Annotated in this window: 51 protein-coding genes (2 of these 51 running past the window's edge); 34 read left to right on the plus strand and 17 right to left on the minus strand. The window is 50.8% G+C overall.

The features are described 5' to 3' along the window. Window positions 1-157: the 5' end (the start) of a TonB-dependent receptor family protein gene (locus J1C60_RS01000; protein WP_128176932.1), read on the minus strand. Its footprint begins 2,012 nt before the window's first position; only the first 157 of its 2,169 coding nucleotides appear in the window; it begins with the start codon at window positions 155-157; the stop codon falls past the left edge of the window. A 254-nt stretch (window positions 158-411) separates the two neighbouring features. Between J1C60_RS01000 and J1C60_RS01005 the strand changes: the two genes are divergently transcribed. From J1C60_RS01005 to J1C60_RS01020, 4 genes are all read left to right on the plus strand, one after another. Next, window positions 412-1,551 carry an ABC transporter substrate-binding protein gene (locus J1C60_RS01005; protein ID WP_375139767.1) on the plus strand — a complete coding sequence of 380 codons (1,140 nt, stop codon included), beginning with the start codon at window positions 412-414 and terminating at the stop codon, window positions 1,549-1,551. Window positions 1,552-1,896: 345 nt separating this feature from the next. Beyond that, on the plus strand, window positions 1,897-2,322 hold the full coding sequence (locus tag J1C60_RS01010) for a DUF2231 domain-containing protein (RefSeq protein ID WP_128176934.1): 426 nt from the start codon (window positions 1,897-1,899) through the stop codon (window positions 2,320-2,322). A gap of 12 nt (window positions 2,323-2,334) precedes the next feature. After that, a complete protein-coding gene (locus J1C60_RS01015) occupies window positions 2,335-3,657 on the plus strand; it encodes a PQQ-dependent sugar dehydrogenase (RefSeq protein WP_128176936.1) in 1,323 nt (440 codons plus the stop codon). Between the two features lie 121 nt (window positions 3,658-3,778). After that, the gene (locus tag J1C60_RS01020) at window positions 3,779-4,432 is read left to right on the plus strand and encodes a pyridoxine/pyridoxamine 5'-phosphate oxidase (RefSeq protein ID WP_206612509.1); all 654 of its coding nucleotides are present in this window, start codon (window positions 3,779-3,781) and stop codon (window positions 4,430-4,432) included. A gap of 132 nt (window positions 4,433-4,564) precedes the next feature. Here J1C60_RS01020 and proP read toward each other — a convergent pair whose 3' ends face one another. Beyond that, entirely contained in the window at window positions 4,565-6,067 is a 1,503-nt protein-coding gene (gene proP, locus J1C60_RS01025; protein ID WP_128176939.1) for a glycine betaine/L-proline transporter ProP, read from the minus strand. A gap of 559 nt (window positions 6,068-6,626) precedes the next feature. Here proP and J1C60_RS01030 point away from each other — a divergent pair. Together J1C60_RS01030 and J1C60_RS01035 are read left to right on the plus strand one after the other, a co-directional pair. Further along, entirely contained in the window at window positions 6,627-8,063 is a 1,437-nt protein-coding gene (locus tag J1C60_RS01030; protein ID WP_128176941.1) for an amidase, read from the plus strand. 36 nt (window positions 8,064-8,099) lie between these two features. Beyond that, entirely contained in the window at window positions 8,100-9,413 is a 1,314-nt protein-coding gene (locus tag J1C60_RS01035; RefSeq protein WP_128176943.1) for a purine-cytosine permease family protein, read from the plus strand. A gap of 85 nt (window positions 9,414-9,498) precedes the next feature. On the opposite strand, the gene J1C60_RS01040 is transcribed toward J1C60_RS01035, so the two are convergent. From J1C60_RS01040 to J1C60_RS01050, 3 genes are all read right to left on the minus strand, one after another. After that, window positions 9,499-11,076: an EAL domain-containing protein gene (locus J1C60_RS01040; RefSeq protein WP_375139766.1), complete on the minus strand. Its 1,578-nt coding sequence runs from the start codon at window positions 11,074-11,076 to the stop codon at window positions 9,499-9,501. Between the two features lie 216 nt (window positions 11,077-11,292). After that, on the minus strand, window positions 11,293-12,477 hold the full coding sequence (uxuA, locus tag J1C60_RS01045) for a mannonate dehydratase (RefSeq protein ID WP_128176945.1): 1,185 nt from the start codon (window positions 12,475-12,477) through the stop codon (window positions 11,293-11,295). A gap of 137 nt (window positions 12,478-12,614) precedes the next feature. Further along, window positions 12,615-13,904: an MFS transporter gene (locus tag J1C60_RS01050; RefSeq protein ID WP_128176947.1), complete on the minus strand. Its 1,290-nt coding sequence runs from the start codon at window positions 13,902-13,904 to the stop codon at window positions 12,615-12,617. Between the two features lie 304 nt (window positions 13,905-14,208). Between J1C60_RS01050 and J1C60_RS01055 the strand changes: the two genes are divergently transcribed. Next, a complete protein-coding gene (locus J1C60_RS01055; protein WP_128176949.1) occupies window positions 14,209-14,898 on the plus strand; it encodes a FadR/GntR family transcriptional regulator in 690 nt (229 codons plus the stop codon). A 2-nt stretch (window positions 14,899-14,900) separates the two neighbouring features. On the opposite strand, the gene J1C60_RS01060 is transcribed toward J1C60_RS01055, so the two are convergent. Continuing rightward, entirely contained in the window at window positions 14,901-15,941 is a 1,041-nt protein-coding gene (locus J1C60_RS01060) for an AI-2E family transporter (protein ID WP_128176951.1), read from the minus strand. Between the two features lie 185 nt (window positions 15,942-16,126). Between J1C60_RS01060 and J1C60_RS01065 the strand changes: the two genes are divergently transcribed. Beyond that, on the plus strand, window positions 16,127-17,344 hold the full coding sequence (locus J1C60_RS01065) for an MFS transporter (RefSeq protein WP_128176953.1): 1,218 nt from the start codon (window positions 16,127-16,129) through the stop codon (window positions 17,342-17,344). 40 nt (window positions 17,345-17,384) lie between these two features. Here the strand turns inward: J1C60_RS01065 and J1C60_RS01070 are convergent, their stop codons facing one another. Continuing rightward, window positions 17,385-18,197, minus strand: a complete 813-nt coding sequence (locus J1C60_RS01070; protein ID WP_128176955.1) for a TIM barrel protein — start codon at window positions 18,195-18,197, stop codon at window positions 17,385-17,387. A 447-nt stretch (window positions 18,198-18,644) separates the two neighbouring features. Between J1C60_RS01070 and J1C60_RS01075 the strand changes: the two genes are divergently transcribed. Together J1C60_RS01075 and iolB are read left to right on the plus strand one after the other, a co-directional pair. Further along, entirely contained in the window at window positions 18,645-20,150 is a 1,506-nt protein-coding gene (locus J1C60_RS01075; protein ID WP_128176957.1) for a CoA-acylating methylmalonate-semialdehyde dehydrogenase, read from the plus strand. Window positions 20,151-20,252: 102 nt separating this feature from the next. Then, window positions 20,253-21,071, plus strand: a complete 819-nt coding sequence (iolB, locus tag J1C60_RS01080) for a 5-deoxy-glucuronate isomerase (RefSeq protein WP_128176959.1) — start codon at window positions 20,253-20,255, stop codon at window positions 21,069-21,071. A gap of 129 nt (window positions 21,072-21,200) precedes the next feature. Here the strand turns inward: iolB and J1C60_RS01085 are convergent, their stop codons facing one another. Then, the gene (locus J1C60_RS01085) at window positions 21,201-22,040 is read right to left on the minus strand and encodes a MurR/RpiR family transcriptional regulator (RefSeq protein WP_128176961.1); all 840 of its coding nucleotides are present in this window, start codon (window positions 22,038-22,040) and stop codon (window positions 21,201-21,203) included. A 219-nt stretch (window positions 22,041-22,259) separates the two neighbouring features. Then, on the minus strand, window positions 22,260-24,179 hold the full coding sequence (locus J1C60_RS01090) for a bifunctional 5-dehydro-2-deoxygluconokinase/5-dehydro-2-deoxyphosphogluconate aldolase (RefSeq protein ID WP_128176963.1): 1,920 nt from the start codon (window positions 24,177-24,179) through the stop codon (window positions 22,260-22,262). 547 nt (window positions 24,180-24,726) lie between these two features. On the opposite strand from J1C60_RS01090, the gene iolD reads away from it, so the two are divergent. The 3 genes from iolD to iolE all read left to right on the plus strand — a co-directional run bounded on the left by iolD (window position 24,727) and on the right by iolE (window position 28,783). Beyond that, window positions 24,727-26,667, plus strand: coding sequence for a 3D-(3,5/4)-trihydroxycyclohexane-1,2-dione acylhydrolase (decyclizing) (iolD, locus tag J1C60_RS01095; RefSeq protein ID WP_128176965.1), 1,941 nt, complete (start codon window positions 24,727-24,729; stop codon window positions 26,665-26,667). Window positions 26,668-26,746: 79 nt separating this feature from the next. After that, window positions 26,747-27,763 (plus strand): bifunctional inositol 2-dehydrogenase/D-chiro-inositol 1-dehydrogenase, encoded by a 1,017-nt coding sequence (gene iolG, locus J1C60_RS01100; RefSeq protein ID WP_128176967.1) that lies wholly within the window; start codon window positions 26,747-26,749, stop codon window positions 27,761-27,763. Window positions 27,764-27,886: 123 nt separating this feature from the next. Beyond that, entirely contained in the window at window positions 27,887-28,783 is an 897-nt protein-coding gene (gene iolE / locus J1C60_RS01105) for a myo-inosose-2 dehydratase (RefSeq protein ID WP_128176969.1), read from the plus strand. A 171-nt stretch (window positions 28,784-28,954) separates the two neighbouring features. On the opposite strand, the gene J1C60_RS01110 is transcribed toward iolE, so the two are convergent. Both J1C60_RS01110 and J1C60_RS01115 read right to left on the minus strand, forming a co-directional pair. Next, window positions 28,955-29,503, minus strand: a complete 549-nt coding sequence (locus J1C60_RS01110; protein WP_128176971.1) for a DcrB family lipoprotein — start codon at window positions 29,501-29,503, stop codon at window positions 28,955-28,957. Between the two features lie 201 nt (window positions 29,504-29,704). Continuing rightward, window positions 29,705-30,370 (minus strand): 7-cyano-7-deazaguanine/7-aminomethyl-7-deazaguanine transporter, encoded by a 666-nt coding sequence (locus tag J1C60_RS01115; protein WP_128176973.1) that lies wholly within the window; start codon window positions 30,368-30,370, stop codon window positions 29,705-29,707. Between the two features lie 379 nt (window positions 30,371-30,749). On the opposite strand from J1C60_RS01115, the gene tusA reads away from it, so the two are divergent. Then, on the plus strand, window positions 30,750-31,001 hold the full coding sequence (tusA, locus tag J1C60_RS01120) for a sulfurtransferase TusA (protein ID WP_128176975.1): 252 nt from the start codon (window positions 30,750-30,752) through the stop codon (window positions 30,999-31,001). 39 nt (window positions 31,002-31,040) lie between these two features. On the opposite strand, the gene J1C60_RS01125 is transcribed toward tusA, so the two are convergent. Continuing rightward, window positions 31,041-33,329, minus strand: coding sequence for a zinc/cadmium/mercury/lead-transporting ATPase (locus J1C60_RS01125; protein WP_128176977.1), 2,289 nt, complete (start codon window positions 33,327-33,329; stop codon window positions 31,041-31,043). 125 nt (window positions 33,330-33,454) lie between these two features. Next, entirely contained in the window at window positions 33,455-34,081 is a 627-nt protein-coding gene (locus tag J1C60_RS01130; protein WP_128176979.1) for a lysoplasmalogenase, read from the minus strand. A gap of 335 nt (window positions 34,082-34,416) precedes the next feature. On the opposite strand from J1C60_RS01130, the gene J1C60_RS01135 reads away from it, so the two are divergent. Next, complete coding sequence (locus J1C60_RS01135) at window positions 34,417-34,782, plus strand: DUF2500 domain-containing protein (RefSeq protein WP_128176981.1); 366 nt, start codon at window positions 34,417-34,419, stop codon at window positions 34,780-34,782. Between the two features lie 50 nt (window positions 34,783-34,832). Here J1C60_RS01135 and J1C60_RS01140 read toward each other — a convergent pair whose 3' ends face one another. Both J1C60_RS01140 and rsmD read right to left on the minus strand, forming a co-directional pair. Then, window positions 34,833-35,102, minus strand: a complete 270-nt coding sequence (locus J1C60_RS01140; RefSeq protein WP_128177231.1) for a DUF1145 family protein — start codon at window positions 35,100-35,102, stop codon at window positions 34,833-34,835. Continuing rightward, window positions 35,092-35,697, minus strand: coding sequence for a 16S rRNA (guanine(966)-N(2))-methyltransferase (gene rsmD / locus J1C60_RS01145; protein ID WP_128176983.1), 606 nt, complete (start codon window positions 35,695-35,697; stop codon window positions 35,092-35,094). The genes J1C60_RS01140 and rsmD overlap by 11 nt, the downstream gene beginning before the upstream one ends. Before the next feature lie 299 nt (window positions 35,698-35,996). Here rsmD and ftsY point away from each other — a divergent pair, with 299 nt between their 5' ends. From ftsY to rpoH, 4 genes are all read left to right on the plus strand, one after another. Then, entirely contained in the window at window positions 35,997-37,547 is a 1,551-nt protein-coding gene (ftsY, locus tag J1C60_RS01150; RefSeq protein ID WP_128176985.1) for a signal recognition particle-docking protein FtsY, read from the plus strand. 5 nt (window positions 37,548-37,552) lie between these two features. Beyond that, window positions 37,553-38,221: a cell division ATP-binding protein FtsE gene (gene ftsE / locus J1C60_RS01155; protein WP_128176987.1), complete on the plus strand. Its 669-nt coding sequence runs from the start codon at window positions 37,553-37,555 to the stop codon at window positions 38,219-38,221. After that, complete coding sequence (ftsX, locus tag J1C60_RS01160) at window positions 38,211-39,200, plus strand: permease-like cell division protein FtsX (RefSeq protein ID WP_128176989.1); 990 nt, start codon at window positions 38,211-38,213, stop codon at window positions 39,198-39,200. Before ftsE ends, ftsX begins: the two co-directional genes overlap by 11 nt. Before the next feature lie 273 nt (window positions 39,201-39,473). Next, window positions 39,474-40,328: an RNA polymerase sigma factor RpoH gene (gene rpoH, locus J1C60_RS01165; RefSeq protein ID WP_128176992.1), complete on the plus strand. Its 855-nt coding sequence runs from the start codon at window positions 39,474-39,476 to the stop codon at window positions 40,326-40,328. 378 nt (window positions 40,329-40,706) lie between these two features. On the opposite strand, the gene panM is transcribed toward rpoH, so the two are convergent. Next, complete coding sequence (panM, locus tag J1C60_RS01170) at window positions 40,707-41,105, minus strand: aspartate 1-decarboxylase autocleavage activator PanM (protein WP_128176994.1); 399 nt, start codon at window positions 41,103-41,105, stop codon at window positions 40,707-40,709. A gap of 485 nt (window positions 41,106-41,590) precedes the next feature. Here panM and J1C60_RS01175 point away from each other — a divergent pair, with 485 nt between their 5' ends. The 10 genes from J1C60_RS01175 to ugpQ all read left to right on the plus strand — a co-directional run bounded on the left by J1C60_RS01175 (window position 41,591) and on the right by ugpQ (window position 51,827). Further along, entirely contained in the window at window positions 41,591-42,706 is a 1,116-nt protein-coding gene (locus tag J1C60_RS01175; protein WP_128176996.1) for a branched-chain amino acid ABC transporter substrate-binding protein, read from the plus strand. 232 nt (window positions 42,707-42,938) lie between these two features. Next, window positions 42,939-43,865, plus strand: a complete 927-nt coding sequence (gene livH / locus J1C60_RS01180) for a high-affinity branched-chain amino acid ABC transporter permease LivH (protein WP_128176998.1) — start codon at window positions 42,939-42,941, stop codon at window positions 43,863-43,865. After that, window positions 43,862-45,136: a high-affinity branched-chain amino acid ABC transporter permease LivM gene (locus tag J1C60_RS01185; RefSeq protein ID WP_128177000.1), complete on the plus strand. Its 1,275-nt coding sequence runs from the start codon at window positions 43,862-43,864 to the stop codon at window positions 45,134-45,136. The genes livH and J1C60_RS01185 overlap by 4 nt, the downstream gene beginning before the upstream one ends. Continuing rightward, the gene (livG, locus tag J1C60_RS01190; RefSeq protein ID WP_128177002.1) at window positions 45,133-45,900 is read left to right on the plus strand and encodes a high-affinity branched-chain amino acid ABC transporter ATP-binding protein LivG; all 768 of its coding nucleotides are present in this window, start codon (window positions 45,133-45,135) and stop codon (window positions 45,898-45,900) included. The genes J1C60_RS01185 and livG overlap by 4 nt, the downstream gene beginning before the upstream one ends. After that, window positions 45,901-46,614 carry a high-affinity branched-chain amino acid ABC transporter ATP-binding protein LivF gene (gene livF, locus J1C60_RS01195; RefSeq protein WP_128177004.1) on the plus strand — a complete coding sequence of 238 codons (714 nt, stop codon included), beginning with the start codon at window positions 45,901-45,903 and terminating at the stop codon, window positions 46,612-46,614. Between the two features lie 283 nt (window positions 46,615-46,897). Further along, the gene (gene ugpB, locus J1C60_RS01200; RefSeq protein WP_128177006.1) at window positions 46,898-48,217 is read left to right on the plus strand and encodes a sn-glycerol-3-phosphate ABC transporter substrate-binding protein UgpB; all 1,320 of its coding nucleotides are present in this window, start codon (window positions 46,898-46,900) and stop codon (window positions 48,215-48,217) included. A gap of 60 nt (window positions 48,218-48,277) precedes the next feature. After that, window positions 48,278-49,165 carry a sn-glycerol-3-phosphate ABC transporter permease UgpA gene (gene ugpA, locus J1C60_RS01205; RefSeq protein ID WP_128177008.1) on the plus strand — a complete coding sequence of 296 codons (888 nt, stop codon included), beginning with the start codon at window positions 48,278-48,280 and terminating at the stop codon, window positions 49,163-49,165. After that, window positions 49,162-50,007 carry a sn-glycerol-3-phosphate ABC transporter permease UgpE gene (ugpE, locus tag J1C60_RS01210; RefSeq protein ID WP_128177010.1) on the plus strand — a complete coding sequence of 282 codons (846 nt, stop codon included), beginning with the start codon at window positions 49,162-49,164 and terminating at the stop codon, window positions 50,005-50,007. Before ugpA ends, ugpE begins: the two co-directional genes overlap by 4 nt. 3 nt (window positions 50,008-50,010) lie before the next feature. Then, window positions 50,011-51,084, plus strand: coding sequence for a sn-glycerol-3-phosphate import ATP-binding protein UgpC (locus tag J1C60_RS01215; RefSeq protein WP_128177012.1), 1,074 nt, complete (start codon window positions 50,011-50,013; stop codon window positions 51,082-51,084). 2 nt (window positions 51,085-51,086) lie between these two features. Then, complete coding sequence (gene ugpQ / locus J1C60_RS01220) at window positions 51,087-51,827, plus strand: glycerophosphodiester phosphodiesterase (RefSeq protein ID WP_128177233.1); 741 nt, start codon at window positions 51,087-51,089, stop codon at window positions 51,825-51,827. Here ugpQ and J1C60_RS01225 read toward each other — a convergent pair. After that, window positions 51,824-52,114, minus strand: coding sequence for a DUF2756 domain-containing protein (locus J1C60_RS01225; protein ID WP_128177014.1), 291 nt, complete (start codon window positions 52,112-52,114; stop codon window positions 51,824-51,826). The two genes, ugpQ and J1C60_RS01225, sit on opposite strands and share 4 nt — an antisense overlap. 396 nt (window positions 52,115-52,510) lie before the next feature. On the opposite strand from J1C60_RS01225, the gene ggt reads away from it, so the two are divergent. The 5 genes from ggt to gntU form a co-directional block, all read left to right on the plus strand. Beyond that, window positions 52,511-54,265, plus strand: a complete 1,755-nt coding sequence (ggt, locus tag J1C60_RS01230) for a gamma-glutamyltransferase (RefSeq protein WP_128177016.1) — start codon at window positions 52,511-52,513, stop codon at window positions 54,263-54,265. Window positions 54,266-54,684: 419 nt separating this feature from the next. After that, complete coding sequence (locus J1C60_RS01235; protein ID WP_128177018.1) at window positions 54,685-55,380, plus strand: pirin family protein; 696 nt, start codon at window positions 54,685-54,687, stop codon at window positions 55,378-55,380. 151 nt (window positions 55,381-55,531) lie between these two features. Next, window positions 55,532-56,527 (plus strand): gluconate operon transcriptional repressor GntR, encoded by a 996-nt coding sequence (gene gntR, locus J1C60_RS01240; RefSeq protein ID WP_128177020.1) that lies wholly within the window; start codon window positions 55,532-55,534, stop codon window positions 56,525-56,527. A 136-nt stretch (window positions 56,528-56,663) separates the two neighbouring features. Continuing rightward, complete coding sequence (gene gntK / locus J1C60_RS01245) at window positions 56,664-57,203, plus strand: gluconokinase (RefSeq protein WP_128177022.1); 540 nt, start codon at window positions 56,664-56,666, stop codon at window positions 57,201-57,203. A gap of 3 nt (window positions 57,204-57,206) precedes the next feature. Continuing rightward, window positions 57,207-57,671 carry the start of a gluconate transporter gene (gene gntU, locus J1C60_RS01250; RefSeq protein ID WP_128177024.1) on the plus strand. It continues 876 nt past the right edge of the window, so 465 of the gene's 1,341 nt are visible here — the first part of the coding sequence; it begins with the start codon at window positions 57,207-57,209; its stop codon lies beyond the right edge, outside the window.

Raw genomic sequence — 57,671 nt, forward strand, 5'->3', positions numbered from 1 at the left:
TACTATCCAGCCAGTTGCCGACGACGGTCAGTGAATCGGTGCGGTTTTCATCCGGCTTTTTAGCGTTATCTGCTGCTTTAGCGTTATCTGCTGCGTAAGATGGAAGTGAAAGGGCAATAAGCGAGACAAGCAAAGGGCGACGATAGTCCAGAGACATATACGTATAACTCCTGTGAATTCAAAACTATTTGAATTGAATAGTAAAGGTAAAGGCAATTGTAATGATAATGATTTACATTATAATGTGGAAAAATTGACGCCGTAAATACCTATTTTTACAGTTAAACGCCTTTCCGCTGATGTTGTGTCTGAGATCACTTACCTGGGACCTGTACAATGTTGGCGCTGACGCGGGTGTAGCTGACCGTCCTGTTTTACACACTTAGAATCACTAACTTCAGAGATTTAATTATGTTTTTCAAATCGTTACCGATCATGTTATTGACTGTGTTTAGCTGGATTATTTCACCTGCCAGTTACGCAAACCCTGTCACGGTGACGGATATTGCCGGCCGTCAGGTAGTACTAAAAAAACCGGCTGAGCGGATTATTCTGGCAGATGCTCGTGCATTACAGGCGTTACAAATTGTGCATCCAGACGATCCTTTCAAAGGGATTATTGCATGGGATAACTCGCTGAAAAATAAAGCACCCGATCTCTACAAATTATATAAGTCAGCGTATCCCAACCTCAGCAAATTGCCGATACTTGAGAATGCTTATCTCAGTGACTTTAGCGTTGAAAAGGTGGTCGGGATGAATCCCGATCTGATTATTTTCGATTATGGCGTGCTGGCGAAGCTGAAAGAGAGTCAGGTGTTACCGCAGTTAGAGAAAATCGGTATCCCGGTCATGTTTATTGATTTTCGTCTGCGCCCGCTGACGAATACCGTCAGTAGTATTCGCATTCTGGGGCAAGCGCTGGGCGAAACGGAAGGCAGCGAGGCTTACATCCGTTTTTACCAACAGCGTCTGGCACTCATTAACCAACGTGTCAGTACGTTGGCTGCCAATCAGCGGCCTTCGGTATTTATTGAACGCCACGCCGGGATGACCGGTGAAGAGTGTTGTTTTACTTTTGGTAAGGGGAGCTTTGGGGAGTTTATTCAGGCAGCAGGTGGCGTGAATATGGGGAGCGCACTCTTTGCCGGTAAAAGCGGAACCATCAACCTTGAGCAACTTATCACCAGCAATCCCGCCTTCTATTTGATGACGGGGGCTGACTGGAGTGACAGCTATAAAGAGAGTATCGGTGTTCCGCTTGGCTACAACGCGGACGTCACACTGTCTCACCAACGGCTGGATAAACTGATGGCGCGTAATGGTGTTAACGTGTTACAGGCGATCAAAAATCGCCAGGTGATGGCAATTTATCATCAATTTTATGATAGCCCGTTAAATATCCTGGCCGTGGAATCCATTGCAAAATTTTTGCACCCTGAGCTCTTTAAGGATTTAAATCCACAAGCGGATGCAGAAGCTATTCATCAGCAATTTTTAGCCCAGCCGTTTTCAGGTCTGTTTTGGCTTTCAGCTTCCACGGATAAATAGTAGGGGTATTATCGCGTAAAGCCTCTGTGCGCGGTATAAACACTCATGGGCGGAAAAATATTTCGCCCATCATTTCATGATTTTTACTTTCTATTCTCCCCCTGATTGTCGGTGAGGGCCGCTAACGAAAAGTTAGCAGGCTATTTTTTTACTCTCACAGCTCCATTAGTTGTTGCATTTATGTAACAATGCCTAATACTCTTTAACGTAATGACGGCCTGGATGGCTAATTTGCATCCTGTGCCGTCATATTAGTTTCAGGGTTGACTTATCGGTCAAAGAGATGCGATTTGGCTACGGGGAATGGTGTAGCTGTTTCGCTTGTTCCTAATAAGGAGTCTGTGAATGCAGTCCAATGGCAATCGTCGTCACTCCACCCTGGCGGTGGCGTTGTACGAACTACTTAATCCCATCTACCTCGGCTTCTTCGTCGCAGCATGGATTTTCGATATCATTTACCTCAACAGTACTGAAGTGTACTGGACTCAGGCATCCAGTTGGTTGATAGCGCTTGGTTTATTTATTGCTATTATCCCGCGCTTAATTAACCTGGTGCAGGTATGGGTGGGTGTTTCATATCCACAAGGCTCCGCTATCAAAATGCATTTTTGGCTTAATTTGATCGCGATTGTCCTGTCTATTTTTAATGCTTTCATCCATAGCCGTGATGTGTGGGCCGTTGTACCTGCGGGCGTTACACTGTCCACGATAGTTGTGGCCTTATTGTTAATTGCTAACTTGCAGCTCGCGTTACGCGACCGCACCGCTTAAGGAGGAGTCCAGATGCGCAAATCACGTCTTTTACCATGGTTAACCTTGTCTCTGCCTCTGATTATTGCAGGTTGCGACAACGCTTCAACCTTGGATCCGTCAACGCAAATTGGTGACAATCCCGAACTGCCAAAAGCGCAAAATTTTCTGTTACCACCGATGAAAGTACCTAGCGGTATTTCATGGACGAATGACGAAAAGCCAAAAGTAGCTGACGGATTAAAAATTGAAAAAGTCGCTGATGGCTTTATGCATCCGCGTCAGGTTTATGTCCTGCCAAATAACGATATTCTGGTGGTTGAATCGAACGGTCCTGGCGGCCCGATCAGCAAACCGAAAGAGATCATTATGGGCGTGGTGCAGAAGGCGGCCAGCAAAGATGGTACGGGTGGCAACCGTATTACGCTACTACGCAATGCTAACGGCGATGGTAAGACCTGGGAGAAACATACTTTCCTGGAAAACCTGCATTCACCGTTTGGCGTGCAGCTCATTGGCGACACACTGTACGTTGCCAATACCGATAGCCTGATGAAATACCACTATGAAAGCGGCGCAACTCAAATTACCGATCCTGGTGTTGAGGTTGGCGATCTGCCTGGCGGCCCGATTAACCACCACTGGACCAAATCTCTGCTTGCCAGCCCGGACGGAAGCAAGCTGTATATTGGTGTGGGTTCTAACAGTAACATTACTGAGAACGGTATCGGTGCTGAATTCCGTCGTGCTGCTGTTCTGGAAATGGATACGGCCACGGGTGCCAGCCGCATTTTCGCCAGCGGGTTACGTAACCCAACGGCACTGCAGTGGGAACCTCAAACCGGTAAGTTATGGGCGGTCATTAACGAACGTGACGAAATCGGTGCTGACCTGGTACCAGATTATCTTACCTCTGTACAAGACGGCGCTTTCTATGGCTGGCCCTACAGCTACTACGGACAAAACATTGACGAACGCGTTCGTCCACAGCGTCCTGATTTAGTTGCGAAAGCAATCAAACCAGATTACGCGCTGAGTTCGCATGTGGCACCGCTTGGCCTGTTGTTCTACACCGGAGATAACCTGCCTGCAGAGTATAAAGGCGGTGCGTTTATCAGTGAACATGGTAGCTGGAACCGTAAGCCACTCAATGGTTATCGCGTTGTTTGGGTTGCGTTCAAAGATGGCAAACCTGTTGGTCAGCCAAAACCTGTGGTTACCGGCTTCCTGTCTGACGATGAGTCACAGGTTCATGGCTTACCGGTAGGATTGGCGATGGACAAAAAGGGCGCAGTAATTCTGGCCGACGATGCGGGGAATACCGTATGGCGCGTGTCGGGAGCTAATGCGCAGTAAATAATATCGTCATTAGCTTTAGATAATGACGTGCTAAGCGCGCCGGACAACCAGTGATTGTTGTCCGGCGTTTTTTTTGTCCCCTGACAAATGATGGCGCTACATTAAGAAGGTTGTACTAATGAGTGATATGCGTGAACGTCTACGTGGGCTTAAAGCTCTTCCCGGGCCTTATACTCCATTCGATATTACCGCCGCGCCTTCCCATCCGGCATCCCTTTTTACCGAATGGCTGGATATGGCCATCGCTGCCGGATTGCGTGAACCCCATGCCATGACGCTTTCAACCGTAGATAGCGAGGGCTTTCCAGATGCCCGCGTGTTAATTCTGAAGAATGTTGATGCGCACGGCTGGCACTTCGCAATAACCCGTAACAGCCCTAAAGGGCAGCAAATAGCGCATTGTCCGCAGGTTGCCATCACATTTTACTGGCCGTTACTCGGTCGGCAAGTTCGTCTTCGCGGCAAGGCAATTGACCAGGGCGATCAGGTTAATGCTAGCGACTTTCGTGCCCGTCCGTTGGGATCAAGGGCAGCGGCACTATTGGGGCGGCAAAGCGAACAACTGGAACATCCGCAAGAACTGGACGACGCACTGGTGGCACAGCTGCGTGAACTGGAAGCGAACCCGGAGAAGGTTGCTCCGCACTGGGCAGTTTATGCCGTATTACCGGAAAGTGTGGAGTTCTGGCAGGGGGATGAACAGCGTCGACATACGCGACTACGTTATCTTCGGGAAGGTGACAATTGGAGAACAGAACGGCTCTGGCCTTGATTCCTGTCTGATTGGGAGAAGGTATACCCGCAACGTACTGCTACGAGTATACCTTTTATTCGTCTGGCCGCCTTATCAGGGAGCACCCCGTTCCGGGGGTTGGCCACCCTGATGCAACTTACTTATACAGACTTAGTTAATATCTGGATGCTGATGCACCAGATGTTTGCGCTTTTCTTCCAGCTCAGCAATCTCTGCATCTATATCCTCGATTTTTTGTTCGATATTATCGTGGTGCTCTTGCAGAATTTCTTTTGCTTCTTCCAGATCCGAAGCCGCAGGCGTTGCGCCACGCAGGGGCTTATTTGCCGTCTCCTTCATCGTAATGCCAGTGATTAAGCCAATCACAGCCACTACCATCAGATAATAAGCTGGCATATACAGATCGCCTGATGTTTCAACCAGCCAGGCGGCCAGCGTAGGCGTTAGACCGGCGACCAATACTGAGATATTAAAGGCGCTGGCCAGCGCGCTATAACGGATATGCGTTGGAAACATCGCGGGCAGAGTCGATGCCATTACGCCAGTGAAGCAGTTTAGGATCACTGCCAGCAGCAGCAGCCCGGCAAAAATTAAGCCGATTACGTTGCTGTTAATCATCATAAATGCCGGGATAGCCAGAACCATCAGCGCGATACTGCCAATAATAACGAAGGGACGACGACCGAAACGATCGCTCAGCAGCCCCATTACTGGCTGCACAAAGAGCATACCGATCATGATAGCGATAATGATTAGCACGCCATGATCTTCTGAATAATGCAGATTATGCGACAGATAGCTTGGCATATAGGTCAACAGCATGTAGTAGGTCACGTTGGTAGAGATCACCAGACCAATACAGGCCAACAGGCTTTTCCAGTGCTTAGTCGCGATCTCTTTAAACGAGATCTTCGGTCCTTCACGTAGCCCATCCCGATCTCCCTGCTCAAGCTTATCAACGTGCTGCTGAAACGCGGGTGTCTCTTCTAGCGCGTGGCGCAGGTAAAGACCGATGATACCTAGCGGCAGCGCAAGATAGAACGGCAGGCGCCAACCCCACTGCAGGAAGCTCTCCTCGCCAATGATCGCGGAAATCAGAACAACGATGCCCGCCCCCAGTACAAAACCGGCAATCGAACCAAAGTCGAGCCAGCTTCCCATAAATCCACGTTTACGGTCGGGTGAATACTCTGCCACGAAGATAGAGGCGCCGGTATATTCGCCACCGACGGAAAAGCCCTGTGCCATTTTAGCCAGCAGCAGCAGAATAGGTGCCCAAATGCCGATACTGTCATACGACGGTATCAGGCCGATGGCAAAGGTGCTGAGCGACATAATGATAATGGTGATGGACAGGATCTTCTGTCGGCCATATTTATCGCCGAGCGCACCGAAGAACAGGCCACCTAATGGACGAATCAAAAAGGGAACTGAGAAGGTTGCAAGGGCGGCAATCATTTGCACGCTCGGATCGGCGCCCGGAAAAAACACTTTACCTAATGCATAGGCAACAAAGCCATAAACACCGAAATCAAACCATTCCATGGCATTCCCCAGGGATGCCGCAGTAATGGCCTTACGTAATCTTGCGTCATCAATGATAGTGACATCATCTAACGCGATTGGCTTTACACGCTTCCTACGTAGCTTCATATAAATCGCCTGTATTTTTTACCCAAAATGAAAATTCCCATCGGCCAGCATAGTCGCTAAAACGCCAGCTGGCCGCATGTAAGAGAAAATTTTATCTGGCCATTTGATAGCCATTGAGCGGTGCGGAATCGCAATGCGTACCGTGTAAAATGCAGCCGCCCGACCATACAGTATATCGTCTGAATGACCATATATGTAATTTTCTGTCAGTTTATCTCGGTTTCTGCCAGATAATCGGGCTGTAAATTTATCTGGCACAGAGATAACTTTTCATTGCTCAGAGGATTATTCGGTAGAGGAGATCATAAACCGCATCCTTACTTTTTCTGTGAGCGGCTCTTGCGTAACGCATGGTGCATTGTGTGCCTTGTTATCGTGCAAACCCGGGCGATACATCGGGGGCTTATCTCTCCGTGCAGCGACCTTGCTCTGTTCTGAACTTGTATCCAGGCCAGTATTCATCTGGCTTATCCCATCTCATAACGTCTGCACGAAGAAGGCTGGCCTGCTTTATGCATAAGCCTTAGAGAAATATGGCACCTGATGAGAGAGTAATGAGATGCGGGATATCCTGGATACAGATGCACTGCAATTAGCCGCGCTGATAAAGTGCCGTGAGCTTTCTGCTGTTGAAGTGGTACAGGCGTCAATAGCGCGCATGCAGCTGTTGGAACCTACGCTACATGCCTTCTGCACACCGACCACCGAGCAAGCGCTGGCTGATGCACAGCAACTGGATAAAAAGCTGGCGCGAGGAGAGGACGTGGGTGCGCTGGCGGGAGTCCCCATTGCTGTCAAAGACCTCATTTCTACTGCTGGTGTGAAAACCACTTCTGGTTCGTTCATTTATCAAGATTTTATTCCTGATGAGGACGATATCGTTGTGGAGCGTGTCAGGCAGGCAGGTGCCATTATCCTCGGAAAAACGACCGCCCCGGAGTTCGGCTATAGTGGCGTCGGTCATAATCCACTATTTGAGTCACCGCGTAATCCGTGGAATACGGCGCTAACACCTGGCGGATCAAGTGCCGGTTCTGGTGTTGCGCTGGCGGCACGGATGTGCCCGCTCGCGCTTGGCAGTGATGGCGGTGGGTCGGTGCGTATTCCGGCAGCGCACTGCGGCGTTTACGGCTTTAAGGCATCAATGGGACGGGTACCGCTCTATCCTGGCTGTCGCGATGAGCGTTATCCCGGCGTTTCAAGCTGGGAGTCGCTTGAGCACATTGGACCAATGACGCGCAGCGTTGCGGATGCTGCGCTGATGATGTCAGTTATTGCCGGGCCTGATATGCGCGATCGACACTCAATCCCCGGTGGTGATGTTGACTGGCTGGCGGCAACGCGTCGGAATATTAAAGGATTGCGTATCGCTTACAGCGCTGATTGGGGATACGCCGCTGTTGACCCTGAGGTTCGTGCCATCGTTGGCCGCGCCGTTAGTGTTTTTGAGCGTGAGTTAGGTTGTATCGTAGAAGAAGCCGATCCTGGTTTTCCCGACCCACGTGAAGCTTTTATGGCGCTGGTCGCGATGGATACCGACCTGGTGGGGATGCGTCGGCTGATGGAAACCTATGGCGATAAAATGTCACCACATTTGGTCGCCATGCTGCGTCAAAACTGGAGCGCCGAAGATTTCACCAATGCGATAACCACTCGCAAGGCCGTGACGAACAGTATGTGGCGCTTTATGCAGCGTTATGACCTGTTAATCACGCCAACACTTGCGACGCCACCTTTCCCTCTTTATATGCAGGGCCCGGAAATTATTGACGGACGCATGGTGGCCAATAACGAATGGCTGGCGTTCTGTTTCCCACTCAACCTGACCGGGCAACCGGCAGCATCGTTACCGGCCGGGTTGACGTCATCAGGATTGCCCGTTGGCTTACAGCTTGTGGGCAGGCATCTGGATGATGCAACCGTACTGGCTGCCAGTGCGTTATTCGAACAGGCACAGCCCTGGATACATCACAAGCCAGCTGTATTACAGCCTTGATGCATCATCTTTGATAAATCCAATGGGGATTCGACCATGAAATCAGAACAGCAAAATACATTGGAACAAGAATTTGAACATGGACCGGTTCCGTTAACTCACCGCCACTCCACTCGTTCAGTTGCAGCCGTGTGGTTTGGTTTTCCTATGATCCTGACCAATGCGCTGTTTGGTGGCATCATCACCTGGCATCTTGGCTTCTGGCCAGCAATATATGCAATTCTGCTGGGTAATCTGGTGCTGTTTGGCTATGTTGGTGCCCTCAGTTATTTTGCCGGTAGCACAGGCCTGAATTTTGCCCTGCAGGCGAAACGTACCTTTGGCAGTAAAGGCTATATCCTGGTTTCCGGATTTTTATCGACGGTGGTGATCGGCTGGTACGCGTTTCAAACCGGACTAACCGGGACGGTGATTCACGAAACTTTCGGCTGGAATGAGCTGGGTGTGAGTGCCTTTGCTATGGTGCTCTACATTGGTATTACTTTTATGGGCGTGCGTGCGCTGTCGCTACTTGGAATGATTGCGGCACCGATGTATGTCATTCTTGGGCTGGTGGCACTGTGGTTTATCTCAGGTGAACACGATCTCAGTCAAATTGTCTCTTTCCAGGGCGGCGGTGCGGCGATAGGTGGAATGACGATGGGAACCGCCGTCACGATGGTCGTTGCGGGTTTTGCCGATTCTGGCACCATGACGGCTGATTTCACCCGCTGGTCAAAAGATGGTAAATCCGCGGTGATAGCGGCATTTTCAGCTTTTCCACTGGCAAACGTTATCTCCTACCTGTTTGGCGTGGTGATCGTCGCAGCGGGTGCTGCGATTGATCCGCTGCAAAACGGCGGTAATTTTCTGCCGTTGCTCATGGGACATGGCGCTGCACTCAGCGTGATCGCCTTTGTGTTTGTGTTTATTAATCTTGGCTCGGTGTGTACGCATTGTCTCTACAATGGGGCGGTGGGCTTCAGCCATCTTTTTGGCAGTAAAATGCGCCTCTGGACGGTTATTCTTGGCGTCATCGGCGGCGTCTTAGCGCTGGTTGGCGTCTGGCACTATTTTCTGTCGTGGCTTAGCCTGCTGGGTGTGGTGGTGCCGCCGTTTGGTGCGGTCATGATTGTCGACCTAATCTTTATGGAGGCGATCAGCCGTGAACGCCCTGCAACGGCATTTCGCGGTAGCGCATTCCTCGCATGGGCGATTGGGAGTGCTAGCGCGGTAATCGCACATGTTTGGTTCCCGGCCTTTGGTGAAGCGGTAATTGGCTTATTAAGTGCGGCCGTTGCTTACAGCTTGTTGGTAAAACAGGCGGCTAAAGCCCCGGTTGCTATGATGCCAGAAAAGAAAAGCGTCTGAGCCACATCAGGCGTTGTAAAACCATGATGTACTAGCGCGTCCCACGCTGTGTGGGGCGCGATATTAGCGGTGCTCGGGACCATTATTATCGGTCCCTGATGGACTTTTTCCCCTCGTGCTGTAACCAATGCTGCAGCGTGTTACTGTCCATCGCGCGGGCGTAATAGTAACCCTGAATAAAGGTTACGCCGTGGTTAAGTAAATATTCTAACTGCATTTGCGTCTCAACACCTTCCCCAAGAACCTGTAGCGCCAGTTTATCGCCCAGACTAATGATCGCATCCAGTACCGGTGTTTCACTTTCAATGGACTCAATGCTATTGATAAAGCCGCGATCTATCTTCAGGTAATCGAGTTCGAACTGTTGTAAATACTTCAGCGAACAGTGGCCGGTACCGAAATCATCGATAGCAATAGCGAGCCCTTCTCGCCGGAGCAGTGCCAGTTTTTTGGCCACTCCCTCACCATCGGTGATCAGACTACGTTCCGTCAGCTCTAACGTTATCTTTACCTGTTTATCGGCGAGTTTTTGGACAAACTGGCGAATATCGCTTACGAAATCGGAGTGCTGCAGATGCTCGGCCGCGACATTAACGCCAAGATGGAAGCCAGGCTTCATTGACCAATGGGCGACATCCCTGGCAATTAAATCCAACAGATGGCGGGTCAGCGGCACGATCATCGTTTCCGCCTCGGCGGCGGCGATAAAAATATCAGGACGAACCCATTTACCATCACGCCGCCGCCAGCGCATTAACGCTTCAACGCCACTGCATGAACCGGCTTTCGCATGATAAACGGGTTGATAATGGACGGTAAATTCCTGGTTCTCTATCGCTTTACGAATATCGTAACGGAAAGACATCTTCCGTTTGAGCCAGCTGCGGACTAACGCCATAAATAACAGCGAGAACATTACGGTCATGGGCAGAAAGGTTAAAAAGATCTGCTGCCAGCTTTTCACGAATGCGGTCGCGGGTGAAGTGACACTAATACTGATGGGGTAGCGCGAAGAGTTAGCGCTATAGCGGCTATTGTCGGCCAGGCTATTGTGAACTGCATTGACCTGGCCTGTTTGAATACGAAAGCCACCGCCAAACTGCATTTCCATCTGGTAGCCGCGTGATATACCCAGTACGCGCATCAAATCAGTAAGGTACTGCCCGTCAACAACTGCAAATACGCCATAGCCTGAGGGTAACGCTCGGTAAAAAATCACCGCTGGCCGATCGGGGGCACCAACCGTGCCATCAATTGATAGCATCTGATCTTTTTTATCCTTTAAGAACTGCGGCAGACGTACCATTTGTTGCAGGGTGCCGGGATGCTGGCCGTAAGCAGAGGAACAAAGTACGTTGTCGCCTTTCGATAAGCCTACCGAGCGGAAATAGGCATAAATTGAACCCAGCCGATGAATATCCTTTTCGATCGGAGCACACTCTCGGCGATCGTATTGCTGTAGTCGGTCGAGCATATCCCATGCCTTATTGGCGATCTCTTCCGCCTGGTTGAGTAAGGTTTCCGTCGTTGAAACCTGCTGATGGCGCACGATCTTCTTCGCTTCAATAAAGGTAAAAACCAGGCTTAACAGCACAGGCAATAGTCCTGCGGCCAGCAAAAGTAGCCAGCTGCGATTGCGTTTCCGTGTGAGGGCTGCCACCACAGGAGGCTCCTTATTTGCGATCACTTGTTGAACTGAGTATGCGGTAATACGTGGCGTATGTTGCAGAATAGCATGTGGTTGAGTGGCTCGGATGATATCTCGGGTAGGGACAACACTCACTGAGTTAAGGTGATATTGACTTTTGCGGTGGTGGATATCGTAGGAATATTAACAACGGCTGACGAGCCTGTCGCGGCCCGCCAGCAAATTGGGATATCAATCGTTAAAAAAGGTCTGCCTGATGGCCAGTTCTACGCCACGAAGTTCCGCCAGCCCTTTTAGGCGGCCTATAGCGGAATAACCCGGATTAGTTTTCTTTTTCAGGTCATCCAGCATTTGATGCCCGTGATCGGGCCGCATTGGGATGGCGCGGGTAGACCCCTGTTTACGACGTTTCTGTTCTTCAGCAAGGATTGCCTTTACCACCTGAACCATATCGACATCACCCCCTAAATGGGTTGCTTCGTGGAAGCTCTTGGGGTTCTCTTCACGGCGCGTGGATCGCAGGTGGGTAAAGTGAATGCGATCGGCAAAGGTTTCCACCATCTTCACTAAATCGTTATCGGCACGAACGCCGTAAGAACCGGTACAGAAAGTGAAGCCGTTGTGAATACTGTCGACGGTTTCTTTTAGCCAGTGCATATCCTCAATGGTTGAGACAATGCGTGGCAGGCCGAGGATAGGGCGTGGTGGATCGTCCGGATGGACGGCAAGAACGATACCGGATGCTTCCGCCACCGGCACGATAGCGCGCAGGAATTCGGCCATATGTTCGCGTAATTTAGCCTTATCGATACCATCATACTGTGACAGCTGAGCCTGAAATTGCTCAACGGTATAACCCTCTTCCGCACCCGGCAGTCCGGCAATAATATTACGAGTCAGCTTCTCAACGTCTTCTGCGCTCATAGCGTGAAAATAGTCTGCTGCCTGCTGTTGTTCCTCATCGCTGTACTCCTGCATGGCGCCGGGGCGTTGTAAAATATGTAGCTCGAAGGCGGCGAAGGCCACGGCGTCAAAACGTAATGCTTTCGAGCCGTCCGGCAGCGGATATTCAAGATCGGTACGGGTCCAGTCGAGTACCGGCATAAAATTGTAGCAGACCGTATCCACGCCGCAGCTCCCCAGGTTACGGAGAGATTGCTGATAGTTAGCGATATAATGCTGATAATCGCCGCGCTGTGTTTTGATGGATTCATGGATCGGGATACTCTCTACCACTGACCAAATTAAACCTTTTTCTGCCAGCAATGCCTGCCGTGCTTGAATTTCTTCAACTGGCCATACCTCACCGTTAGCAATATGGTGCAGTGCTGTGACGATGCCGGTAGCACCGGCCTGACGTGCATCATCCAACGAAACGGGATCGTTTGGGCCGTACCAGCGCCATGTATGTTCCATATTTTTTCCTTACCCTGTAAGGGTGAACTGATTGCTAAAGCGGGGTCGGGATGCGTGAGCCTGTTCACCGTGCTGTATCTGCAGTGTCCTTACGGCATGTGTTACGTCAGTCACGGCCCAATCCCGACCATAAATAATTAACCTTCAATCGGATCTTTAACGATAAAGAAGTAAGCCAATGCGCCCGCGAAGGTGACGCAGGAGCAGATCACCAACGCCATATTGAAAGAGTGGGTCGTATCGACTACCCAGCCAGTGACAATCGGTGCAAAAGAGGCACAGATAAAGCTACCGAAGTTCTGGATACTGCTGACCGAGGCCACCATCCGAGCAGGTGCCATGACCTGTACCAGACCCCAGGCTGAGGTTCCGGCAAAGTGCACGAAGAACAGCGCCAGGCTGATGAATCCCACGGCCATCGTGGTTGAGGTAGACTGTACGACCAACAGCGTACAGGCGGCTGAACAAACCAGACCGAGGCAAATGAGGGCTTTACGGCTTTTTGCCAGCGAATGCCCGCGCTTTGCCAGACGATCGGCAACCGTACCATTAACCAGCATACCGAAAGAGCCGAACAGAAAAGGGATCGCCGCTACCCAACCGGTATTAGCCAGACTTAATCCGCGTTCCGCCTGTAAATAGCCCGGCAGCCAGGAAAGGTAGAGCCAGCCGGTATAGTTCACGCCGCTAAAACCTAAAATCATGCCCCATACGGTGCGGCGTTTGAAGAGCGCACGCCATTCTTGTAGCGACACGCGAGTCTTCTGCGCGGGCTTCGCTCCCTCATCCAGATATTGCTGTTCTTCATGTGTCAGTGCGAAGCGATCGCGATTGCGATACCACGCATACCAACAGAGAGCAACGGCCACTCCAGCCACCCCGATGATCACAAACATCATACGCCAGCCAAAGGCCAGCATCAGTGCGACTAAAATCGGTGGGGCGAATGCCTGCCCAAATGTCGTGGAAGAGTTAAAAATTCCCATTGGCAGGCCGCGCTCACGGGCATTAAACCAATCATTCACCACTTTTACCCCGCTCGGCATAAACGGGGCTTCACCGATTCCCAGGCCGATACGCAACAGAATAAAGTGGGAAAAACTGTTTACTGCGCCAGCCATAGCCTGCATCAATGACCAAAATAGCAGGCCTCCGCCCAGTACGATACGCGGGCCGAATTTATCCAACAACAGACCGCTGGGTAATTGAGATATGCCATAAGAGAGTGAAAAAGCGGAGAGCAGTACGCCAAACTCAGTTGCTGAGAGGCTAAGATCGGCACGGATCGCTTCATTAGCGATCGACAGGGATCCGCGATCGAGGAAGTTGATAATGCCAGCAATAAACAACAACGTGAGCGAAACGGTTTGGATCCGCTTGATGCGATGCGTTTTTTCCAGCGGACTCGCAATGGATGAAAGTGACATATTTTTGTCCTTAATGGCGGATTGCCGCCCCTTTTATCATGTCTGTCGCATTATTATGGGTTCCGGCCCAGCGGTCAGGCCACTGGGCCGATAATGAAGCATAGTCTTGAAACAGAAATGAGTGCCGTGATCGGGATCGCAGGATGAATAAAATGAGAGGTGTGTTTTTTGTCGGTAAGTGATGGCACCAGAAGGTGCGGTGACACAGTGATATCGCCGCAGTGGGCGTGCGCTACGCAATTAATAAATCCCTATGATAAGCTTCGTCCCAGTTTATGCAGCATGCGATAGGCAGGAGCAGGAAATGGAGTTACCGACACTTAAGGTTGAACGTCTCTATCGGCAAATCTCGAATTTGCTGATTGGCTGTATCAAGCAGGGGCAATTTCCTGCGGGTGCGATGTTGCCACCGGAGCGTGAGTTAGCGAAACAACTGGGCGTCAGTCGTTCTTCCATTCGCGAAGCGCTGATCGCGCTGGAGATCACCGGCTGGGTAGAGATCCGCACCGGCAATGGTGTCTACGTTTCTAACCCGATCCCGAAAAGCATTGAAGCCAGCAGTGAAGACGAATTCAGCCTGAAAGATCTCATTAAGGCGCGGCAGGTTTTTGAAGCCATGACGGCGGAAATGGCGGCACGCAACGCAACCGATGAGCAGCGTATTGAGCTGCGGGAAATTACTCAGGATTTGATTCAACTGCATATTAACGACGAGAAATTTCTGCATGAAGATAAGCGTTTTCATTTGCTTATCAGTGAAATGAGCGGAAATGAAGTGCTGAGGGATATGATGGAACACCTGTGGAACAAGCGGAAAAGCTCCCGTTTTGTACGGCTGGAAAGTCATTATGCTGAAACCGATTTTCCACTGGAGATGAACCGCGATCATGAAAATATTGCTCAGGCAATTATTGACCGCGATCCACAACGTGCCAGAACCTGCATGGAACTGCATCTCCAGCACGTTTACGATCGGCTATTTATCGAAAAATAAGTCTATTTTCGATTTGGCCTACCATTGCCGAGCAAGATGGCTAATTTGCTGCCTCCCGGGGTGGTCTCCATCAGGATTTTGCAAACACTGGTCAGCGGTACCGACAACAGCATACCAATGGGACCCAATAGCCAACCCCAGAAAATTAATGACAAAAAAACCACCAGCGTGGAGAGCCCTAAACCGCGTCCCATCATGCGCGGTTCCAGCACATTGCCAAACACCATATGAATGGCCGTAAACAGGGCTGCAACCATCAGCGCATCATAGACATTGTTGAGTACCAGCGCCTGAATCAGGGGCGGTATCCCGGCGATAATAGGCCCGATATTGGGGATAAAGTTAAGCACGAATGCGACTACGCCCCATAGCAGCGCGAACTTTACGCCAATCAATAATAAAGCCAGCCAGACGGCTACGCCGGTGATTAAGCTGATTAATGTTTTAAGCGCCAGGTAATGTGTGACCCCTTTTAACGCCTTATGTAGTCCGGCAATACGGATCTGAGGATTGATCAAGGCGTTACGCAGCTTGTACGGTAAGTGATGCACTTCAAACAGCATAAAAATAACCGTCATCACTAACAGAACAATATTGGTCATCGCACCAGAAAACTGTGTTAGCACCGTACCGGCGACGTTCATGATAGCGTTAGGATCAAGCCTTGCGGCGAGCGCTTCGGTAGAGATATTAATATTCACCCTGGCGGCAAGGTGTTGAACTACTGTCAGCTTTTGTTCAAGCAGGGGACGGATTTCAGGATACTGCGTAGAAAACTCATTCACTGAGCTGGCCAGCATTGCCAGTAAGAGCGTAATGATGATCAGAATCACCACCATAACCAGCGTGATGGCCCAACGACGGCGGACGCCGCGCCGCATTAGCATGGTGACCAGCGGATTGAGCACTATGGCCAGAAAACTCGCCAGCAGAAAAGGCACAATAATATCCGATGCCGCGCGGACTCCTGCCAAAATCACCACGAGCAATGCCATTTTTAATAGCATATTTTGGCCTATTTTTTCCTGCTGCGGTGCGGTCATACACTCTCCTGAAAGGGACGTTACATTTTAGTGTAGACGCCGGGGAGTTAACTTTCTGATTTTAGGAGTTAATGAAGCAAAGGACACGTAACATATCTCTGCTGTCGGGGACTCACAGACTGACCGCTTTAGGGTATAGTCTCCTTTCAGTGTCAAAATTTATTCGATCGCGAGCTTTGAACTCCATGTCAGACCAACCAGCAGCGGAATCAGTACCAAGTGGTTTGCGTTTAAACCTGCGCATTATTTCTACTGTTATCTTCAACTTTGCCAGCTATCTGACGATTGGCTTACCGCTTGCGGTGCTACCGGGATATGTCCATGACGTCATGGGCTATAGCGCATTTTGGGCAGGGTTGGTGATTAGCCTGCAGTATCTTTCCACGTTGTTAAGTCGTCCACATGCAGGGCGCTATGCCGACTTGTGGGGACCGAAAAAAGTGGTGATTGTTGGCCTTTGTGGCTGCTTTCTCAGCGGTGTCTGTTATGCGTTAGCGGCTTTCACAACAGCGCTGCCGCTGCTGAGTTTGGCGTTGCTATGCATTGGCCGGTTAGTGCTGGGCGTTGGACAGAGTTTTGCCGGAACGGGCTCGACATTGTGGGGCGTGGGGATCGTGGGATCGCTACATATTGGTCGGGTTATTTCATGGAATGGTATCTTCACTTACGGTGCAATGGCAATTGGTGCCCCGCTTGGCGTGGTGATTTATCGTACCGGCGGCATACTGCTGTTGGCAGCGGTAATTATGGCCATTATTGTCACCGCCATTGCATTTGCGATACCGCGCCCGACGGTAAAAGGCAGTAAGGGCAAGCTCCTGCCGTTTCGCGCGGTACTGGGGAAAATCTACGGATTTGGCCTTATTCTGGCAATGGGCTCTACCGGTTTTGGGGTGATCGCCACGTTTATTACGCTGTTCTATCAGGCTCAGGGATGGGAGGGGGCCGCGTTTACACTCACGTTGTTTAGCGCAGCTTTTGTGGGAACCCGCTTGCTGTTTCCCGGTAGTATCAACCGTCATGGTGGTTTGAAAGTGGCCGCCTGCTGTTTTGTCGTGGAAGCTGCCGGGCTCTTCCTGGTTGGAAGCAGTCATTTTCCTTGGGAGGCTAATCTCGGGGCTGTGCTCACGGGGGCAGGGTTCTCACTTGTTTTCCCTGCGATTGGCGTAGTTGCCGTGAAGGTGGTTCCCCCACAAAATCAGGGCAGCGCCCTGGCCACCTATACTGCATTTATGGATTTATCGCTGGGAATTACTGGCCCAATCGCGGGTTTAATCATGGGTTACGCCGGTGTTTCGTCTATTTATCTGCTGAGTGGGGTACTGGTTTGCCTTGCACTGGTAGGGACGCTTTATCTCCAACGCCGGACAACGAGCGCTGAATATCACACAACGGATATATAGACCTCTCGGGCGGGAGTGCGCAACCCCGCCTGAATAGAAATCACGCCTGCAGCAGGGCAATGCTGTGATGTATTTCGCGTTCGATATCGGCCTCATGCCACGTTTCCAGCGTTGAAGAGAAAGGCTCAAACGCATAAATGCCCCGATATCCCAGCATTTCCAGGCGCTGTACCTGTCCGATGCTGTCCAGTCTATCGTTCTTACTCAGCATAAGGCGCTGTTCATCGGCCAACATACCGGTTGGCCGGGGATCGATGACACCTGAAATATGTACTAGCCCGATATTATGGATATCGAGATCGCCAAACTCGTCTTCCGCTGCTTCGTATAAATAGTGATGGAAAGTATCCAGAACCAACCGGAAAGGCAACTGAGCAGCACGGATCAGGGCTTGCGCGCTTGCCATCGAACGCAGAGAACTGGTTGAGAAACCCAGCGGCTCTACCAGCCCCTGAATCCCCGACTCCTGAAATAACGGAGCAAGGGTTTTTAGGGCCAGCAGCATATCTTCCGTTGCAATCGTGCTGCCATCATTGAGCGGACAGAGGACCAGCGCATTGGATCCTACGGCTTTAGCCTCTTCCAGCAGCGCCGCCGTTCTCTGTAAGAGCGTATCGTTCAGCTGATTAAATGGATAAAGTGCATTAATGCTCACGATCTCCAGGTGATAGCGTTCTGCCAGTCGCCGTACCCCTGCGTAGCTGAGGTTGTCTGTCACTTTTCCGCCGTGCATATCGTTACGTAGTTCGACTTTATTTAATCCTGCCCGATGAACCAGCTTGAAAAATGCCTCAATGGAGAGCGCAGGTGCAATTTTGCGGTTAATACAAAAACGGGTTAATTCGATAGTCATATCCAAGGGCCCGGTAAAGAGAAAAGTATCAGATTGGTTATCGATTAAAGGAGCATTTATTTCATATTTAGTTAATTATGAAATTTAAATTTTTAGATGCAGTTCGCAAAAAAATGTTCCGGCGTTTGGTTTTACCCCTTTTATCAACGAACTGTACCCCTCAGTTCCCATGATGCATAAAAAGATGAATGAGGAAGGAAAAGGCTAAGTGCCGACGTAAAAAGGGAAATAATGTTTGAGGATCGCAAGTTAATAGTCATAAATCGTTGTCATCGATTTCTTTAAAAATGCGATCTATACCGCTAAAAATGAATCTTCCAAAGATAACTATTTGAAAAATTTATTTCAATATAATACGTTCAGAATATGCATTCAGATTTTGTCTGGCAGGCTGGTGTTGACGTGGTTAATAGCGTGCCGGAATCTCCCCATCAACGAGGCGACGACATGAATATCACTGGAAACTTTATTAGCGGTAAGACGACGCTAAGCGCCAGCAACGAAACCGTTCCAATCTACGACCCTGCTACTGGCGCACCAGTCCGTGAATTGACGCAAAGCACGGCGGAAGAAGTCACACAAGCTATTGCGGTTGCCCATAACGCCTGGGATGGATGGTCCCGTACCTCGCCATTGCGGCGTGCACGTATCCTATTTAATTTTAAAAATCTGATGGAAGTGCATCGTGATGAACTGGCTGCACTGATTGTCAGTGAGCACGGAAAAGTCTGGTCGGATGCGCAGGGAGAGCTGACGCGTGGCCTGGAAGTGGTTGAGTTCGCCTGTGGTATTCCTCACCTGATTAAAGGCGAAAACTCAGCGGACGTCGCAACCGGTGTGGATAGCTATTCACTGATGCAGCCGCTAGGCGTAGTGACAGGGATTACCCCTTTTAACTTCCCGGCTATGGTCCCGCTGTGGATGTTCCCTATCGCGCTGGCCTGTGGCAATACTTTCGTACTAAAACCTCCGGCACTTGATCCTTCGGCTTCGGTACGCATGGCCGAGTTACTGGCTGAGGCTGGCCTGCCTGCGGGGGTGTTTAATGTGATCCATTGCGCCAATGAGGATGCAGAGCAGCTGTATACCGACCCGCGCGTTCAGGCTGTGAGTTTTGTTGGCTCATCAGGTGTGGCGGAGTATATCTACAAAACTGCCAGTGCACATGGCAAACGCGTTCAGGCATTTGGTGCCGCAAAAAACCATGCGATCGTGATGCCGGATGCTGATTTAGACGCAACGGTAAACGCTATTATTGGTGGCGCTTTTGGTTCCGCAGGTGAGCGTTGCATGGCGCTGCCGGTCGTTGTTGCCGTTGGAGACGATACTGCTGATACGTTGATCGCAGCGCTGACGCCACGCATAAAAGCGTTACGCATAGGTCCGGGCATACAGCAAGGTGCCGACGAAAATGAAATGGGCCCCGTTGTCTCTGCAGCACATCGACAAAAAGTGCTGAGTTATATCGATCGGGGCGAGCAGGAAGGTGCCACGCTGGTTGTCGATGGACGCCATGTTCAGGTAGCCGGTTACGACGAGGGCTACTACATCGGCGGTACGCTGTTTGATCACGTGACGTCCGATATGGTGATTTGGCGTGAAGAAATTTTTGGCCCCGTTTTAAGCATTATGCGTGCATCTGATTATGAGCAGGCATTGAAACTGGTCAACAGCCATGAGTTCGGCAACGGGAGCGCGATTTTTACCCGCAGTGGTCACATCGGACGCGATTTTGTACGCGAAGTGCAGGCGGGAATGGTTGGGGTTAATGTTCCGGTGCCTGTACCGATGGCATTTCACAGTTTTGGCGGCTGGAAACGCTCGGTATTTGGCGCGCTTAATGTGCATGGTCCGGATGGCGTTCGCTTTTATACCCGGATGAAAACGGCCACCGTGCGCTGGCCCTGTGGTCAACAAACCGTGTCAGAATTCAGTATGCCAACGCTGGGGTAACGGGCGTAGCTAAAGTTATTTGGATGTTATCGGGCCGCGAAGCTGGATGATTGAGCCATCCTCGTGGCATTTCCGGAACGATGATGAAACAGGAGCAACCGCATGTCATTACTATCCAAAATGAGCCCCCCGGATGAAAATGGACGAATCCAGCATATTACTCCGGAGAGTGCCGGATGGCGCTATGTTGGGTTTGACGCCTACCAGCTCAAAAAAGGACAAACGCTCCATCTCGAAAGCGGTAACAAAGAACTGTGCCTCGTGTTGGTGGCGGGTCTGGCTTCGATAAAAACGCGGGGGGCAGATTTTCCCGGTATCGGCAAGCGGATGTCGCCATTTGAGCGCACGCCTGCTTATTCTGTGTATGTGCCCCACAGAGATTATGCTGAGGTTTACGCTGATTCCGATCTTGAACTGGCGGTCTGTAATGCGCCGGGTAAGGGGAATCTTCCTGCACGCCTGATTTCACCCGCGGATGTGGGAGTGGAGTTTCGTGGTAAAGGGCGTAATAAGCGGCTGGTACATAATATTTTGCCGGATACTCAACCTGCAGACAGCCTGTTGGTCGTTGAAGTATATACCGATGAAGGCGATACAAGCTCTTACCCCAGTCATAAGCACGATCGTGAGGATGCAGAGGATGAAACCTATCTTGAAGAGACCTACTATCACCGCTTTAATCCTGAACAGGGTTTTGCAATGCAACGGGTTTATACCGAAGACCGGGACCTTGACGAGTGTATGGCGGCCTATAATCATGATGTAGTTACCGTTCCCCGTGGCTACCATCCGGTGGCGACCCTGGCAGGCTACGACAATTACTATCTGAACGTGATGGCTGGGCCAGTACGATTATGGAAATTTAGCTGGGAAAAAGATCACGCCTGGGTTAACAGCGATCGGTATCCGCGTAAAAAATAGCGCCATTCACTACCGAAGGTTTGAGGATACTACGGTATTCAGGCGAGGCTGCCATTATGCTAAACGGTCCGTTTTCTCGACCATTTTTTAGAATTTCACGATTTTTAGAATTTCACGATATAGCGACGATTATTTTTCAACGTTATGCAGTGCCAATGATACCGCCAGCGTTTGCGCCAGGCAGAGGGACGCAACCTGAGATCGGAAACCATCGACTTGTGCTTCACGTACCACAAAACAGACATCGCTAAAGGCAGCCAGCGGGCTCACCTGGCTGTCGGTGATCGCAATTTGATACGCACCACGTTTCGCACCCAACTCAACCAGTTCGACCGCTTCACGCGCGTAGGGTGAATAGCTAATGGCGATTACCACGTCTTTGGGTTTCACCATACTTAATTGTTCGGTAAACATGCCGCCTAACCCGTCGATCAGGAAGGCTCGCCGCTCCAGATGACGCAGTGCATAGGTGAGATAGGAGGCGACGCTAAATGAGCGGCGTAAACCAATGACGTAAATATTTTCCGCTTCACTGAGCAATTCCACCGCTTTATTTAAGTGGTCCGGATTAGTCTGCATTGCCAACTGCTGCAGCGCTTGAGAATTCACCATGGTGAACACATTGAGGATTTCAGCGGGGTTTTCCGGTGCCGCCGCTGCTTCGTCGGTAGCGGTCTGGCGAAACAGGCGGGCCCGCTCGGTGTAGTTGACCGTCTCTTCCATCAGGTGTTGGCGAAAAACCTGTTTCATTTCGTTGAAACCGCTAAAACCAAATGCATTAGAAAAGCGGATTAGGGTGGAAGGTGGTACATCAGCCTGCTGAGCGATAGACGCGACGGTGTCGAAAGCGATGCTATTACTGTTATCAAGAATGTAACGTGCTACCTGCTTGAGGCGCTTACTGAGGGTATCGTAACGACGGCGGATGTCGTCCTGTAATAAGGAAAGCTGCGTGGGATTATTGGTCATTACATCGGCTCGCTAAAAATGAATGGCTTTGCGCTAGGTGCCATTCTACCAGATGAACGGAAAATTTCATTTTATTACGATAATTGCTGTCTTTATTTCATTGCAACATGAATTACTTCACACAATGTCCATCATGTCAGACGCCGCGAGGCCGGGCAGAAAAAGGCGACTATCGGGGAAGCATCGCCTTATGGGAGCGTCGGGAGTGAGAACGGCTTGTTATAGCGCTGAGCGCGCGGCCCGCCAGTAATCAATCAGCTTGAGATAGTTGTTTTTTACTTGTTCAACCAATGTTTCATCATCGAGTTCCCCCTGTAGCCAACGGCGCGAGGGCTGGCCAAAAATAGTCCTGCCCACAGCAAAGCCTTTGACCCATGGTACTTTAGCGGCTGCGGTGAAACCGGCCTTTAGTTTCTCCTCCGGCGCATCAAGCCCTAACAGCAGAATTCCCCGGCAGTGTGGATCTTTATCCTCAATCAGACGGCTAATCGCGTGCCAGCTTTCCGGCGCCAGCGGGGGGAGCTTCCACCAGTCTGGCTGGATTCCCATACGGTAGAAATGACTAAGAATCTCATGATAGTACCTCTCTTCATGGTCTGGATTATCCTCGGGCAGGATCACTTCCAGCAGCAGCTCATGGCCGGATTTATTGCAACCATGCCAGATATCGAGGATCAACTCATCCTGTTGCGCACGCATTTCTATGCTGTCGTGTGGGTGGTAAAACACCAGGCACTTCACCACATGCTCTAGCGGCCAGTCGATCAGCTGTGAGCCGATATTGCCATGCTCAAGCCGCAGTGGACGCGAGCCAGGTAGTTCGATGGGACGGCCTATCCACCACCCTTTTCCGGTGATGGCATTAAGTGTTGACTGACCGTAGGTTGTATCGGCCAGAATCCCGCTACAGTCATCAAGCCCTGCTTCGATGGCGGCCATTTCAGCCCCCAATAACAAAAGTTTTTTTAGCGTGGGAATGCGCGTTTCATCGGCATTGGCTTCGTGCGCCATTTCGGCCAACTGTCTGCGATGGTCAAAAGCGAAAACACAAAGCTCGCGCCATTGTCGCTTACGCGTGGTGACGCGGTGTAAATGGTTGAGATGAATATCACGATCTGGACGTTTCACCTCATTTTCACGGTTCAGGAAATCATCCAGCTCCTCTTTGGTCGGCATGGCTGGTGCGCAGCCGTGGCGCGACACGACCAGAGCGCCACAGGCGTTGGCATACCGGCACGCCTGCTCCCATCCCTCATCATTGAGCCAACCGCGCAGCAGCCCGGACATAAATGCATCGCCCGCTCCCAACACATTGAGTACTTCCACACGTACGCCACTATGTAGTCGGGTTACTTCCCAGCCGTCGGGGATGTTGCCTTCAAACACTACGCAGCCCAGTGGCCCACGTTTACAAACCAGCGTTGCGTTGGTCGACTGGCGCACGTTTTTCAGCGCGGTTAAAGTATCGGTACTGCCACCAGCGATGTGAAATTCTTCTTCGGTGCCAACCACCAGATCGAAATAGTGCATCACTTCCTGCAGCTGTTGCGTGACGTGTTTCGATGCGATGAAGCGTGTTTCGCCATCGCCTAATGAGGTTAATCCCCATAAGACCGGACGATAATCGATATCTAACGCGGTACGCAGATTGTGGGATCTGGCAATCTTCAGGGCTTTTAATACTGCGGCACGCGTGTCTGGATGTGAAAGGTGAGTACCGGTGACGGCCACTGCGCGGGAAGAGGCAATATACTCCTCGCGAATATCTTCCGGCGTTAGTCCCATATCGGCGCAGTTATCACGGTAAAAAATCAGTGGAAAGGTATCCTGGTCTTTAATGCCGAGGATCACTAATCCAGTCAGGCGGGTGGTATCGGTAATCAGGCTGGAGGTATCAACCCCAACGCGCTGCAGCTCTTCCCGTAAAAAACGGCCATTGTGCTCATCACCTACTCGTGCCAGCATCGCCGATTTGAGTCCCTGAATGGCGGTGCCATAGGCCACGTTGCCGGATGAACCGCCGAGATATTTGGAAAAAGAGCTCGTATCCTCCAGACGTGCACCGATCTGCTGCCCATAAAAATCTACGGCGATACGCCCAATACAAATCACATCAAGCGGCTTCTGTTGTGTACTCATACCTGTGATTTCCTTCTGTGATAAGCCGACGCCGCCGGGCGTTTTAAACGAGCTGTAGCGGCAGCATCTCTGACAATCCAGCCCAAATGTGATGAGAAGTATGAGGAATAAAAATTCCAACATCAATGTGAAATGAAATTATCACCCCAGAAGTGTGAGATAGATAAAACTCTTGTCATACCCCTAAGCTAGCTTGCTAAATCGTCTGCTTACCGTGTAAGGATAGCGCTACAGCAGGCAGGTGGTATAAAAAAGAGGCATGAAAGATGGAATGAAATTTTCTCTGATGGAGTAATCGAGACTCAGTGTTTCAGTTAAGCAGATGTGAAGATAGGGTTTCTGATCGTTTACAGCAGAATTTGATCTCTCTCGCAAAATGAAATGTTTTTTCTGTAATGATATTTTGTGGAAAAAATATTTGTTTATAATCGCCACACGTTTCACCTGTCAATCGATCCCACTGCTGTTTTCAGCTTCAGCATGTGGCCCTAATGCGAAAGGCGGCGTGCCTGTTTTCAGAGGTACCCTTTACATAAAGGATGATTATATGGGCAGCATCAGATTAACCACGGCACAGGCACTGGTCAGATTCCTGAATAATCAGTATCTGTTAGTGGATGGTGTGGAGACCCGGTTTGTTAACGGTATTTTCGCTATTTTTGGGCATGGCAATGTACTGGGACTCGGTCAGGCACTGGAGCAGGATAGTGGCGATCTGGTGGTGTATCAGGGACGTAATGAGCAAGGTATGGCCCATGCGGCTATTGGCTTTGCAAAACAGAAACTACGTCGTGAAATCATTGCCTGTACTTCTTCAGTAGGCCCCGGTGCGGCAAACATGATCACGGCTGCGGGAACCGCGACCGCAAACCGCATCCCTTTGCTGCTGCTACCCGGCGATGTATTTGCTACTCGCCAGCCTGATCCGGTATTACAGCAGATAGAACAAAGCCACGATCTTAGTCTGAGTACTAACGATGCATTTCGCGCGGTCAGCAAATATTGGGATCGCATCAACCGCCCTGAGCAGCTTATGAGCGCCTGCATTAACGCAATGCGTGTTTTAACCGATCCGGCCGAGACTGGCACGGTGACGCTGGCGCTGCCGCAGGATGTTCAGGGCGAAGCCTGGGATTATCCCGACTATTTTTTCCAGAAACGTATACATCGCCTTGACCGCCGCCCAGTCTCTACGGCGCAACTTGATGAAGCACTTAAGCTGATTGCCCGCAAACGTAAGCCGCTGATTATATGTGGTGGTGGAACGAAATACTCCGAAGCAGGTGAAGCGCTACGCCAGTTTGCTGAACAGTACGGTATCCCTTTTGCGGAAACGCAGGCGGGTAAGGGAACGCTACTTTCCGATCATCCGCTTAACGTAGGCGGAGTGGGCGAAACAGGCTGTCTGGCCGCAAATTTGTTGGCGCAGGAGAGCGATCTGGTGATTGGCGTTGGCACCCGTTATAGCGATTTCACCACCTCATCGAAATGGATATTCCAGCATCCGGACGTGAGCTTCCTTAACATTAATGTCAGCCCGTTTGATGCCTGCAAACTGGATGGCGTTCAGCTGGTTGCCGATGCGCGTGAGGCCCTCACTGCGCTAAATGAACGCCTGGTAGAAACCGAATTTACCAACGGCTGGGGGCAACAGATTGAACGGGCGAAGAGCCAATTGCATCATGAAATAGAACGCGTTTATAAGGTGGAATATAGCGCGACTGACTTCACGCCCGAGATTGCCGACCGCTGTGATAGTGCGGCACTGTTTGCAGAGTTTAATCGCCTGACTGACTCCTTTCTTACCCAAAGTAGCGTGCTGGGTATGCTCAATGACAATCTGCCAAAAAATGCAGTGATTGTTGCCGCCGCAGGCAGCTTGCCGGGAGACCTACAGCGCGTCTGGCGCACCAAAGATTACAACAGTTACCACCTTGAATACGGCTACTCTTGCATGGGCTATGAGGTGGGCGCTTCGCTCGGCGTTAAGCTGGCTGAGCCTCACCGCGAAGTCTATACGCTGGTGGGCGACGGCGCATTTATGATGCTGCATTCGGAGTTGGTCACCTCCATTCAGGAGGGCGCTAAAATTAACGTGGTACTTTTCGATAACATGACCAATGGCTGTATCAACAACCTGCAATTGGGGAATGGGAGCGAGAGTTTTGTTACCGAGTTTCGCTTCCGTAACGCCGAGAGCGGTCAGTTGGATGGTGGTTTTATACCAATTGATTTCGCCACGATAGCGGCAGGATATGGATGTAAAACGTATCGTGTCAACACGTTAAGCGAACTCAAACAGGCGCTGGCCGATGCGCGTATTCAGACCGTCTCAACCCTTATTGACATTAAAGTTCTGCCTAAAACCATGGTGCATAACTATTTCAGTTGGTGGCATGTAGGCGCCGCGCGAGTTTCTCAATCAGAGCAGGTAGATGCGGCAGCCAAAGCACAGGGCGAGCATCTGGATCAAGCCCGAAAGTATTAACAGTTTACGTTCTGAACAATCGCTGCCCCACATACTGGCGTGGCATCCCGTTCCTGTCCTGAAGATTACTGGAGGCGTTATGACTCTGAAACTTGGTGTTATCGGTACTGGTGCCATTGGTCAGGAGCACATCCGTCGTTGCAGTCAGGTACTGCAAGGGGCTCGGGTCGTGGCCGTTTCTGATATCAATATTGAAGTGGCACAAGCTGCGATCGCAAAACTCGGTTTGCATGCGGAAGTTTGTGCTAACGGCCATGATGTTGTGATATCGCAAGATGTCGACGCCGTATTGGTCACGTCCTGGGACCCGACCCACGAGGAGTTTACGCTGGCCGCGATTGCTGCCGGTAAACCGGTCTTTTGTGAAAAACCACTGGCGATGACGGCTGAAGGCTGCCGTCGTATTGTGGAAGCCGAAATGAAGGCGGGTAGGCGCCTGGTGCAGGTCGGCTTTATGCGCCCTTATGATGCTGGTTATCGTGCATTGAAAAAGGTGATTACCGACGGTGAAATCGGTGAGCCACTGATGTTGCATTGCGCGCATCGCAACATGAACGTGCCAGAAAGCTATACCACAGATATGGCGATAACTAATACGTTGATCCACGAGTTGGATGTGCTGCGCTGGCTAACCGACGATGATTACAAAACTGTTCAGGTTGTTTTCCCACGTACAACGTCGAAATCCCATGCCAAACTGAAAGATCCGCAGATTGTACTGTTCGAGACGCAGGGCGGGATCCGTATTGATGTGGAAATTTTCGTCAATTGTTCTTACGGCTATGACATTCAGTGTGAAGTGGTTGGTGAAAATGGAATCGCTAAACTGCCCGAGCCCTCTTCCATACTGATGCGTAAAGATGCACGCCTTTCGGAAACCATTCTGACTGACTGGAAAGACCGGTTTATTGATGCTTACGACGTCGAGCTACAGGCGTTTATCAATGATGCTACTGCTGGCAAATTGAAAGGCCCATCGGCATGGGACGGTTATGCAGCTTCCGTCGCTGCTGATGCCTGTCTTAAAGCGCAAAATAGCGGTGCCGTTGAGCCGGTTAATTTACCGCCCCGTCCCGTGTTTTACGACAAGTTGTGACCCGTTGGCAGGGCGATAAAAGATAGGTTATTCACTGCTCCACCAGCGACATGAACACTTAGCTAACACCAGGCCGCTTAGGGCAGGGCGTTATAAAACCGCCATGCTGTACGAGGGACAAATATGAATAAAGATAACGTAAAACTGGCAATTGCGCCGATTGGCTGGACTAACGATGACATGCCTGAATTAGGGCAGGAGAATACTTTTCAGCAGACCGTCAGTGAAATGGCGCTTGCGGGTTTTACCGGCAGTGAGGTTGGCAGTAAATATCCACGCGATCCGGCCATATTAAAGCCGATGCTGGATATTCGTGGTATTCAGATCTGCAATGCCTGGTTCAGTACGTTCTTTGCCAAAGGAGACAAAGACAAAACCCTCGACGAATTTATCCATCATCGGGATTTCCTGCATGCGTTGGGCGCGAAAGTCATTGGGTGTTCGGAACAGAGCAAGAGCATTCAGGGAACAAGGCTGCCGGTACTGGAAGCCAAGCCCTGCTTTACTGATGAAGAATGGCGGCTAACGGCTGAGGGCTATAATGTGCTGGCCAAACTCGCTGCTGAGAAAGGAATGCAGGTTTGCCTGCATCATCATATGGGAACGGGCATCCAGACAACCGAAGAAGTGGATCGTTTTATGGCGGCGACCAACGATGACGTTTTCCTGCTGTTTGATACGGGTCATGCCTATTATTCTGAAGGTTCGCAACAGAAGATGTTAGCGCTGCTAACGCGTTATTTGCCGCGCATCAATCATGTACATCTGAAGGATGTGCGCGATGAGGTTGTGGCTCAGGTCAAAAGCCAGAAATTATCTTTTCTTGATGGTGTGAAAAAAGGGACCTTTACCGTGCCCGGCGATGGTGTGATTGATTTTAACCCGGTGTTTACCATTCTGGATGAGTATGGCTATCAGGGATGGATGGTGGTTGAAGCCGAGCAGGATCCAACACTGGCAAACCCGTTTGAATATGCACTGAAGGCACGCAGATATATCCGTGAAACGGCAGGTTTGTAATGACAGAATATTTAAGCTGTAGCTTGATGTATAGCGAGTATATATACCCTAAATAATTCGATCTGCAGGGCGGCGATAAGCCCGGATATCCCCCGGAACGTACCTGGGTAAGTTTCCGGGAGATATTATGCACAACCAACAATGCCGCAGCGTGAAGTATAAGGGGTGGGATTACTTCAGCGTGATGGTATTAATAATACTCTCCGCCTCGGTCTGGGCCTGCTGTTGATTATCCGCAGGTAATGAAATTTGCAGCGTTAGCAACTTGCCATCGACCTTCCCTAATACTACGGAAGACCAGGCGGATTGGTTATTCGCGGAAATCACAGTATCCAACTGCTGTAAGGTCTGGCCTTTTAGCTCAATTGATTTATTACTCACCACCTGTAACTGAGGATCGCGATTGCGCTGTTGCTCCTCAAGCCGTTTTGCCAGCACGTCCAGGCTTTCATTCGTGGCATCACCACCAATCACGATAACCGCGCGTTGACCTGACTCATCGGCATAAACGTGCATATTGTTAGCCTGGTTACCCAGCTTGCCACTCTTATCTGACATTCCGGCAGGAAGATTGAAGTTAAGCTTACCATCAAGCAGGCTAATAGCCTGTGCGGCCTGGCTGCTGGTATCACTGGCGGTAGCATTATCATTTTTTCCGTCACAAGCGGCCAAACCTACCACCAATAAGCCTACTCCGATATATTTCACTAAGTTACGCATCAGGTTCCCTTTTATTACTCGCGTACGCGTCTTTGACCGCCATACTGCTTGAATTATTTAGGGTATATACAAACTGAATCAGTCAGCAAAAGCAACCCGATTACTGTCACAGGATACGAAATTGCCGGATTCTAATGATAACTAAAACCGCGGCTGCCGACTGTCATACCCGCTTAAGAATCATTACCTGAGTTACGCTGCTTAACTGAAATGAAGTTGGGTATTACGGGATGGCTCAGCCAGCCGTCTTAGGGCTGCATTGAGTAATACACCATAAGCTGGCAGAAAGAAAATCATGCAAATCAGCACCTTGAAACTGTAATCTACCAGGGCGATCTCCACCCAGTTTTGCGCCATAAACAGATCGCTACTCTTATAGAACGCAATAAAGAAGAACACGAGCGTATCGCTAATGTTGCCGAGGAACATCGCCGCGGCAGGAGCTACCCACCAGCGCGCTTTCTGACGTAACCGGTTAAACACATATACATCAAGAATTTGGCCTAGTGCATAAGCCATAAAACTGGCACAGGCGATGCGGGCGACAAAAATATTCATCCCTTCTATTGCGGAGAATCCCTGCCACTCTCCCTGGTAAAACAACGCGGAGAGCACATAAGAGATGAACAGCGCTGGCACCATCACCATCAGAATAATACGGCGTGCCAGAGTTGCGCCAAAGATACGGACGGTGAGATCGGTCGCAAGAAAGATAAAGGGAAAGCTGAACGCACCCCAGGTCGTATGAAAACCCAGTATAGAGATAGGTAATTGCACCAGATAGTTACTGGAGCTGATGACCAGCACGTGAAACAGTGATAGCCAGATCAGCGCATGCATGCGCTGATGAGAAGTAAAGTGGATCATATGTCGCCTTTTTAGTGGTGGGGTGAGGGAACCCAAATTGATATATACCCTGTCATTCACGCCATGGCGTGATGGACAGTCTGTCATCCCCGGTAGCATTGATATTGCGGCGATGTCAGGGGAGAGCATGCGATTGGCAAACTCACGACCATACGTATGACGGGCATAGATAATAATCGGGCGGCATCTTACCGCGTTATGTTTTCAATGCAATGGTTAATTTTAACGCAAACGTTAACGTTGATGGGCATCACTTGCTTAAGCGGCTTGCAGGGGTAAAATAAGCGGCGATAAAGACTTGTCATACTTCAGGCAGTATGGGCTTTGGTCAGCAACGTGACTATTTAGAGTCTGGTTTTTCACTTTACCCGAGAATGTTATGAGCGATAGATTCGCTAACCCCGATCAAACTCTGGACGCGCAGGGACTTCGTTGCCCTGAACCCGTAATGATGGTACGTAAAACGGTTCGCCATATGAATGTCGGTGAAACGCTGTTGATAATTGCTGACGATCCGGCGACAACGCGTGATATTCCCGGTTTTTGTCGCTTTATGGAACATACGCTGGTTGCACAATTAACCGATGCTCTTCCTTATAAATATTTGCTGAAAAAAGGGGTTACTCCCTGAGAATTCACGGGCTGTGTGCCCGTGAATCTTGCTGCGGATTTAACGCTTACGCAGTAAGCGCAGCGCATTGGCCGTAACCAATGCCGTCGCACCTGAATCAGCCAGCACCGCCAGCCATAAACCCGTGATCCCGGCCAGCGTAGTGATCAGAAATATGCCCTTCAATCCCAGTGCAATTGCGATATTTTGACGAATATTGGCATGAGTCGCACGTGACAGTCTGACCATTGCCACCAGGCCAGCCAGACGATTATGCGTCAGTGCCGCATCGGCGGTTTCCAGTGCAACATCGGTACCGCTGCCCATCGCAATGCCTATAGTGGCCGCTTTCATGGCGGGTGCATCATTGATGCCATCTCCGACCATTGCCACAGGCTGCTTCTGAGTTAACTCTCTGACTGCCAACACCTTATCTTCGGGCAGCAGACTGGCGCGGAAGGTTATGCCCAGCTCACTGGCGATGGCCGCAGCAGCAAGAGGGTTATCTCCGGTTAACATCACACCCTCAATACCCAATGCTTGAAGCGCGGCAATGGCCTGGCGCGCATCAGCACGCAGGCTATCGCGCAGGGCAATGAGCGCAATAGGTTGCCGTTCTTCCACGAGCACAACGGCGGTTTTTCCGGTAGCTTCCAGTTCAGCGACTTGTATTCGCTGCGTGTCCGTGAGCTGTGCAAGTTTTGACGGTGCGCTAAGTAACAAAAGACGGCCCGCGACTTTGGCTTCGACGCCGATACCCGCCAGTGTACGTTGCTCCTCCGCAACGGGGATGGGTAAATTCAGGTGCCCCGCTCGTGCCAGAATAGCGCGCGCAAGTGGATGCGACGAGCCGGTTTCAACTGCTGCGGCTTTGAGCAGCAGCATCTCCGTCGTTTCACCGACCAGTGAAATCACGTCAGTCACCACCGGTTTCCCTTCGGTAAGCGTCCCGGTTTTGTCAAAGGCAAAGGTACGAACTGCTCCCAGGCTTTCCAGTGCTGCACCGCCTTTAATCAGAGCGCCCTGCCGTGTGGCTGCCGCCAAACCAGAGGTGATTGCTGCTGGTGTGGAGATCACTAAGGCACATGGGCAACCAATCAATAGCAGTGTCAGCCCCTTATAGATCCAGGGCTGCCAGGCCGCAGCGAATAACAGGGGAGGGATCACGATAACCAGCAGCGACAGTGCCATGATCGCCGGGGTATAAAAGCGGCTAAAGCGATCGAGGAATCGCTCAATTGGTGCACGGCGCGCATCGGCCTCTTCAATCAGATGCAGTATGCGATCTATCGCACTTTCTCCGGCCCGCGAAACAACCTCCATACGTACCAGACGATCAACACTGGTACAGCCTGCGGCGACAGTTTCACCCACGAGTCGTTCAACCGGGACTGATTCGCCGGTTAACGCGCTTTGATCGAAACTGGCCGGGAGAGAAAGCAGTTTGGCATCAGCAGGTAAACGGGCACCGGCAGCCACTTCGATGATGTCGCCAGGCGATAACTCATCGACAGAAACCGTTTCACGCCGTTCCCCGTGTAGACGCGTTGCTTCCTCAGGTTTCAGCGCCATCAATGCTGTAACACCACGCCTTGCCCGATTGGCAGCAAATGATTCTAAACGTTCGCCGATCAGGAATAGCAGCAGAACCATCGCGGCCTCGGCTGTGGCACCGATAAATAGCGCGCCGATTGCCGCGATACTCATTAAGGTTTCAATCGCAAAGGGAGAACCGCTGCGAATTAATGTCAGTGCCTGGCGGCCAACGGGGTATAGGCCAATTAAGGTGGTAGCAATAAATGCCAGTTTGCCGCTGCTTACATCGATCATGCTGATTAGCCAACTGGCCAGCATTAGCAGCCCGAGCAGAATAATGGCACGATTCTCCTGCCAGTGGCTGGCCTCCGAAACGGCGCGGCTTGACTGCTGACGATGAAGGGAAAAACCAATTTGTCTGACCGATTTTTCGATCTGTTCTTGTATGTCGCTGGTCGCGATGACCTGTAACTTTTCGGTGGCAAAAATCACTCGAGCCTGCTTTATCTGTTCGAGTTTATTCAGAGTATTTTCTATTTTACGGGCGCAACTTGGGCAATCCATCCCACTGATCTTCCAACTGAAGCGTTCACCGGCAGGGGATCGGTCATCGTCGTCAGGGGAGTCATCAGATGGCGTCGTGGTCGCCGAGCAGCAGGAAGCTTCAACGACGGTGGGGGCGGCAATAGATGAAATAGATGAAATAGTTGGAATAGCCGTAATTGCCTTGATCACAGGACGGCGTGGGGCAGTACATCCAGGTTGTTTTGCGGTGTGGTTGTGACCGCAGCCGCAGGAAGTGTGTTGATGCATAAAGCCTCCTGAAGAGTGATTGCGCAGGCCGATTTGGCCGGCGATATCGCTATCCTACACTCTGGAGCTGACTCCAGAGTCAAGGATTAAATACGACATTATCTCAACGGAGAAATAGTGGCTATTTACATATAAAGAGAACGAACAATCATAAAGTGGCCAGCAAAATAAAAGGCAGCCACAATGGCGCGTTCGGCGTTAAACCTGTGGCGATACTGGCCGAAAAGCCAGACGATATTAGCCAGTAGCAGGCAAGTTGCACCGATAAAGAGTGAAAAACTGTAATCGGTTGGGCGGAAATAATATTGTTCTGCTGCCAGCCAGACCATCACCAATGTCATGCCGATAAAGGTACAGATTGGCCAGCGTAGATCTTCCAGGCGTGTCCACAATGTGGCGATAACCACGGCTCCGACGACTAACAGCAGTAGCGGAATCGGCCAGAAGAAACTCAGTGTCATATGGCCGGTGAAGCTGATGGTATAGAGTAAATGCGACAGAAAGAACGCGCCGATGGCGTAAAGCAACCGCTGTTTAGGTAACAGGGTGAGCGCATCTCCAATCAGTGTCGCCAGTAGACCAAGCAGAATAAAATAGTCCGTGGTATTCAATACCGGGGCTTGCCATGCCCAGGCCAGTAACAGTAAAAGAGTCACGGGTTTGAACACCCAACGTTGCCAGTGTGGACCACGATAAGATGCATCAACATAAAGCCAACCGGAAAAGAACACAGCAAGGAACGACCACAGCATAAATTTTTCCTATGTAGGACTCGCTAAGCTGTCATTTGTACTGGATACAGTGCTAAGAACCTTCACGCCAAGTGCTACGCACCGGTTTCTTACCTGCCCGTCGTAAAACTGACCAGCGTTGCCAGAGACCTGTATTGATAAATTCCATCTACATTGTCGATACCAGTTTAGATTATGCTCCGGCGATGTGACAATGCTCGCGCTGTGGTTGTATGCTTGCCGAGGTCTGTTTCTTATCTTATACCCTTATATATTAAGTCGCCGGTTGACGAGGCGATCCTGAATGCAAACTGGACGATGTGTGGGTATAAAGCCATTTGGGGAGAAGAGTCGCTATGAGCAAGCCACCATTACTGCTTTTTATTGTTTTGGCTTTTATCGCTATTCTGGCGACCCGTCAGTTTATTAAGCAGCGCCGTGAAGTGGCGGTAAATAATGCATCACCTATTCGCACGTTACCGGCTGAAGTCAAAACCAAACGAGAATTTCCTGCGCCAAACCGCCGCTCGCGTCAGCGTGAAGTGATAGCGGGTGAAGCGATGCGTTATGAAGCCTGGTTTCATCCGCTAAACGGTGCCGGTGATTTCAAACTGGCGCTGAACGCCAGCGATTACCACCAAATGGATAAAGGCGTGAAGGGCGAACTGAAGATACAAGGATCGCGTTTTATCAGTTTTATTGCGTATGGTGCGGACCAATAATTGATATCCGTCCGTATGGCGCATGTGTGACGTCAAATGGACGGATAGTACTATTGTTTAGGGTAGTGCTTCTTTTGCCAGGCCAGCAGCTCGAAAACGCCAAAGAAGAAAATTTTCGCTTGGGTCAGACCGCTGAGCTTTGGTGCATCTTTGGGCTGGGTAGCCCGTAGTAGAACCAGCTGTAAGCCATGCATGATTGCCATAAAAAAAAGCGCGACATTCACAAAATAGGTTAATGGTTTGGGAAACGGTTGTACTACATTAAGCAATAAGAACGCCCAGACGCACAGCATTAATAATCGTCCCAGGTTAAGCAACATCATCTTTCTCCTTGATAAGGGCATGGCGTACGAACAGACGATATGCCACCTGTCCGGCAATCTTCTCGCGATGTAACTGCCAGTTAGCCGGCACCGGAGGTAAACCCGTTTCTACTTCGCTCTCGACGTAAATCAGCGCATCATCTGCCAGCCAGCCTTGGCTCTCCAGCAAAAGCACCGTTTGTTCTAATAATCCCTTGCGAAACGGGGGATCGATAAAAACAATATTGTAAGGTTCGCCGCGTTTATCCAACCAGCTTAACGCATTGGTGTTGATAACCCGCCCATTCGTCGTTCCGAGGGTGGCAAGATTTTTTTCAAGTTGTTGTGCAACCGGACGTTCAAGCTCCAGCATTGTCGCGGATGCGGCATGACGGGATAACGCTTCCAACGCCAGCGCGCCGCTGCCTGCGAAGCAATCCAGGCAGCGTGCCAACTGAATATCAGGGGCTAACCAGTTAAACAGAGTTTCACGCACGCGATCGGTTGTTGGGCGCAAACCCGTACTGTCAGGTACCGGCAACTTTCGGCCTCGCCATTGCCCACCAATAATACGGATCTGCCCGGTGGCATTACTGCGGGGTTTTTTAATCATGTCATTTACAACTCGTTATAATTTTTTGTGAGGCCTGATACGGCAAGCTATTTTGCTTATCATGTTGTTCCAGGGCAAGCCTCAATTATTCTGAGGCTCCCGTTATCACTGACGCTGCCTTTGCCTTGGCGACTGCCGTACAGATGCGGCATGGGCGCAGGCCGTGCGGGAGCGCGTTGAAGGGGGCTGGTGTGGCACTGCGCGGAAAGTGTTAGACTAACGCATTCATCATCAAACTATTTTCGCAAACCACACGCGTTGGCGTGTGGAGTTTAGCCATCGAGGAGTGTGGTCGCACAATGGCAAAAGATAAAAAACGTGGCTTTTTTTCCTGGTTGGGCTTTGGGCGCGACGAACAGGCATCACCGCAGGATGAACAAAAAGAGACGTTAGAAGATGTAGAGTCTTCCGCTGACAGTGCATCGGATGCCGCAACGCTCACGCAATCCGATACCGAATCATCATCGTCTGAACAGCTGGCTGAAGAGATCGTTAGCATCACGGAAACTGTCGCCCATCAAGAAGCGCATGATCTCGCAGTAACTCATCAGGTTGAGACGGATAAGTCGTTGCCAGAAACGCGTTCTGACGCCGGTGATCCTACACCGATCGATGAAGATGTTTCACCTGAAGCGATCGCTGTCATCAATGAAGAGACCGGTGAAGCAGAGCAGAAACCAGAAATCGAACAGCTTGCTGATTCGGAGCCAACTGCTGCCCATGCTGATGAGGTGCGCACAGATCCATTACCGGATGAGACTCGGATAGCGGAGAGATCGGAATACGATGTTGGGCAATCTGGTGAGCTGACGGCGGAAATCGTCGCCGAAATGGAATCTGAGCCAGAAGTGGTGGAGATGGACGATGTGCCTGAAGAGGTCATTGAACCTGAACCTGAACCCGTAATGCTGGAACAGGAGCGTCCAACGAAAGAGGGATTTTTCGCCCGTCTGAAACGTAGTCTGGTCAAAACGCGTCAGAATCTGGGTTCAGGATTTATCGGATTGTTTCGCGGCAAGAAGATCGATGACGATCTTTTTGAAGAGCTGGAAGAACAGTTGCTGATTGCCGATGTTGGGGGAGAAACCACACGTCGCATCATAACTAACCTCACGCAGCAGGCGAACCGCAAGCAACTACGTGATGCTGAGGCGTTATACGGTCTGCTGAAAGCGGAAATGTCAGAGATTCTGGCAAACGTTGACGCTCCTCTGGATGTGAGTGGTAAGAAACCGTTTGTTATCCTGATGGTGGGGGTTAACGGTGTCGGTAAAACCACCACCATTGGGAAGTTAGCGCGTCAGTATCAGGCTGAAGGTAAAAGTGTGATGCTGGCTGCGGGGGATACCTTCCGTGCAGCTGCAGTTGAGCAGCTTCAGGTTTGGGGGCAGCGCAATAATATCCCTGTGGTGGCGCAACATACCGGCGCTGATTCTGCTTCGGTAATTTTTGATGCGATTCAGGCCGCAAGAGCGCGTGGCGTTGATGTCTTGATTGCGGATACTGCAGGGCGTTTGCAGAACAAATCGCATTTGATGGAAGAGCTGAAAAAGATTACCCGCGTGATGAAAAAACTGGATGAAAATGCGCCGCATGAAGTGATGCTAACCATCGACGCCAGCACGGGACAGAACGCAATCAGCCAGACCAAGCTTTTCCATGAAGCCGTGGGTTTGACGGGGATCACCCTAACCAAACTGGATGGGACGGCGAAAGGCGGCGTGATCTTCTCCGTGGCCGATCGATTCAGCATCCCGATTCGCTATATTGGTGTAGGCGAAGGTATTGAGGATTTACGGCCATTTAAGGCCGACGATTTTATTGAGGCACTTTTTGCCCGAGAGGACTAATTAGGATGATTCGCTTTGAAGAGGTCAGTAAGGCTTATCTCGGCGGCCGACAAGCGCTTCAGGGGGTAGATTTCCATCTGCGCCCGGGACAGATGTCGTTTCTGACCGGGCATTCCGGGGCAGGGAAAAGTACCTTGCTGAAGCTAATTTGTGGCATTGAACGCCCGAGCGCAGGCCATATCTGGTTCGGTGGCCATGATATTAGCCGCCTGAAAAGTCGTGAAGTCCCGTTTCTGCGGCGCCAGATTGGGATGATTTTTCAGGATCACCACCTGTTGATGGATCGTTCGGTTTACGACAATGTGGCGATCCCACTGATTATTGCGGGTGCTAGCGGTGAAGATATTCGTCGTCGCGTTTCGGCAGCGCTGGATAAGGTGGGTTTGCTCGACAAAGCGAAAAATTTCCCGATCCAGCTCTCGGGAGGAGAGCAGCAGCGCGTAGGTATTGCGCGTGCCGTGGTGAATAAGCCAGCTGTTCTGCTGGCTGATGAACCGACCGGTAACCTTGATGATGCCCTATCGGAAGATATCTTACGGCTGTTTGAAGAATTTAACCGGGTTGGCGTAACGGTTTTAATGGCTACCCACGATATGGGCCTGATTGCACGGCGTAATTACCGTGTGATGTCGCTTAATCAGGGAAGGCTGCACGGAGGCCATCATGGTGAATAAACGCAACAAGCGTACGGCAGCGCCTGCACCTAAGACGAAACAGCTCTCTAAAAGCAAAGCGTTGAAAGGTGGCTGGCAGGAGCAGTGGCGCTATGCCTTACGCGGGACGTTATCGGATATGTGGCGTCAGCCGTTGGCAACCTTATTAACGGTGATGGTGATTGCCATTTCCTTAACCTTGCCAAGCGTCTGCTATATGGTATGGAAAAACGTCAGCCAGGCGGCAGAGCAATGGTATCCGGCCCCGCAGTTGACGGTTTATCTCAGTAAAACACTGGATGATACCGCGGCTGAAAACGTCATTGCTGTGCTGAAAAAAGAGGACGGCGTGGATACCGTCAACTATTTATCGCGTGAAGAAGCGATGGGAGAGTTTCGTAACTGGTCCGGTTTTGGTGGCGCACTGGACATGCTGGAGCAGAACCCTTTGCCGGCAGTGGCGATTATTACCCCGAAGCTAAACTTTCAAAATTCCACTACAATGCAGAGCCTGCGTGATCGGGTGGCGAAGGTTGATGGTGTGGATGAAGTTCGCATGGATGACAGCTGGTTTGCCCGTTTGGCCGCCTTGACCGGTTTGGTGGGACAAGTGGCGGCAATGATCGGCGTGTTGATGATCATCGCGGTATTTCTTGTGATAGGTAACAGCGTTCGCCTCAGTATTTTTGCTCGTCGGGACACCATCAACGTGCAGAAATTAATTGGTGCTACCGATGGCTTTATCCTGCGTCCATTTTTATATGGCGGAGCGCTACTTGGTTTTAGTGGCGCACTGCTATCGCTGCTGCTTTCTGAGGTGCTGGTGTTCCGGCTGGAGTCAGTTGTTACGCAGGTGGCTTCGGTGTTTGGCACCACGTTTAATCTGAGTGGATTATCCTGGGATGAGAGCCTGCTGCTGCTACTGATTGCTGCGATGATTGGCTGGATAGCGGCGTGGTTGGCTACGGTACAACATTTACGTCGATTTACGCCTCAGTAACCCACAGCAATGTTTTTTTGGTATAATGTTCCTCTGCTGCGTGAAGATGTGCTGCAGAGGAGCGTTCCTCCGGTTCCCCCGCCTGCGTCACATCATTTGTCTCACGAATCTGCATGCTGTGTGTAAAATATCCACAGAAAAAATGAACTTGTGGATAACTTTGCCGTCAAACTAGCACAGATTGCTTTCGATTTCCGCGAGCAATTCACGTAGTGTAGTGAGTTGCGCCAGGGAATCGCGCGGCAACAACGTAAAATATATGAGAGGGTTTGAATGACCAAAGAAATGCAAACTTTAGCGATTGCTCCTTTAGGTAACCTTGAGTCGTACATTCGGGCTGCCAATGTTTGGCCGATGTTGTCGGCAGAAGAGGAAAAGGCGCTTGCTGAACGGCTGCATTACCAGGGCGATCTGGATGCGGCTAAGACGCTGATCCTGTCTCACCTACGCTTTGTTGTTCATGTCGCTCGTAACTATTCAGGCTACGGCTTACCGCAGGCGGATTTGATTCAGGAAGGTAACATTGGTCTGATGAAAGCCGTGCGTCGCTTCAATCCTGAGGTTGGGGTGCGTCTGGTCTCCTTTGCCGTACACTGGATTAAGGCCGAGATCCACGAATATGTACTGCGCAACTGGCGTATCGTGAAAGTCGCGACCACCAAGGCTCAGCGTAAACTGTTCTTTAATCTGCGTAAAACCAAGCAGCGTTTGGGCTGGTTTAACCAGGATGAAGTTGAAATGGTGGCGCGTGAGCTGGGTGTTACCAGTAAAGATGTGCGCGAGATGGAATCGCGGATGGCCGCGCAGGATATGACATTTGATCCAACGCCGGACGATGAGGGCGAAGGTCGCTCTGTGGCTCCGATGCTGTATCTGCAGGATAAATCCTCTGATTTTGCCGATGGCATTGAAGAAGATAACTGGGAAAACCATGCGGCAGATAAGCTGAGTGACGCGATGCAGGGACTCGACGAGCGCAGTCAGCATATTATTCGTGCGCGCTGGTTGGACGATGACAATAAAACGACGCTGCAGGAGTTGGCCGATCAATACGGCGTTTCCGCAGAGCGTGTGCGTCAGTTAGAAAAAAATGCCATGAAAAAATTACGTATGGCGATTGAAGCCTGATCAACTGACATTGATCTTCACGCGTGACACGCGATGAGATAAGAATCCGGAAACGAAAGTGTCCGGATTTTTTTTGCCTGTTATCACGGGAGAAGTTCGCGGTCAGGGGCATAGCGGCCTGACCGTCTCAGGTTTTAGTGATGGTTTCGCTCCTGCCCAACACGTCCTCTCGCCGGGTCCATGCGGCTCGTCCTCAAAGCGTTCAGCACAAGCGGCATGGATGGCGACAAAAACACCGGGCGTGATTTTTGAACCGTACTGTTGCTGGCCACTGAAGGGGTAAGCCCCAGGAATGAGGCTTATAATCGCGAACGGTGCGTCAGGAAAGCAGCATTTTCAAAGGAACAAACCTGCGTAGCGGGCGAGAAGGCTGCCAACTCAGCTTTCGCGCTGATAATGCCAGCTAGCGTTTTGCGCCGTAAAGCCGCAGGCCTGCATAAAGGCCGCAATTACGTCAGCTTCTGCATCGCCATCATCAGTTATCCGCCATTGCGTCACTTGTGGGTTTTGCGCCAGCACCTCTTCCAGAAGATATTGCCCCACGCCACGGCGTCGTGTGACTTCTCTGACCTGCAGATCATACATCTTCCCTCTACTCCCGGTAATCTCGACGCACACTGCTGCCAGTAAACGATCGTTAAAGCGAGCAGCGAACAGGCGATGCTGGTCATCAAGGGCGTTTGCAAGTTGCCATATCTGTTTTTTCGGCCAGATCTTGCCGAGATCGATAACGTCCTGAGTGCTAAATTGTTGCAATCGTATGATGGTCAGTTTCATGGGATTATTTTGGATAAAGGGAAAGGTGCATTGTAGCGAATTTTCTCCGGCATATTTCAAACAACAGGTTGGTGGATAGCTTTGTTTCCCGATTGTTCCGGTTATTTTTACCTGAATTATCCAGAAAATATGCACGCAGGAGCGCATAACATCTTCTGTAATAAAATGGGCGATCTGTTCTGGTTTTCTTTATTTCACCGCACGAAGCCGGATAAATAGATTTATTTAGCAGCATAACACGCTAGTTATCTGGTTGTTATGCCACCGTTATGACCAGAGGATTATCCTGTCTGTAACGTGAGTTTCTGAATGTGTCAGTTGATTTACAGAAGAAAATTCCTGTTTAATAAACTGAAAATAAAGCCTTATTTATAAAAAGTGCCAGCTTGTGACTTAACTCATTCTTACTTAAGAGATTTTGTTGCAAAGTCAGGCAGTAAATGATTTGCAAACACACAACAGAAAATACAGATGGGGAAGTTCGGATGAAAATGAGTCAAGGTAGCGCTTTTCTGGCGGGTTGTGTTGCGCTGGTGATGAGCCATGCGGTAGTGGCAAAAGAGATCAAAGTTGCCATTGTCGGTGCCATGTCTGGCCCGGTTGCGCAATACGGTGATATGGAGTTTACCGGCGCGAAACAAGCGATTTCTGACATCAATGCCAAAGGCGGCGTCAATGGGGATACATTGGTCGGCGTTGAATACGATGATGCCTGCGATCCAAAACAAGCGGTTGCCGTTGCCAACAAAGTGATAAACGATGGCATTCGGTATGTTATCGGCCACCTTTGCTCCTCTTCAACCCAGCCAGCCTCTGATATCTATGAAGATGAAGGCGTAATCATGATTACCCCCGCGGCCACTAATGCCGATCTGACGACCCGCGGTTACAACATGATTATGCGCACCACGGGCCTGGATTCCGATCAGGGACCGACCGCCGCCAAATATATCCTCAGCGCAATCAAACCTCAGCGTATTGCGATCGTCCATGATAAACAGCAGTACGGTGAAGGCCTGGCGCGTTCTGTGCAAGAGAGCCTGAAAGCTGCCGGCGGCAACGTTGTGATGTTTGAAGGGGTTACCGCAGGCGATAAAGATTTCTCCACGCTGGTGGCGCGCCTGAAAAAAGAGAACGTTGATTTTGTTTATTTTGGCGGTTACTACCCGGAAATGGGGCAAATTCTGCGTCAGGCCCGTGCTGCCGGTATGCAAACACAATTTATGGGACCAGAAGGTGTGGGTAACTCCTCACTCTCGAATATTGCCGGTGCGGCCTCAGAGGGAATGTACGTTACTCTGCCAAAACGCTATGACCAGGTACCCGCAAACAAAGCTATCGTTGACGCACTGAAGGCGAAGAAAGCCGATTCAGCCGGGCCTTTCGTCTGGACAACCTACGCTGCGTTGCAGTCGCTGGCGACTGGCATGACGCGCAGTAAAAGCGAAGAGCCGGAAGATATTGTGAAAAATCTTAAGGAAGGTCAGCCGGTTCCAACTGTGATGGGCGATTTGAGCTGGGATGAGAAGGGCGATTTGAAAGGCTTCGAATTTGGTGTGTTTAAATGGCATGCGGATGGCACCTCAACCACTGTGCAATAACCCCGGCTATTCTCCTTGCCATCAGGTTACGGGCAGTACGGGTGACTTTCGCGTGGATTTGCATGCCTGAGTACTGTGACTGCCTGTAATCAACAGTCCGGAGCTCTATCTCAGGCAATCGTTGCGTTGAGTACGCACCTGAGAGTTAACGCTTAGGGGAGCGACGCCTGGTGCCTCTGCATCAGGCGCTTTGTTTTCCGGCCGCCAGCGGAAAGTTTTAAGGGTTCAAAGTATGTCCGAGCAGTTTCTCTATTTCATCCAGCAGATGTTCAACGGTGTGACGTTGGGCAGTACCTATGCGCTGATCGCTATCGGCTATACGATGGTTTACGGCATTATCGGCATGATTAATTTCGCCCACGGCGAGGTTTATATGATTGGCAGCTACGTCTCTTTTATTGTCATCGCTGCGTTGATGATGATGGGAATTGATGTGGGCTGGATACTCATCGGGGCTGGTTTCATTGTGGCGATCGTGATCGCCAGCGCCTATGGCTGGAGTATCGAGCGGGTTGCCTACCGGCCGGTGCGCTCTTCCAAACGCCTTATTGCACTGATATCCGCCATTGGTATGTCTATTTTTCTGCAAAACTATGTCAGCCTGACGCAAGGTTCACGCGATCTGGCGCTGCCCAATTTAATGACCGGCCAGTGGACGCTGGGCGAGAGTAATGGTTTTGCTGCCACCCTTTCTGCGATGCAGATCGTCATCTGGGTGGTGACCTTTCTTGCAATGCTTGCTTTAACGCTGTTTATCCGTTACTCCCGCATGGGACGTGCATGCCGCGCCTGCGCCGAAGATCTGAAAATGGCCAGCTTACTGGGGATTAATACCGATCGTGTTATCTCTCTGACCTTCGTGATCGGTGCGGCCATGGCGGCGGTGGCGGGGGTTCTGCTGGGTCAATTCTATGGTGTCATCAACCCTTATATTGGTTTTATGGCAGGAATGAAAGCCTTCACTGCTGCGGTACTGGGTGGTATTGGCAGTATCCCGGGCGCGATGCTGGGAGGATTGATTCTTGGTATTGCTGAAGCACTAACCTCGGCCTATCTCAGCACGGAATATAAAGATGTGGTGTCGTTTGCGCTGCTGATTGTGGTGCTATTGGTAATGCCTACCGGGATCCTCGGTCGTCCGGAGGTTGAAAAAGTATGAAATCCTTCAATCTACTTAATGCCGTTGTATCGGCGTTGATGCTGTTAATTCTGGCCGCTTTCTTTATGGGGATGCGCCTCAGCCTGGAAGGCACGCATCTGGTGGTGAATAATGCGGGCAGCGTGCGCTGGAGCTGGATTGCCGTTGGCTGTGCCGTGGTGTTTTTTTTCCAACTATTGCGCCCCTTTTTTCAGCGTGGCCTGAAGTCGTTCTCTGGACCGTCCCTGATGTTGCCCGGATTTGATGGTTCCACACCAAAGCAGAAACTGCTGGCGCTGGTGTTAATTATTGCCGCCATTATTTGGCCATTTGTCGTATCACGCGGCACGGTGGACATTGCTACTTTAACGCTGATCTACGTCATGCTTGGCCTCGGGCTGAATGTGGTCGTGGGGCTATCCGGTTTACTGGTGCTGGGCTACGGTGGTTTTTATGCCATAGGCGCCTATACCTTTGCGTTGCTGAATCACTATTACGGCCTGGGATTCTGGCAATGCTTGCCGCTGGCGGGATTCGTTTCGGCAATGTTTGGTCTGCTACTTGGCTTCCCGGTGCTGCGATTGCGAGGTGATTATCTGGCGATTGTCACCTTAGGTTTCGGTGAGATCGTGCGCATTTTACTGCTGAATAACACCGAGATCACCGGCGGGCCAAACGGCATTAGCCAGATCCCGAAACCCACGTTGTTCGGCCTGGAGTTTAGCCGCACCGCGCGTGATGGCGGGTGGGACACGTTCCATAACTTTTTTGGCCTGAAATATGATCCGAGTGACCGCATTATTTTCCTGTATCTGGTTGCGTTACTGTTGGTAGTGCTGACGCTGTTTGTGATTAACCGCTTGCTGCGTATGCCGCTGGGACGGGCCTGGGAAGCATTGCGTGAAGATGAGATCGCCTGTCGCTCTCTGGGACTGAGTCCAACGCGTATTAAGCTCACCGCTTTTACCATTAGCGCTGCTTTTGCCGGTTTTGCGGGTAGCTTGTTTGCTGCACGGCAGGGGTTTGTCAGCCCTGAATCATTCACCTTTGCCGAATCCGCTTTTGTACTGGCGATTGTAGTGCTGGGCGGCATGGGATCGCAGTTTGCGGTCATCCTTGCCGCCATTCTGCTGGTGGTTTCACGCGAGCTGATGCGCGATCTTAATGAGTACAGCATGCTGGTGCTGGGGGGACTTATGGTGCTGATGATGATTTGGCGTCCACAGGGCCTGCTACCGATGAAACGACCACATCTGAAACTGAAGGTACGCCAGAAAGGAGAGCAGGCATGAGTCAGCCTTTATTAGCTGTTAATGGCTTGATGATGCGCTTTGGCGGCCTGCTGGCGGTTAACAACGTGGCGTTAACGCTATACCCGCAGGAAATTGTGTCACTGATTGGGCCTAATGGCGCGGGAAAAACCACGGTGTTTAACTGCCTGACCGGTTTCTATCGTCCCACGGGCGGCACTATTATGTTGCGCGATCAGCATCTTGAAGGGCTGCCCGGCCAGAAGATTGCCCGTATGGGGATTGTACGCACGTTCCAGCACGTGCGTCTGTTTCGCGAAATGACGGTAATCGAAAATCTGCTGGTGGCCCAGCATCAGCATCTGAAAAGTGGGGTGTTCTCCGGCCTGTTAAAAACCCCGGCATTTCGTAAAACGGAAAGTGATGCCCTCGATCGTGCGGCTGGCTGGCTGGAGCGTATTGGGCTATTGGAGATGGCGAATCGGCAGGCGGGTAACCTGGCATACGGTCAGCAGCGTCGTCTGGAGATTGCACGCTGTATGGTGACGCAGCCAGAAATTCTGATGCTGGATGAGCCTGCAGCAGGGCTCAATCCACGTGAAACGCATGAGCTGGATGTCCTTATTGCCGAATTGCGTAATCAACATAAGGTGTCAGTCTTGTTGATTGAGCATGATATGAAACTGGTCATGGGCATTTCCGACCGCATTTATGTGGTTAATCAGGGGACGCCGTTAGCGAATGGAACACCGGAAGCGATACGTAATAACCCGGATGTTATCCGTGCATATTTAGGTGAGGCGTAAATGACAAATACCATGTTAACCCTAAATAATGTCAGCGCCCACTACGGTAAAATCCAGGCGCTGCACGGCGTCAGTCTGCATATTAACCAGGGTGAAATTGTTACGCTGATTGGGGCCAATGGCGCAGGTAAAACCACGCTGTTGGGTACGTTATGCGGTGAACCACGAGCGACGCAGGGTACGATAACCTTTGATGGTAAAGTGATTACTGACTGGCAAACTGCACGCATTATGCGTGAAGCCATTGCGATTGTGCCCGAAGGACGCCGCGTCTTTTCTCGCATGACGGTTGAAGAGAATCTGGCCATGGGCGGTTTTTTTGCCGATCGTCAACAATATCAACAACGTATTCAGCGCGTTTATACGCTCTTCCCCCGGTTGTTGGAGCGTCGTCTCCAGCGTGCGGGCACCATGTCTGGCGGAGAGCAGCAAATGCTGGCGATTGGCCGTGCGCTGATGAGCCAGCCGCGTTTGTTGTTGCTGGATGAACCTTCACTGGGCCTTGCGCCAATTATCATCCAGCAGATTTTCGATACCATTGAGCAGTTGCGCAAAGAGGGAATGACTATTTTCCTTGTGGAACAGAACGCCAATCAGGCATTGAAGCTAGCCGATCGCGGTTATGTGCTCGAAAACGGTCATGTCGTTCTGGAAGATACCGGTGCCGCGCTACTGGCAAATGAAGCGGTGCGTAGCGCTTACCTGGGAGGGTAGGCGTAGCAGGCAATGCATCAGCATTAAGGTGAATACGATGATGGGGGCTTTTTCTGCCCCATCTTGTGAAAAGTCGGTGCACTTTTTGCAGCGTCAGTCGTTTTTTCTCCCGCGTCACAGGCTTGCCAGAGCGTGTTTGACGACGACTTGTTAACTTCATGTGTTTGTCTTTTTTGTGTCATATATTGGCTATCTGCCCGTCATTTTTCCATGTCATGTTACTTCTCGAACATAAAATGCGTGCGATCGCGCACGTGTACCAACAATGTCACGGGAACCTGATATGTCATCTTTCACATTTCGTCATACCGCACTCAGCGTGATACTGGGATTAGCCGTTAGCAGCCCCGCGCTGGCAGCGACCCAAATTCCCTTCTGGCACTCTATGGAGGGGGAATTAGGTAAAGAGGTTGATTCACTGGCTCAGCGTTTTAACCAGGCACATCCTGATTACCAAATTGTTCCTGTTTATAAAGGCAACTACGAGCAGAACCTTGCCGCCGGTATTGCTGCAGTGCGCACGGGTAAAGCTCCGGCCATTTTACAGGTATACGAAGTGGGAACCGCGACGATGATGGCGTCGAAAGCGATTAAGCCGGTCTATGAAGTCTTTAACGATTCCGGGATCGCTTTTGATGAGAAACAGTTTGTTCCTACCGTTTCCGGTTACTACAGCGATGCTAAAAGCGGTCATCTGCTGTCACAACCGTTTAACAGCTCGACGCCAGTACTGTATTACAACAAAGATGCGTTTAAAAAAGCGGGACTGGATCCCGAGCAGCCGCCAAAAACCTGGCAGCAACTGGCCGAGTACAGCGCTAAATTGCGTGCAGCGGGCATGACATGCGGTTACGCCAGCGGCTGGCAGGGCTGGATTCAGATTGAAAACTTCAGTGCCTGGAACGCTCTGCCGGTCGCGACACAAAATAATGGTTTCGACGGTACGGATGCGGTGCTGGAATTCAACAAACCGGCTCAGGTTCGGCATATCCAGATGCTGGAAGAGATGAATAAGAAGGGAGACTTCACCTACTTCGGGCGTAAAGATGAATCCACCGAGAAGTTTTATAACGGTGATTGTGCCATGACCACCGCCTCTTCAGGTTCTCTGGCGGATATTCGCCACTATGCCAAATTTACCTACGGCGTTGGTATGATGCCGTATGACGCAGACGTTCCCAACGCACCACAAAACGCCATTATCGGTGGCGCCAGCCTGTGGGTGATGAACGGTAAAGATGCGGCAACCTATAAAGGTGTTGCCGAGTTTATGCAGTTCCTGATGCAGCCGGAAATTGCTGCCGAGTGGCATCAAAAAACCGGCTACCTACCGATTACCACCGCCGCTTACGAGCTCACACGTAAAGAGGGTTTTTATGACAAAAATCCAGGTGCAGATATCGCCACTCGCCAAATGCTGAATAAGCCACCATTGCCATTTACCAAGGGAATGCGCCTGGGCAATATGCCGCAAATCCGCACCATCGTTGATGAAGAGCTGGAAGGGGTGTGGACCGGTAAGAAAACGCCACAGGCCGCGCTTGACGCTGCCGTTGAGCGCGGTAATGCGCTGCTGCGTCGTTTTGAACAACAGGTCAAATAACGCGCGGTAATGGTTGAGCCGAAGCAATTCGGCTCTTGTTTACACAATTCCGGATGCATTATGTCTTCAGTTCGCCCAGGATTCCGTACCAGTTGGTTGCCCTACCTTTTGGTACTTCCTCAGTTGCTGATCACCGCCATTTTCTTTATATGGCCTGCTGGTGAAGCGCTGTGGTATTCAGTTCAAAGTGTCGATCCTTTTGGCTTATCCAGCACCTTTGTCGGGATGGATAATTTTACCCGGTTGTTTGCCGATGATTATTACCTGGCATCCTTCTGGACCACGCTAATTTTTAGCGGTCTGGTGACCGGCTGCGGGCTGGTTGTGTCACTATTTTTTGCCGCATTGGTGGACTATGTGCTGCGACTTAAGCGGTTTTACCAAACCCTGATGTTGCTGCCGTATGCCGTCGCCCCAGCGATTGCCGCCGTGTTGTGGATATTTCTGTTCAATCCTGGACTGGGGTTAATTACCCATTTTCTTGGTCAGTTGGGGTACAGCTGGAATCATGCGCAAAACAGTGGGCAGGCGATGTTTTTAGTGGTGCTGGCCTCGGTCTGGCAGCAAATCAGCTATAACTTCCTGTTCTTTTTCGCTGCGCTACAGTCGATCCCTCGCTCATTGATTGAAGCGGCTGCGATTGACGGCGCAGGGCCGGTACGACGCTTTTTCAATATGTCACTGCCGCTGATTGCGCCCGTGAGCTTCTTCCTGCTGGTGGTCAACCTCGTTTACGCCTTTTTCGATACTTTCCCGGTAATCGATGCCGCGACGGCGGGCGGTCCGGTGCAGTCGACGACCACCTTAATCTATAAAATCTATCGTGAAGGCTTTGCCGGGCTCGATCTCTCTTCTTCTGCCGCCCAGTCGGTGGTGCTGATGCTGTTAGTGATTGGGTTAACGGTCATTCAGTTCCGCTACGTCGAGCGTAAGGTGCGTTATCAATGATTGAGAACCGACGTGGGCTGGATATCTTCAGTCATACCCTGCTGATATTGGGTATTCTGACTATTCTGTTCCCGCTGTATGTTGCGTTTGTGGCGGCGACGCTGGATAACACCGCGATTTATCAGGTGCCGATGACGCTGATCCCGGGCACACACCTGTGGGATAACATCACGACCATTTGGCACAGCGGTGTCAGCAGTAACAGCCCGCCGATTAGTCGGCTGTTGTTCAACAGCACTGTTATGGCGCTGGTGATAACCATTGGCAAAATAAGTGTATCCATACTGTCTGCGTTTGCGCTGGTGTGGTTTCGTTTTCCGCTGCGGACACTGTTTTTCTGGATGATCTTCCTCACCCTGATGCTGCCGGTAGAAGTGCGTATTTTTCCGACGGTGGAAGTGATCGCTAACCTCGATTTGCTGGACAGCTATACGGGGTTAACCCTACCGCTGATGGCTTCTGCCACAGCAACTTTCCTGTTCCGCCAGTTCTTTATGTCGTTGCCTGATGAATTACTGGAAGCGGCTCGCATTGATGGTGCAGGACCGATGCGCTTTTTCTGGGACATTGTACTGCCGCTGTCTAAAACCAATCTCGCTGCGCTGTTTGTGATCACCTTTATTTACGGCTGGAACCAGTATCTGTGGCCGATTTTGATCACCAGTGATGCCAGTATGGGAACGGCGGTGGCGGGGATCCGCACCATGATCTCCAGCGGTGACGGGACCACACAATGGAACCTGGTGATGGCTGCCATGTTGATGACATTAATTCCACCGGTTGTCGTGGTGATGGTGATGCAGCGCGCCTTTGTTCGCGGGCTGGTTGAGAGTGAGAAATAATAGATGGCAGACGTAAAATTACAGGCCGTAACCAAATCTTATGATGGTAAAAACCAGATAATCCAGCCACTTGACGTGAGTATCCGCGACGGTGAATTTATGGTGATGGTCGGGCCTTCAGGCTGTGGCAAATCAACGTTGCTACGGATGGTTGCAGGGCTCGAACGCGTCACCTCTGGTGATATTTATATCGACAGCCAGCGCGTAACCGAGCTTGAGCCTAAAGATCGCGGCATTGCGATGGTTTTTCAAAACTACGCGCTGTATCCCCACATGAGCGTCGAAGAGAATATGGCCTATGGCCTGAAAATTCGCGGGATGGGGAAAGAGCAAATCCGTTTACGGGTACTTGAAGCGGCACGAAGCCTTGAGCTGGACGCGTTACTGCACCGCCGTCCGCGGGAACTCTCCGGTGGTCAGCGGCAGCGAGTGGCGATGGGTCGCGCTATTGTACGGGAGCCGGCAGTATTCTTATTTGATGAACCGTTGTCTAATCTGGATGCGCGCCTGCGGGTACAAATGCGTCTTGAATTACAGCAGCTACACCGTCGTCTTAATACAACCAGCCTGTACGTGACGCACGATCAGGTAGAAGCGATGACGCTGGCACAGCGGGTGATGGTGATGAACAAAGGCGTAGTTGAGCAACTCGGTACGCCAGTTGACGTTTACGAGCGGCCAGCGACGCGTTTTGTTGCCAGTTTTATTGGTGCCCCCTCAATGAACCTGTTGGAAGGGAACGTCAGCCGTGACGGTACGAGTTTTACACTCGATAATGGCTTCTCGCTGCCACTGGATAAACCGGTATTAAAGTGGGCTAATCGCTCATTAACACTAGGCATAAGACCCGAACATATTCACCTGTCAACGCGTGAAGCTGGCGGTATTCCTTTGATAGTGGACACGCTAGAAATACTGGGTGCTGATAATCTGGCACACGGTAAGTGGGGCAGTAACGGCGTGGTGGCACGTTTACCGCATGTTGAACGTCCTTCAACGGGGACGACCCTGTGGCTACATCTGCCGGAAAAAGCGTTACACTTCTTTGACTCAAATACGGGAATGCGTTTGGAATAATGATGAATAAACCCTGGCCCTATCCTGCTATTGTTGCACACCGCGGCGGCGGTAAGCTGGCACCGGAAAACACGCTGGCGGCAATAGATGTCGGCGCGAGATATGGACATACCATGATCGAGTTTGACGCTAAACTTTCGCAGGATGAGCAGATCTTTCTGTTGCATGATGACACGCTGGATCGCACCAGCAATGGCTGGGGCGTGGCAGGAGAACTCCCCTGGGAGAAGCTTCGGCAGCTCGATGCTGGCGGCTGGTTCAGCCGAGAGTTTCAGGAAGAGCGCATGCCGCTACTTTCTCAGGTTGCTGAACGCTGCCTGCAGCATGGCATGATGGCTAATATTGAGATTAAGCCAACGACCGGGCTCGAATATCAAACGGGAAAAGCCGTTGCACTGGCCGCCCGTTCGTTATGGCAGGGACAGACCGATCCGTTGCTTTCCTCATTTTCTGTTGAGGCTCTGGAAGCGGCACAGCGGGCGGTGCCTGAATTGCCACGCGGTCTGTTGCTGGATGAGTGGGACGAAAACTGGCAGGCGATGACATCGGCACTGGATTGCGTATCCATCCATCTTAATTATCGTCTGTTGACTCCTGAACGCGTCGCGATGCTGAAAGCGGCAGGTTTACGTATTTTGGTCTATACCGTCAATCAATCCGATCGCGCCCGTGAGCTGTTAGTCTGGGGTGTCGATGCTATCTGCACCGATCGCATCGACACAATTGGACCGGATTTCACTTAAGGGTTCTGCTGTATTCCGTTTTGGATATTACCCGGCTGCGACTGGATAACGCGCTGCCGGGTGCTATTACGCTGCTCCTGCATTCTCCGCTGCATATCCTGACTCTGTTGCTGTTGATCCTGCCTCAGTTTCAACTGCTCCTGTTGTTGGCTGGTCTGCATCCGTTGCTGTAATCGCTGCTGGCTGGGATTGTAACCCGGCCGATTCGGATCATTTGTGTTGTTCAGCGTGTTCGCCATGCCACTCAGCGGGATCAGCGCGGCAAAAATAATCAACCATTTTTTCATGATCTGTCCTCCATTGATGATGACGATGGCAGTGCGGTGTTGGGCAACGCACTTCAATGTCTGATATTTAAGATATAGTCTATCCCAGTGCTGATATTGTTAATCGATAAATCACACTAATTCACAAAACTCCTCGCCTTTTTACTGAATTTGTACAGACTGACAAACGCAACAAATTTATTCGGGGCGAGGGTTGGCACCGTGCTCACTCATCGTAGCTTTTCGTGGGCCGGGAGGTCGTATTGATACGTTGCTGTACAATTTAGCACCCGAATGTAGAAAAATATCTTTATCCTCAATTGCTTAAGCTGCAGAGTGGCGGGCAACCCGTAAGTGCGCGTTACTCGCAAATTTGCAGTTTAAAGTATGACGGATAGTAAAATGGACGGAGACAGGATGAATAACCCAATAAAATGGCGGCGGATTTCATGGTCGCTAACAATGTGTTTATGTGTATGGCAGGGGGCAAATGCGGCACCGCAGCAGCCTGAATCGCCTGTTTCTTACGGTGTGGGGGCGGATACGTTTCATCCTGTAAAAGAGCAGCACGGCATGGTCGCGTCAGTGGATGCGCTGGCGACGCAGGTTGGTGTCGATATTTTAAAACAGGGAGGCAACGCCGTTGACGCGGCAGTTGCTGTGGGATTCGCCCTCGCGGTGACGCATCCGCAGGCAGGAAATATTGGCGGCGGCGGTTTTATGTTGCTGCGGACTGCGTCAGGCCGTACAACGGCTATCGACTTCCGTGAAATGGCCCCGGTGAAAGCCAGCCGCGATATGTTTCTTGATAAGCAAGGTAATGCAGACAGCAAGCTTTCCCTGACTTCGCATCTGGCTTCAGGCATTCCTGGTTCAGTCGCAGGTTTTGCTTTAGCCGCACAGAAATACGGTACTTTGCCACTGAGTCGTTTGTTGCAACCCGCCATTATGCTGGCCAGCAAAGGTTTTGTGGTCAATCAGGCACTGGCAGATGACCTGAATACGTACGGTAAAGAAGTACTGCTTAGTCATCCCAACAGCAAGGCGATATTTTTTAAAGCGGATGGCACGCCCTGGCAGCGAGGTGAGCGTTTAGTTCAACGTAATCTTGCGCGCAGCCTGACGTTAATTGCACAGCAGGGACCCGATGCCTTTTATAAAGGGAAGATCGCCGATGAAATCGCGGGTGAAATGGCAAAGCATGGCGGATTAATCAGTAAAGCCGATCTGGCAGCCTACCGCGCGGTTGAGCGTAAACCGGTGAGTGGAAGCTACCGCGGATATGAGGTTTTTTCCATGCCACCTCCCTCATCGGGCGGCATTCATATCGTGCAGATCCTAAATATTCTTGAAAATTTCGACCTGAACAAAATGGGTTTCGCGAGTGCTGACGCAATACAGACCGTAGCTGAAGCGGAGAAATACGCCTATGCCGATCGCTCTGAATACCTTGGCGATCCCGATTTTGTGAAGGTGCCTGAGCAGGCGTTGACCAGCAAAGCCTATGCAAAAACGTTGGCGGAGCAGATTGACCTGGCGAAGGCTCGCCCATCCTCAGAGATCAAACCGGGTAAACTGGCACCGTATGAAAGCAATCAAACCACGCATTTCTCCGTGGTGGATAAAAGCGGTAATGCGGTTGCGGTAACCTATACGCTAAACACCAATTTTGGCAGCGGTATTGTCGCTGGCAACAGCGGTATTCTGATGAATAATCAGATGGATGACTTTTCGGCTAAACCGGGTACACCGAACGTTTATGGTTTGGTTGGCGGCGAAGCGAACGCGGTTCAACCTTACAAACGTCCACTGTCTTCCATGTCACCGACCATCGTGGCGAAGGACGGCAAGACTTGGCTGGTAACCGGGAGTCCTGGCGGTAGCCGTATTATCACTACCGTGCTGCAAATGGTGGTTAACAGCATCGATTTTAGGATGAATGTTGCCGAAGCCACCAATGCACCACGTTTTCATCATCAATGGTTGCCAGACCAGTTACGGGTGGAAAAAGGCTTCAGTCCGGATACGTTGCGCCTGTTGGAACAGAAGGGGCAACATGTGAAGGTTGAACCCGCGATGGGCAGTACGCAAAGTATTATGATTGGGCCTGATGGCACGCTGTATGGCGCATCAGATCCGCGTACCATTAATGACTTAACCGCAGGGTATTAAGCTATTTGCGATGGAGCCGGTTTGGCCCCATCGCGAATTCATTTTATCTCAGGTTTTCAGGCCTTCAGCGACTGAGCGATTTGCCCCTTCTGCGGCCCGCATAGCCTCAGATGAAGGGGATAAATTCCAGTCAGGTAAAAAAAACCTTTACAGATGCGAATGATAATGATTATTATTGTCGCGCATTCACGGAACGTCCTCCCGGACCTGCTGTGAAAGCACGACATTGCTCACATTGCTTACGGTATTTCTTAGCCAGCTCGGGTGCTGGCTTTTTTTTTGCCTGCCACTTACCCGCTGCTGTTCCGTACGACTCTGGCAATCTCTTTCATTTTTTTTGAACAGAGGCGTGAAGTTTTTCAGCTATTATCCCGCCTGTTTACCGTTCACACTGGGTAAAAAATTAAGGGGAGTCGAATATGATTTATCATCGTAAAGCTGAAGATCGTGGCCATGCTAATCGTGGTTGGCTGGACAGCTGGCATACTTTCTCTTTCGCTGATTACTACGACGCGGACTTTATGGGTTTCTCCGCGCTGCGGGTCATTAACGAAGATGTGATTGATGCCGGAAAAGGGTTTGGTACTCATCCCCATAAAGATATGGAAATTTTGACCTATGTGCTGTCAGGCGTGGTAGAACATCAGGACAGTATGGGCAACAAAGAGCAGATCCCTGCGGGTGAGTTCCAGATTATGAGCGCGGGCACTGGCGTGACTCACTCAGAATACAATGGGAGCCAGCATGAAGCCTTACATCTTTACCAGATCTGGATTATTCCGGAAGAGAACGGCATTACACCGCGTTATGAACAACGGCGTTTTGATGATGCCCAGGGACGCCAATTAGTGCTGTCACCGGATGCGCGCGAAGGCTCTCTGAAGGTTTATCAGGATATGACACTTTCACGCTGGGCGTTTAATGCGACAGAGCAGGGCTCGCTGAATATTGAGAACGGACGTAGCATCTGGATCCAGGTCGTTAAGGGAGATCTTGATGTAAATGGCTATAAGCTTTCTACCAGTGATGCCCTGGCGATCCATGATGAAGAGGCACTGTTGATCCAGGCGGTGAGCAACGCCGAAATACTGCTCTTTGATCTGCCCCCGGTTTAACCGGTATCGCCGTGGGGGCCTTACGTGCCCCCTTTCTCTGCCCTTCCTGAGATCCTGCCGTATTACGCATGAACCGCCTGTGGAGGCTGGTTTATTGTTCCTGCCTCGTTTTTGGTAAACTCACGGTTTACTTATCCTACCGTCGATAACAATGAAGAAAAAAAGACCTGTACTACAAGATGTTGCCGATCGTATCGGCATCACTAAAATGACCGTCAGTCGCTATTTGCGTAACCCGGAACAGGTTTCGGCGGCGTTGCGTGAGAAAATCGCCGTGGCGTTAGATGAGCTTGGGTACATCCCTAATCGAGCGCCAGATATGTTGTCGAACGCCACCAGCCGTGCAATTGGCGTATTGCTTCCATCGTTAACCAACCAGGTGTTCGCTGATGTATTGCGCGGTATTGAAATGGTCACTGATGCGGCCGGTTATCAAGCACTGTTAAGCCACTTTGGCTATAGTCAGCAAAAAGAGGAGTTGCAACTACGTTCTCTGCTGGGTTGGAATATTGATGGTCTGATTTTAACCGAGCGTAATCATACGCCTAACAGCTTACGTATGATCGAAACTGCCGGTATTCCGGTGATTGAAATGATGGATTGTGTCTCCCCCTGTCTTGATATGGCGGTCGGTTTCGATAACGTGGAGGCCGCACGGCAGATGACGCAGGCGATTATTCGCAAAGGCCACCGGCATACCATTTACCTTGGGGCCCGTCTTGATGAGCGTACGCTGCTGAAGCAGCAAGGTTACGAACGAGCGATGCGTGAAGCTAATCTGGAACCGCGTAGCGTTATGATGGAGCAAGCCTCCTCTTTTAGTGCTGGCGCAATGCTATTTGGTGAGGCACGGCGACGTTATCCGGATACCGATAGTGTGTTCTGTACTAACGACGATTTGGCCGTAGGGGCGATGTTTGAGTGCCAGCGTCAGGGATTGCGCGTACCGGACGATATCGCGATTGCTGGATTTCACGGTCATGATATTACTCAGGTAGTGACGCCAAAGCTGGCGACGGTGCTTACGCCGCGTGAGCGTATGGGGCAGGAGGCTGCCGCCATGTTATTAGCACGCATTGGCGGTGACAAGGCGGTAATCGCTCCGTTAGATGTGGGGTTTGAAATATCGGAAGGTGGCAGTATCTGATACCGCCATTTTTATGAGGCACTTCACATTTATCATCTTTTCTCCTCAGAGCGGTTGCTAAGCCGACCGCATGTACTGAAAATGTTACCCGTAATTGTTATCGGTAACATGACTGTTCATCTGCTGGAGTTAAACAATGAAAACGCATTTCTCGTCACATCATGTGTTTGTTTTGATGGGCGTGTCCGGTAGCGGTAAGTCAGCCGTTGCCAACGACGTTGCCTGGCAGTTAAAAACGGCTTTCCTTGATGGCGATTTCCTTCACCCCCGAGCGAATATTATCAAAATGGCTGAAGGACATCCGCTTAACGATGAGGATCGCCAGCCATGGCTACAGTCACTCAATGATGCAGCTTTCGCAATGCAGCGGACTCAACCGGTTTCGCTTATCGTCTGTTCAGCGTTGAAAAAGCGTTATCGCGATATCCTGCGGCAAGGTAATAGCAACCTGTCTTTTATTTATCTGAAAGGGGATTTTGCAACCATCGAATCCCGTCTAAAAGCGCGCAAAGGACATTTCTTTAAACCGCAGATGCTGGTTACGCAGTTCTCCACGCTGGAAGAGCCGGGCGCTGATGAATCAGATGTGTTGGTGGTTAATATCGATCGATCGCTTGAAGAGGTTATTCACGCCACAGTCGCAGCCATTGAAGGTGTGATCAAAAAGGATGCGTAGTTAATGAGTACCGCAACACTGGTTTTGACAGCGGCAGGTTCTGTTTTACTGCTGCTGTTTTTAGTCATGAAAGTGCGCATGCACGCCTTTGTCGCACTGATCTTAGTGTCTATGGGGGCGGGGGTCTTCTCCGGTATGCCGCTCGATCAGATCACAGAAACCATGCAAAAAGGCATGGGAGGGACACTCGGTTTCCTGGCTATCGTGGTCGCTCTGGGGGCGATGTTTGGTAAGATCCTGCATGAAACCGGTGCGGTTGATCAAATTGCTATTCGTATGCTGAAAACCTTTGGCGAAAGCCGGGCGCATTACGCCATGGGCATTGCAGGATTGATATGTGCGCTGCCTCTGTTTTTTGAAGTGGCGATTGTCCTGCTGATTAGTATCGCTTTCGCTGTAGCACGTCGCACGCAGGATAATCTCGTCAAGCTGGTTATTCCACTGTTTGCCGGCGTGGCAGCGGCGGCC

The sequence above is a fragment of the [Pantoea] beijingensis genome, assembly GCF_022647505.1.
GTDB lineage: Bacteria > Pseudomonadota > Gammaproteobacteria > Enterobacterales > Enterobacteriaceae > Erwinia > Erwinia beijingensis.

What these genes read in the sequence shown, in the direction of transcription:
- J1C60_RS01140 (WP_128177231.1), bottom strand. Translation starts at nt 35,102, where the DNA reads ATGTTGCTTAACCTGGGACGATTATTAATGCTGTGCGTCTGGGCGTTC.
- J1C60_RS01075 (WP_128176957.1), top strand. Translation starts at nt 18,645, where the DNA reads ATGAATATCACTGGAAACTTTATTAGCGGTAAGACGACGCTAAGCGCC.
- J1C60_RS01125 (WP_128176977.1), bottom strand. Translation starts at nt 33,329, where the DNA reads ATGCATCAACACACTTCCTGCGGCTGCGGTCACAACCACACCGCAAAA.
- uxuA (WP_128176945.1), bottom strand. Translation starts at nt 12,477, where the DNA reads ATGGAACATACATGGCGCTGGTACGGCCCAAACGATCCCGTTTCGTTG.
- J1C60_RS01115 (WP_128176973.1), bottom strand. Translation starts at nt 30,370, where the DNA reads ATGATCCACTTTACTTCTCATCAGCGCATGCATGCGCTGATCTGGCTA.
- iolD (WP_128176965.1), top strand. Translation starts at nt 24,727, where the DNA reads ATGGGCAGCATCAGATTAACCACGGCACAGGCACTGGTCAGATTCCTG.
- J1C60_RS01085 (WP_128176961.1), bottom strand. Translation starts at nt 22,040, where the DNA reads ATGACCAATAATCCCACGCAGCTTTCCTTATTACAGGACGACATCCGC.
- proP (WP_128176939.1), bottom strand. Translation starts at nt 6,067, where the DNA reads ATGAAGCTACGTAGGAAGCGTGTAAAGCCAATCGCGTTAGATGATGTC.
- ftsX (WP_128176989.1), top strand. Translation starts at nt 38,211, where the DNA reads ATGGTGAATAAACGCAACAAGCGTACGGCAGCGCCTGCACCTAAGACG.
- J1C60_RS01090 (WP_128176963.1), bottom strand. Translation starts at nt 24,179, where the DNA reads ATGAGTACACAACAGAAGCCGCTTGATGTGATTTGTATTGGGCGTATC.
- gntR (WP_128177020.1), top strand. Translation starts at nt 55,532, where the DNA reads ATGAAGAAAAAAAGACCTGTACTACAAGATGTTGCCGATCGTATCGGC.
- J1C60_RS01015 (WP_128176936.1), top strand. Translation starts at nt 2,335, where the DNA reads ATGCGCAAATCACGTCTTTTACCATGGTTAACCTTGTCTCTGCCTCTG.
- J1C60_RS01225 (WP_128177014.1), bottom strand. Translation starts at nt 52,114, where the DNA reads ATGAAAAAATGGTTGATTATTTTTGCCGCGCTGATCCCGCTGAGTGGC.
- iolB (WP_128176959.1), top strand. Translation starts at nt 20,253, where the DNA reads ATGTCATTACTATCCAAAATGAGCCCCCCGGATGAAAATGGACGAATC.
- rpoH (WP_128176992.1), top strand. Translation starts at nt 39,474, where the DNA reads ATGACCAAAGAAATGCAAACTTTAGCGATTGCTCCTTTAGGTAACCTT.
- ugpB (WP_128177006.1), top strand. Translation starts at nt 46,898, where the DNA reads ATGTCATCTTTCACATTTCGTCATACCGCACTCAGCGTGATACTGGGA.
- J1C60_RS01065 (WP_128176953.1), top strand. Translation starts at nt 16,127, where the DNA reads ATGTCAGACCAACCAGCAGCGGAATCAGTACCAAGTGGTTTGCGTTTA.
- livF (WP_128177004.1), top strand. Translation starts at nt 45,901, where the DNA reads ATGACAAATACCATGTTAACCCTAAATAATGTCAGCGCCCACTACGGT.
- ftsY (WP_128176985.1), top strand. Translation starts at nt 35,997, where the DNA reads ATGGCAAAAGATAAAAAACGTGGCTTTTTTTCCTGGTTGGGCTTTGGG.
- ftsE (WP_128176987.1), top strand. Translation starts at nt 37,553, where the DNA reads ATGATTCGCTTTGAAGAGGTCAGTAAGGCTTATCTCGGCGGCCGACAA.
- J1C60_RS01175 (WP_128176996.1), top strand. Translation starts at nt 41,591, where the DNA reads ATGAAAATGAGTCAAGGTAGCGCTTTTCTGGCGGGTTGTGTTGCGCTG.
- ugpQ (WP_128177233.1), top strand. Translation starts at nt 51,087, where the DNA reads ATGAATAAACCCTGGCCCTATCCTGCTATTGTTGCACACCGCGGCGGC.
- J1C60_RS01130 (WP_128176979.1), bottom strand. Translation starts at nt 34,081, where the DNA reads ATGCTGTGGTCGTTCCTTGCTGTGTTCTTTTCCGGTTGGCTTTATGTT.
- J1C60_RS01070 (WP_128176955.1), bottom strand. Translation starts at nt 18,197, where the DNA reads ATGACTATCGAATTAACCCGTTTTTGTATTAACCGCAAAATTGCACCT.
- ugpA (WP_128177008.1), top strand. Translation starts at nt 48,278, where the DNA reads ATGTCTTCAGTTCGCCCAGGATTCCGTACCAGTTGGTTGCCCTACCTT.
- J1C60_RS01020 (WP_206612509.1), top strand. Translation starts at nt 3,779, where the DNA reads ATGAGTGATATGCGTGAACGTCTACGTGGGCTTAAAGCTCTTCCCGGG.
- J1C60_RS01110 (WP_128176971.1), bottom strand. Translation starts at nt 29,503, where the DNA reads ATGCGTAACTTAGTGAAATATATCGGAGTAGGCTTATTGGTGGTAGGT.
- J1C60_RS01035 (WP_128176943.1), top strand. Translation starts at nt 8,100, where the DNA reads ATGAAATCAGAACAGCAAAATACATTGGAACAAGAATTTGAACATGGA.
- panM (WP_128176994.1), bottom strand. Translation starts at nt 41,105, where the DNA reads ATGAAACTGACCATCATACGATTGCAACAATTTAGCACTCAGGACGTT.
- J1C60_RS01010 (WP_128176934.1), top strand. Translation starts at nt 1,897, where the DNA reads ATGCAGTCCAATGGCAATCGTCGTCACTCCACCCTGGCGGTGGCGTTG.
- livH (WP_128176998.1), top strand. Translation starts at nt 42,939, where the DNA reads ATGTCCGAGCAGTTTCTCTATTTCATCCAGCAGATGTTCAACGGTGTG.
- J1C60_RS01235 (WP_128177018.1), top strand. Translation starts at nt 54,685, where the DNA reads ATGATTTATCATCGTAAAGCTGAAGATCGTGGCCATGCTAATCGTGGT.
- rsmD (WP_128176983.1), bottom strand. Translation starts at nt 35,697, where the DNA reads ATGATTAAAAAACCCCGCAGTAATGCCACCGGGCAGATCCGTATTATT.
- J1C60_RS01060 (WP_128176951.1), bottom strand. Translation starts at nt 15,941, where the DNA reads ATGACCGCACCGCAGCAGGAAAAAATAGGCCAAAATATGCTATTAAAA.
- J1C60_RS01005 (WP_375139767.1), top strand. Translation starts at nt 412, where the DNA reads ATGTTTTTCAAATCGTTACCGATCATGTTATTGACTGTGTTTAGCTGG.
- ggt (WP_128177016.1), top strand. Translation starts at nt 52,511, where the DNA reads ATGAATAACCCAATAAAATGGCGGCGGATTTCATGGTCGCTAACAATG.
- J1C60_RS01215 (WP_128177012.1), top strand. Translation starts at nt 50,011, where the DNA reads ATGGCAGACGTAAAATTACAGGCCGTAACCAAATCTTATGATGGTAAA.
- J1C60_RS01135 (WP_128176981.1), top strand. Translation starts at nt 34,417, where the DNA reads ATGAGCAAGCCACCATTACTGCTTTTTATTGTTTTGGCTTTTATCGCT.
- J1C60_RS01185 (WP_128177000.1), top strand. Translation starts at nt 43,862, where the DNA reads ATGAAATCCTTCAATCTACTTAATGCCGTTGTATCGGCGTTGATGCTG.
- ugpE (WP_128177010.1), top strand. Translation starts at nt 49,162, where the DNA reads ATGATTGAGAACCGACGTGGGCTGGATATCTTCAGTCATACCCTGCTG.
- J1C60_RS01030 (WP_128176941.1), top strand. Translation starts at nt 6,627, where the DNA reads ATGCGGGATATCCTGGATACAGATGCACTGCAATTAGCCGCGCTGATA.
- J1C60_RS01055 (WP_128176949.1), top strand. Translation starts at nt 14,209, where the DNA reads ATGGAGTTACCGACACTTAAGGTTGAACGTCTCTATCGGCAAATCTCG.
- livG (WP_128177002.1), top strand. Translation starts at nt 45,133, where the DNA reads ATGAGTCAGCCTTTATTAGCTGTTAATGGCTTGATGATGCGCTTTGGC.
- gntK (WP_128177022.1), top strand. Translation starts at nt 56,664, where the DNA reads ATGAAAACGCATTTCTCGTCACATCATGTGTTTGTTTTGATGGGCGTG.
- iolG (WP_128176967.1), top strand. Translation starts at nt 26,747, where the DNA reads ATGACTCTGAAACTTGGTGTTATCGGTACTGGTGCCATTGGTCAGGAG.
- iolE (WP_128176969.1), top strand. Translation starts at nt 27,887, where the DNA reads ATGAATAAAGATAACGTAAAACTGGCAATTGCGCCGATTGGCTGGACT.
- J1C60_RS01050 (WP_128176947.1), bottom strand. Translation starts at nt 13,904, where the DNA reads ATGTCACTTTCATCCATTGCGAGTCCGCTGGAAAAAACGCATCGCATC.
- tusA (WP_128176975.1), top strand. Translation starts at nt 30,750, where the DNA reads ATGAGCGATAGATTCGCTAACCCCGATCAAACTCTGGACGCGCAGGGA.